The sequence below is a fragment of the Micromonospora sp. PLK6-60 genome (genome assembly GCF_019890675.1).
In the GTDB taxonomy this organism is placed as follows: Bacteria; Actinomycetota; Actinomycetes; order Mycobacteriales; family Micromonosporaceae; genus Micromonospora.
Genome location: NZ_JAIOAA010000002.1, coordinates 517,502 through 573,370, shown reverse-complemented (window position 1 = coordinate 573,370; position 55,869 = coordinate 517,502). Strand labels below are relative to the sequence as shown.

53 protein-coding genes, 1 tRNA gene and 1 pseudogene (2 of these 55 only partly in view) are annotated in these 55,869 nt (G+C 73.5%); 28 read left to right on the top strand and 27 right to left on the bottom strand.

What is annotated here, in order from left to right:
* From zwf to K7640_RS05610, 7 genes are all read right to left on the bottom strand, one after another.
* Window positions 1–1,370: the 5' portion of a glucose-6-phosphate dehydrogenase gene (gene zwf / locus K7640_RS05640; protein WP_222953595.1), read on the bottom strand. The gene continues 124 nt to the left of window position 1, outside the view; only the first 1,370 of its 1,494 coding nucleotides appear in the window; the start codon lies at window positions 1,368–1,370; the stop codon falls past the left edge of the window.
* A gap of 138 nt (window positions 1,371–1,508) precedes the next feature.
* The gene (locus K7640_RS05635) at window positions 1,509–1,811 is read right to left on the bottom strand and encodes a GNAT family N-acetyltransferase (RefSeq protein ID WP_222953594.1); all 303 of its coding nucleotides are present in this window, start codon (window positions 1,809–1,811) and stop codon (window positions 1,509–1,511) included.
* A gap of 139 nt (window positions 1,812–1,950) precedes the next feature.
* Window positions 1,951–3,444 (bottom strand): cellulase family glycosylhydrolase, encoded by a 1,494-nt coding sequence (locus K7640_RS05630; RefSeq protein ID WP_255608078.1) that lies wholly within the window; start codon window positions 3,442–3,444, stop codon window positions 1,951–1,953.
* A gap of 226 nt (window positions 3,445–3,670) precedes the next feature.
* The gene (locus K7640_RS05625) at window positions 3,671–4,336 is read right to left on the bottom strand and encodes a Type 1 glutamine amidotransferase-like domain-containing protein (RefSeq protein ID WP_222953592.1); all 666 of its coding nucleotides are present in this window, start codon (window positions 4,334–4,336) and stop codon (window positions 3,671–3,673) included.
* Between the two features lie 265 nt (window positions 4,337–4,601).
* On the bottom strand, window positions 4,602–5,231 hold the full coding sequence (locus K7640_RS05620) for a hypothetical protein (protein ID WP_222953755.1): 630 nt from the start codon (window positions 5,229–5,231) through the stop codon (window positions 4,602–4,604).
* 129 nt (window positions 5,232–5,360) lie between these two features.
* Window positions 5,361–5,432 (bottom strand) — tRNA-Val (locus K7640_RS05615).
* A gap of 107 nt (window positions 5,433–5,539) precedes the next feature.
* Window positions 5,540–6,157: a TIGR02611 family protein gene (locus tag K7640_RS05610; RefSeq protein WP_374198057.1), complete on the bottom strand. Its 618-nt coding sequence runs from the start codon at window positions 6,155–6,157 to the stop codon at window positions 5,540–5,542.
* A gap of 369 nt (window positions 6,158–6,526) precedes the next feature.
* Between K7640_RS05610 and K7640_RS05605 the strand changes: the two genes are divergently transcribed.
* The gene (locus K7640_RS05605; RefSeq protein ID WP_007457244.1) at window positions 6,527–6,958 is read left to right on the top strand and encodes an SsgA family sporulation/cell division regulator; all 432 of its coding nucleotides are present in this window, start codon (window positions 6,527–6,529) and stop codon (window positions 6,956–6,958) included.
* Between the two features lie 83 nt (window positions 6,959–7,041).
* Here the strand turns inward: K7640_RS05605 and K7640_RS05600 are convergent, their stop codons facing one another.
* Window positions 7,042–7,818 (bottom strand): SDR family oxidoreductase, encoded by a 777-nt coding sequence (locus tag K7640_RS05600; RefSeq protein WP_222953591.1) that lies wholly within the window; start codon window positions 7,816–7,818, stop codon window positions 7,042–7,044.
* Window positions 7,819–7,996: 178 nt separating this feature from the next.
* On the opposite strand from K7640_RS05600, the gene K7640_RS05595 reads away from it, so the two are divergent.
* The 6 genes from K7640_RS05595 (at window position 7,997) to K7640_RS05570 (ending at window position 11,798) form a co-directional block, all read left to right on the top strand.
* Entirely contained in the window at window positions 7,997–8,896 is a 900-nt protein-coding gene (locus K7640_RS05595; protein ID WP_222953590.1) for an AraC family transcriptional regulator, read from the top strand.
* 7 nt (window positions 8,897–8,903) lie between these two features.
* Window positions 8,904–9,359 (top strand): Rrf2 family transcriptional regulator, encoded by a 456-nt coding sequence (locus K7640_RS05590; RefSeq protein ID WP_222953589.1) that lies wholly within the window; start codon window positions 8,904–8,906, stop codon window positions 9,357–9,359.
* Complete coding sequence (locus tag K7640_RS05585; RefSeq protein ID WP_222953588.1) at window positions 9,359–9,877, top strand: GNAT family N-acetyltransferase; 519 nt, start codon at window positions 9,359–9,361, stop codon at window positions 9,875–9,877. The genes K7640_RS05590 and K7640_RS05585 overlap by 1 nt, the downstream gene beginning before the upstream one ends.
* 130 nt (window positions 9,878–10,007) lie before the next feature.
* Window positions 10,008–10,187 (top strand): DUF4236 domain-containing protein, encoded by a 180-nt coding sequence (locus K7640_RS05580; protein WP_222953587.1) that lies wholly within the window; start codon window positions 10,008–10,010, stop codon window positions 10,185–10,187.
* 436 nt (window positions 10,188–10,623) lie between these two features.
* Window positions 10,624–11,184, top strand: coding sequence for a hypothetical protein (locus K7640_RS05575; protein ID WP_222953586.1), 561 nt, complete (start codon window positions 10,624–10,626; stop codon window positions 11,182–11,184).
* A 95-nt stretch (window positions 11,185–11,279) separates the two neighbouring features.
* Window positions 11,280–11,798, top strand: a complete 519-nt coding sequence (locus K7640_RS05570) for a potassium channel family protein (protein ID WP_222953585.1) — start codon at window positions 11,280–11,282, stop codon at window positions 11,796–11,798.
* Here the strand turns inward: K7640_RS05570 and K7640_RS05565 are convergent.
* Together K7640_RS05565 and K7640_RS05560 are read right to left on the bottom strand one after the other, a co-directional pair.
* Entirely contained in the window at window positions 11,767–12,663 is an 897-nt protein-coding gene (locus K7640_RS05565) for a hypothetical protein (protein WP_222953584.1), read from the bottom strand. The genes K7640_RS05570 and K7640_RS05565 overlap by 32 nt on opposite strands.
* 24 nt (window positions 12,664–12,687) lie before the next feature.
* Window positions 12,688–13,209, bottom strand: coding sequence for a VOC family protein (locus K7640_RS05560; protein ID WP_222953583.1), 522 nt, complete (start codon window positions 13,207–13,209; stop codon window positions 12,688–12,690).
* 46 nt (window positions 13,210–13,255) lie between these two features.
* On the opposite strand from K7640_RS05560, the gene K7640_RS05555 reads away from it, so the two are divergent.
* The 3 genes from K7640_RS05555 (at window position 13,256) to K7640_RS05545 (ending at window position 18,189) form a co-directional block, all read left to right on the top strand.
* Window positions 13,256–13,720: a MarR family winged helix-turn-helix transcriptional regulator gene (locus K7640_RS05555; RefSeq protein WP_222953582.1), complete on the top strand. Its 465-nt coding sequence runs from the start codon at window positions 13,256–13,258 to the stop codon at window positions 13,718–13,720.
* Between the two features lie 57 nt (window positions 13,721–13,777).
* Entirely contained in the window at window positions 13,778–15,742 is a 1,965-nt protein-coding gene (locus K7640_RS05550) for a tetratricopeptide repeat protein (protein WP_222953581.1), read from the top strand.
* A 227-nt stretch (window positions 15,743–15,969) separates the two neighbouring features.
* On the top strand, window positions 15,970–18,189 hold the full coding sequence (locus K7640_RS05545; RefSeq protein ID WP_222953743.1) for an AAA family ATPase: 2,220 nt from the start codon (window positions 15,970–15,972) through the stop codon (window positions 18,187–18,189).
* Between the two features lie 54 nt (window positions 18,190–18,243).
* On the opposite strand, the gene K7640_RS05540 is transcribed toward K7640_RS05545, so the two are convergent.
* Entirely contained in the window at window positions 18,244–18,651 is a 408-nt protein-coding gene (locus K7640_RS05540) for a hypothetical protein (protein WP_222953580.1), read from the bottom strand.
* 191 nt (window positions 18,652–18,842) lie between these two features.
* Between K7640_RS05540 and K7640_RS05535 the strand changes: the two genes are divergently transcribed.
* Together K7640_RS05535 and K7640_RS05530 are read left to right on the top strand one after the other, a co-directional pair.
* On the top strand, window positions 18,843–20,879 hold the full coding sequence (locus K7640_RS05535) for a glycerophosphodiester phosphodiesterase family protein (RefSeq protein WP_308042461.1): 2,037 nt from the start codon (window positions 18,843–18,845) through the stop codon (window positions 20,877–20,879).
* Window positions 20,880–21,137: 258 nt separating this feature from the next.
* Entirely contained in the window at window positions 21,138–21,422 is a 285-nt protein-coding gene (locus K7640_RS05530; RefSeq protein ID WP_222953742.1) for a hypothetical protein, read from the top strand.
* A 79-nt stretch (window positions 21,423–21,501) separates the two neighbouring features.
* On the opposite strand, the gene K7640_RS05525 is transcribed toward K7640_RS05530, so the two are convergent.
* The 3 genes and pseudogenes from K7640_RS05525 to K7640_RS05515 all read right to left on the bottom strand — a co-directional run.
* Window positions 21,502–22,533 (bottom strand): sporulation protein, encoded by a 1,032-nt coding sequence (locus K7640_RS05525; RefSeq protein WP_222953578.1) that lies wholly within the window; start codon window positions 22,531–22,533, stop codon window positions 21,502–21,504.
* Between the two features lie 572 nt (window positions 22,534–23,105).
* On the bottom strand, window positions 23,106–23,327 hold the full coding sequence (locus tag K7640_RS05520; RefSeq protein ID WP_222953577.1) for a DUF397 domain-containing protein: 222 nt from the start codon (window positions 23,325–23,327) through the stop codon (window positions 23,106–23,108).
* A pseudogene (locus tag K7640_RS05515) lies at window positions 23,324–23,476 on the bottom strand (Scr1 family TA system antitoxin-like transcriptional regulator); the annotation flags it as partial. The gene K7640_RS05520 and the pseudogene K7640_RS05515, both read right to left, overlap by 4 nt.
* A 71-nt stretch (window positions 23,477–23,547) precedes the next feature.
* Between K7640_RS05515 and K7640_RS05510 the strand changes: the two are divergent.
* Entirely contained in the window at window positions 23,548–23,880 is a 333-nt protein-coding gene (locus K7640_RS05510; protein ID WP_374198056.1) for a hypothetical protein, read from the top strand.
* Here the strand turns inward: K7640_RS05510 and K7640_RS05505 are convergent.
* Window positions 23,877–24,791 carry an alpha/beta fold hydrolase gene (locus K7640_RS05505; protein ID WP_222953576.1) on the bottom strand — a complete coding sequence of 305 codons (915 nt, stop codon included), beginning with the start codon at window positions 24,789–24,791 and terminating at the stop codon, window positions 23,877–23,879. The genes K7640_RS05510 and K7640_RS05505 overlap by 4 nt on opposite strands.
* Window positions 24,784–25,209, bottom strand: a complete 426-nt coding sequence (locus K7640_RS05500; RefSeq protein WP_255608074.1) for a hypothetical protein — start codon at window positions 25,207–25,209, stop codon at window positions 24,784–24,786. The genes K7640_RS05505 and K7640_RS05500 overlap by 8 nt, the downstream gene beginning before the upstream one ends.
* Window positions 25,210–25,411: 202 nt before the next feature.
* Here K7640_RS05500 and K7640_RS05495 point away from each other — a divergent pair, with 202 nt between their 5' ends.
* Both K7640_RS05495 and K7640_RS05490 read left to right on the top strand, forming a co-directional pair.
* On the top strand, window positions 25,412–25,804 hold the full coding sequence (locus K7640_RS05495) for a YciI family protein (RefSeq protein WP_222953740.1): 393 nt from the start codon (window positions 25,412–25,414) through the stop codon (window positions 25,802–25,804).
* Window position 25,805: 1 nt separating this feature from the next.
* On the top strand, window positions 25,806–27,080 hold the full coding sequence (locus tag K7640_RS05490; protein WP_222953739.1) for an RNA polymerase sigma factor: 1,275 nt from the start codon (window positions 25,806–25,808) through the stop codon (window positions 27,078–27,080).
* Window positions 27,081–27,162: 82 nt separating this feature from the next.
* Here the strand turns inward: K7640_RS05490 and K7640_RS05485 are convergent, their stop codons facing one another.
* The gene (locus K7640_RS05485) at window positions 27,163–27,732 is read right to left on the bottom strand and encodes a hypothetical protein (RefSeq protein WP_222953574.1); all 570 of its coding nucleotides are present in this window, start codon (window positions 27,730–27,732) and stop codon (window positions 27,163–27,165) included.
* 107 nt (window positions 27,733–27,839) lie between these two features.
* Complete coding sequence (locus K7640_RS05480) at window positions 27,840–29,219, bottom strand: cellulase family glycosylhydrolase (RefSeq protein WP_222953573.1); 1,380 nt, start codon at window positions 29,217–29,219, stop codon at window positions 27,840–27,842.
* A 428-nt stretch (window positions 29,220–29,647) separates the two neighbouring features.
* Between K7640_RS05480 and K7640_RS05475 the strand changes: the two genes are divergently transcribed.
* The 3 genes from K7640_RS05475 (at window position 29,648) to K7640_RS05465 (ending at window position 34,303) form a co-directional block, all read left to right on the top strand.
* Window positions 29,648–32,434, top strand: a complete 2,787-nt coding sequence (locus K7640_RS05475; protein ID WP_222953572.1) for an FtsX-like permease family protein — start codon at window positions 29,648–29,650, stop codon at window positions 32,432–32,434.
* Window positions 32,435–32,524: 90 nt separating this feature from the next.
* Entirely contained in the window at window positions 32,525–33,487 is a 963-nt protein-coding gene (locus K7640_RS05470; protein WP_222953571.1) for a TIGR03557 family F420-dependent LLM class oxidoreductase, read from the top strand.
* Between the two features lie 180 nt (window positions 33,488–33,667).
* Complete coding sequence (locus tag K7640_RS05465; RefSeq protein WP_222953570.1) at window positions 33,668–34,303, top strand: GAP family protein; 636 nt, start codon at window positions 33,668–33,670, stop codon at window positions 34,301–34,303.
* Between the two features lie 198 nt (window positions 34,304–34,501).
* Here the strand turns inward: K7640_RS05465 and K7640_RS05460 are convergent, their stop codons facing one another.
* From K7640_RS05460 to K7640_RS05435, 6 genes are all read right to left on the bottom strand, one after another.
* Window positions 34,502–35,302, bottom strand: coding sequence for an endonuclease/exonuclease/phosphatase family protein (locus K7640_RS05460; RefSeq protein WP_222953569.1), 801 nt, complete (start codon window positions 35,300–35,302; stop codon window positions 34,502–34,504).
* A gap of 3 nt (window positions 35,303–35,305) precedes the next feature.
* Window positions 35,306–36,796 (bottom strand): phosphatase PAP2 family protein, encoded by a 1,491-nt coding sequence (locus K7640_RS05455; protein WP_222953568.1) that lies wholly within the window; start codon window positions 36,794–36,796, stop codon window positions 35,306–35,308.
* Window positions 36,797–36,874: 78 nt separating this feature from the next.
* Window positions 36,875–37,876: a YihY/virulence factor BrkB family protein gene (locus K7640_RS05450; protein ID WP_222953567.1), complete on the bottom strand. Its 1,002-nt coding sequence runs from the start codon at window positions 37,874–37,876 to the stop codon at window positions 36,875–36,877.
* On the bottom strand, window positions 37,869–38,876 hold the full coding sequence (locus K7640_RS05445; RefSeq protein ID WP_222953566.1) for a diacylglycerol kinase family protein: 1,008 nt from the start codon (window positions 38,874–38,876) through the stop codon (window positions 37,869–37,871). Before K7640_RS05445 ends, K7640_RS05450 begins: the two co-directional genes overlap by 8 nt.
* A 124-nt stretch (window positions 38,877–39,000) precedes the next feature.
* Window positions 39,001–39,573 carry a Clp protease N-terminal domain-containing protein gene (locus K7640_RS05440; RefSeq protein ID WP_222953565.1) on the bottom strand — a complete coding sequence of 191 codons (573 nt, stop codon included), beginning with the start codon at window positions 39,571–39,573 and terminating at the stop codon, window positions 39,001–39,003.
* Window positions 39,574–39,575: 2 nt separating this feature from the next.
* Window positions 39,576–39,809 carry an HTH domain-containing protein gene (locus K7640_RS05435; RefSeq protein WP_222953564.1) on the bottom strand — a complete coding sequence of 78 codons (234 nt, stop codon included), beginning with the start codon at window positions 39,807–39,809 and terminating at the stop codon, window positions 39,576–39,578.
* A gap of 82 nt (window positions 39,810–39,891) precedes the next feature.
* Here K7640_RS05435 and K7640_RS05430 point away from each other — a divergent pair, with 82 nt between their 5' ends.
* The 6 genes from K7640_RS05430 to K7640_RS05405 all read left to right on the top strand — a co-directional run bounded on the left by K7640_RS05430 (window position 39,892) and on the right by K7640_RS05405 (window position 46,527).
* Window positions 39,892–40,674: a PP2C family serine/threonine-protein phosphatase gene (locus K7640_RS05430; RefSeq protein WP_222953563.1), complete on the top strand. Its 783-nt coding sequence runs from the start codon at window positions 39,892–39,894 to the stop codon at window positions 40,672–40,674.
* A gap of 94 nt (window positions 40,675–40,768) precedes the next feature.
* Entirely contained in the window at window positions 40,769–41,332 is a 564-nt protein-coding gene (locus tag K7640_RS05425) for a TetR/AcrR family transcriptional regulator (protein WP_222953562.1), read from the top strand.
* Window positions 41,329–42,153 (top strand): oxidoreductase, encoded by an 825-nt coding sequence (locus tag K7640_RS05420; protein ID WP_222953561.1) that lies wholly within the window; start codon window positions 41,329–41,331, stop codon window positions 42,151–42,153. Before K7640_RS05425 ends, K7640_RS05420 begins: the two co-directional genes overlap by 4 nt.
* A 162-nt stretch (window positions 42,154–42,315) precedes the next feature.
* Window positions 42,316–43,137, top strand: coding sequence for a universal stress protein (locus K7640_RS05415; protein WP_222953560.1), 822 nt, complete (start codon window positions 42,316–42,318; stop codon window positions 43,135–43,137).
* A gap of 124 nt (window positions 43,138–43,261) precedes the next feature.
* Window positions 43,262–45,664 carry a phosphoketolase gene (locus K7640_RS05410; RefSeq protein WP_222953559.1) on the top strand — a complete coding sequence of 801 codons (2,403 nt, stop codon included), beginning with the start codon at window positions 43,262–43,264 and terminating at the stop codon, window positions 45,662–45,664.
* Window positions 45,661–46,527 carry a universal stress protein gene (locus K7640_RS05405; RefSeq protein ID WP_222953558.1) on the top strand — a complete coding sequence of 289 codons (867 nt, stop codon included), beginning with the start codon at window positions 45,661–45,663 and terminating at the stop codon, window positions 46,525–46,527. Before K7640_RS05410 ends, K7640_RS05405 begins: the two co-directional genes overlap by 4 nt.
* 244 nt (window positions 46,528–46,771) lie before the next feature.
* Here the strand turns inward: K7640_RS05405 and K7640_RS05400 are convergent, their stop codons facing one another.
* On the bottom strand, window positions 46,772–49,117 hold the full coding sequence (locus K7640_RS05400) for a heavy metal translocating P-type ATPase (protein WP_222953557.1): 2,346 nt from the start codon (window positions 49,115–49,117) through the stop codon (window positions 46,772–46,774).
* Window positions 49,118–49,226: 109 nt separating this feature from the next.
* Here K7640_RS05400 and K7640_RS05395 point away from each other — a divergent pair, with 109 nt between their 5' ends.
* Window positions 49,227–50,318, top strand: coding sequence for a nitroreductase family protein (locus K7640_RS05395; RefSeq protein WP_222953556.1), 1,092 nt, complete (start codon window positions 49,227–49,229; stop codon window positions 50,316–50,318).
* 99 nt (window positions 50,319–50,417) lie between these two features.
* The gene (locus K7640_RS05390) at window positions 50,418–52,088 is read left to right on the top strand and encodes a GAF domain-containing sensor histidine kinase (protein WP_222953738.1); all 1,671 of its coding nucleotides are present in this window, start codon (window positions 50,418–50,420) and stop codon (window positions 52,086–52,088) included.
* Window positions 52,089–52,100: 12 nt separating this feature from the next.
* Here K7640_RS05390 and K7640_RS05385 read toward each other — a convergent pair whose 3' ends face one another.
* Window positions 52,101–52,739 (bottom strand): response regulator transcription factor, encoded by a 639-nt coding sequence (locus K7640_RS05385; protein ID WP_222953555.1) that lies wholly within the window; start codon window positions 52,737–52,739, stop codon window positions 52,101–52,103.
* 212 nt (window positions 52,740–52,951) lie between these two features.
* Here K7640_RS05385 and K7640_RS05380 point away from each other — a divergent pair, with 212 nt between their 5' ends.
* Window positions 52,952–53,926, top strand: a complete 975-nt coding sequence (locus K7640_RS05380) for a nitroreductase family protein (protein ID WP_222953737.1) — start codon at window positions 52,952–52,954, stop codon at window positions 53,924–53,926.
* A 3-nt stretch (window positions 53,927–53,929) separates the two neighbouring features.
* Here the strand turns inward: K7640_RS05380 and K7640_RS05375 are convergent, their stop codons facing one another.
* A complete protein-coding gene (locus K7640_RS05375; protein WP_222953554.1) occupies window positions 53,930–54,919 on the bottom strand; it encodes a reductase in 990 nt (329 codons plus the stop codon).
* 755 nt (window positions 54,920–55,674) lie between these two features.
* Here K7640_RS05375 and K7640_RS05370 point away from each other — a divergent pair.
* Window positions 55,675–55,869, top strand: the start of a protein-coding gene (locus K7640_RS05370; RefSeq protein WP_222953553.1) for a hypothetical protein. Its footprint extends 357 nt past the window's final position; the window shows 195 of its 552 coding nt (coding positions 1–195); the start codon lies at window positions 55,675–55,677; its stop codon lies off the right edge, out of view.

Here is a 55,869-nt window from a genome sequence, read left to right as displayed (position 1 = left end):
GGGTCGACGATCCGCCAGCACTGCTGCACCTCGTCGCTGCGGATGAAGAGCGACGCGTCACCGATCAGCGCGTCCAGGAGCAGACGCTCGTACGCCTCCGGGGACTCCTCGGCGAACGTCTGGTCGTACGAGAACTCCATGGTGGCCGTGCGGACCCGGAAGGAGTGACCCGGCACCTTGGCACCGAAGCGCAGCGAGATGCCCTCGTTCGGCTGGATCCGCAGGATCAGCGCGTCCGCATCGAGCCCGGTGAGCTGGTCGGTTGGGATCGGCAGGTGCGGTGGCCGCTGGAACTGCAACGCCACCTCGGTGAGCCGGGCCGGCAGGCGCTTGCCGGTGCGCACGTAGAACGGCACCCCCGCCCACCGCCAGTTATCCACATTGAGCCGCATCGCGGCGTAGGTTTCGGTCCGCGACAGCGGGTCGACGCCGGTCTCCTCCCGGTAGCCGGCCATCAGTTCCTCGCGGGTGCCGCCCCGGGTGTACTGCCCACGGACCGCGGCCTCGGCGATGTCCCGGTCGGTGGGGAGCCGGATCGCCTGCAGCAGCTTCACCTTCTCGTTGCGCAGGCCCTCGGACTCGAACGAGGCCGGCGGCTCCATCAGGGCCAGCGCGAGGACCTGGAGCACATGGTTCTGCACGATGTCCCGCATCGCGCCGGCGTCCTCGTAGAAGCCGCCGCGGGCGCCGACGCCAAGGGTCTCGGCGACGGTGATCTGCACGTGGTCGACCCAGGAGCGGTCCCAGATCGGCTGGAAGATCGAGTTCGCGAAGCGCAGCGCCAGCACGTTCTGGACGGTGTCCTTGCCCAGGTAGTGATCGATGCGAAAGACCTGGTGCTCGTCGAACGCGCTGTGCACGACGCCGTCGAGCTCGCGGGCCGTGGCCAGGTCGCGCCCGTACGGCTTCTCGATGACCAGGCGGGCGAAGGAGCCCTCGCGCGGCTGGTTGAGCCCGACACCGGCCAGCCCGTTGATCACCGGCTCGAAGGCCCCCGCCGGCGTCGACAGGTAGAAGAGCCGGTTGCCGGACGTACCCCGCTGCGCGTCCAGCTCGTCGAGGGTCGCCACGAGCCGCTTGTAGGTCTCCGGGTCGTCGTAGCCGCCGGCCACGTACCGTACGCCGCCGCGGAGCTGGCGCCGGCCGGCGAGGGTGCGCCCGCCGAGGGCGCTCTCGGCGAACTGCTCGTCCGTCATCGGCGTGCGGGCGACGCCGACCACCGCGAACTGGTCCGGGAGGCGCTCGTGCCGAGCCAGGCTCTCGACCGCGGGCAGCAGCTTGCGCCGGGTCAGATCGCCGGAGGCACCGAAGATCACCAGCGTGGCCGGCGGGGCACTCCGCTCCTGGACGAGCTGAGCTTCGTGGTCCATGGTCTGCGTTCCTCCGGGCATCAGGGGTGTCGGGTCGGGGGGTGCTGTGCGGTCAGGCCAGGAATTGTGCGCCGGTGGTGGTCGTGTCCGGGGCCACGCGACGAGGCCCCCTTGGTCGGTGAGCTTGAGCGTCGTCCGCTACTTCACCTTGCGGGTGGACCGGGCCACGATGTTCTCGTACTGCGGGTGCTTGACCAGCCACTCGCGCAGAAACGGGCAGATCGGCACGACCGTCCGACCCTTGGCCCGCGCGTCGTCCATCGCGGCGCGGGCGAGGGCCGACCCGACACCGTGGCCGTCGAACCGCGGGTCGACCTCGGTATGGGTGTAGACGATGACGTTGCCGGTCAACTGGTAGGTGAGGACCCCGGCGACCACGCCCGCCTCGTCGCGCGCCTCGAACCGCTCCCGATCGGGCGCGGCTGTCACGGTGAGCTGCATCCGACCATCCAAGCACGTGGGCAGCGGCCGGCCAGGTCGGCGGTGGGCGACCGGGGTACCCGAGCGGCCGCTGCGGGCCTCAGCGCCGTGACCGCGGGCCGGGCGTCCGTGACGCCCGGCCCGTCGGCTCACGGCCTGGTCAGCTCGCCGTACAGGACAACGACGGTACGCCGTTGGCGCCGCTCGACGACCCCACGAAGCCGAAGGTCGCGCTACCGCCGGCACTGATCGAACCGTTGTAGTCGACGTTGCGGGCGGTGACCGTCGAGCCGCTGGTGGTCACCGTCGCGTTCCACGCCTGCGTCACCTGCTGCCCGTTCGCGAACGTCCAGGTGACCGTCCAACCGCTGATCGCCGAGCCGCCGGCGGTCACCCGCACCTCGGCCTGGAAGCCGCCCTGCCACTGACCGGTCACCGCGTACGACGCCGCACAGGACCGCCCGTTCGACGGCGGCGGGGTCGTGCTGGTCGGCGGGGTGGTGGTCGGCGGCGTCGTCGGGGTGGTGCCGCCGACGGCGCTCATGATGGCGTCGATGATGCCCTGCTGGGTGACCGTGGCGCTGCTGCGGTTGAACAGCCCGAACCCGTACGCCCCGTTGTAGCCGTTGTCCCAGTAGGCGGTGGCCGCCCCGTACTTCTTGGCGGTGGACACCAGGGTGCGCGCGTAGTCCGCGCGGTACCTGTTGTTCGTCGAGTCGGCCGACGTCTTGTCGACCGCACCGTATTCACCGACGAACACCGGGTAGCCACGCGAGACGAAGGTGTCGCGCACCTTCTTGAGCTGCGCGTCCATGAAGTCCTGCTGGCCCCAGGTCGACTTCCGGGCCGGATTGGTGGCGGCCGGCCCCCACTGCGTGATGGTGCCGTTCTCCTCGCCGGCGAAGTCCCAGGGGTCGTAGTAGTGCACGGAGATCATGAGCCGCTGCTCGGTGGCGGGGACGGACGACGACCGGTACTGGTCGGTCGGCAGCACGAAGCCGTAGTTGCCCACGGTGTAGTCGATGTTGGTGTTCCAGCCGGGGACGAGCAGCCAGCGCGAGGTGTTGTTCCCGCCGGTCCGGCGGACCGTGTCGACGAAGATCTGGTTGTAGGCGTTGATGTTCGAGTAGCACGGCTGGGTCGGATTGCCGTACTGCCCGTCGAACTCCTCGTTCATGGATTCGAGGATGAGGCGCTCGCTGTAGCTCTGGAATCTGGTCGCGATCTGCTGCCAGACCTTCTGGTACTTGTCCCTGATCGTCGTCTGGTTCGACGAGTCGCAGATCAACCACGAACCGGTGATGGTCTTGTAGCCGTCGCCGTGCATGTTGATCAGCACATACAGGCCGCGGCTGTAGGCGTAGTCGACGACTTCCTGGATCCGGTTCAGCCAGGCGGAGTTGATCGTGTAGTTCGGGGCGGCCCCGATGTTTCCCAGGTAGGAGACCGGGATTCGGATCGTCTTGAATCCCGCCGCCTTCACCCGGTCGATGAAGGCCGGCGTCACCACCGGATTGCCCCACGCCGTCTCGCTGGGGATCCCGTTGGCGTTAGCCTCCAGGGCGTTCCCCAGATTCCAGCCCGCTCCCATGTTGGCGACGAGTTGGGTGGCGTTCAACTGGGCCATGCTGTCGGCCGACGCGGAACTCGTCATCACGGCTGCGGATCCGGCCAGCGCCAGTACGCCGGAAAGTATGGCGAGCTGAACCTTCCTGAGTGTGGATTTCACAAGCATCTCCCGTCTTCGAGCCAACCGTCACGCTGGGTTGTCGAAGCGCTTCGATAACTATTCGATTGCCTGCACTGGCAGTCGAGGGGCCGCCAAAGAATAGATGCCTGTCCATGAATTGAGCAAGGTGGCCGGCAGCATGTGCCGGCAGTCAGCCGAACTTCGTCCACTGCCCCTCGGAGACCACCTCGACCGAGCCGTCGACGACCGTGATGGCCGTCTGTTCGTCGATGGCGTACGCCGGGACGCCGATGTCGGCGGCCCATCGCTGCGCGTCAGCCATGGTGTTCGTCGGGAAGAGGTTCAGGTGCGGGAAGATCGAGAAGTCGACGACGCCCAGGGTGCGGTCGTCCGGTGCGGACGGCCACTCGACGAAGTAGTCCCCGATCCGGGGCGTCAGCACCATGCTGCCGGCGCTTACCCCCACCCAGACCTTGTCGGGCAGCGAAGGCAACAGATCGGCCAGCCCGGACTCGCGCATCCAGTGGCACAGGTATGTCGCGTCGCCCCCGTCGACCAGGAGCACGTCGGCCTGCCGGACCCAGGGGACCCAGCGCTCCGCGCCGATGGTGGGCAGTGCGGTGAGTTCGAGGACACCGAGCGACGCCCAGCCCAGGCCGGACAGGTACCGCCGGTCAGGCTTGGGCTCGGCGGCGACGAAGTCCCGTACCGATGTCGGACCGCACATCGGGTGACCCCACTGCGCGGTCGGGACGCAGAGGGCGTGGCACTCCTCGATCGGCTTGCCGAGCAGCCGCACGAGCGCCGAGTGGATGCTCGGGTTCGTGACGCCGCCGGACGTGAGCAGGAGCTTCACCATGCCTCCGGATTCCCGCAAGAAGGAGAAGGTGCCCGATGACCAAGGGCGCTGAACGCCCGGCCAACTAGAGCGTGATCCAGTATCGCCGCACGAAGCCACGCTCGGTGTCCCGGACTTCCTCGACGATCCACCGGTAGGTGCACCGCACCGGGCGGTCTCCAGCGGCACCGCCGGATCCGAACTCCTCGCCAGCCCCGCCATCCACGCCGCGACCCCGGCCGGTGAGTCCACCTCGTCGGACGGCCGCAGCCCGAACCCGTCCTCATGGACGCCCGGGCCACACTCGTGGTGCGCTCGGGTCGCCGAGAGCGTCCCACTCCTCAGCGGTGGTGGGAAAGGGCTGCCAGTGCGGCAGATAGAACGGCCGCCACGTCGGCGTGGCCATCGAGAACGACTCCAACTCCGGGTCCGCGAGCATCCGGTAGACGAACTCCGTCGTGGACATGTCGAACCGGTGCCACGGGTTCGGAGGGTCGTGCCGAGCCAGCACCGGCCACCGCTCTGGCCCCACGGAGCGGTCCGCAAGCCAGTAGTACCCACCGCCGGCCGAGTCGTGGCCCCACTCGATCAGCCCAGACCCTGTGTCGGGGTCGTACAGCTCGTACGGGACGTACAAGCCCGCCAGGGAGTCGTCAGGCGCACTCACCGAGCGCCGCATGGACTCCCACCAGCCAAGCAGCGACGTCGAGTCGTGATCGGTGGTCGGCCGCAGCAAGTCAAGGTGCGCCAGGAAAAGGCCCGGCACGAATCGTCGGCACAGCTCCTTGAAGTCGCCCGGCAGCGCGACGCCGAGCTCCGCCTCCACCTGCCCCCAGCCGGCACCGCCCGCAGGCTCGTGGCGCCATCCGGTCACATCGATGATCCGGTCGATCCATGTCAACTGATCATTCACGAGCGGCAAAGTAACAGCGCAGGCGGACATCCCTTCGCCTGCTCGGCACCGCCCGCCGACCGGTGGTTCGCTGCCGTACGACAGCAGAAAGGCCACCTCCCGAAACCGGGAAGTGGCCTTTGACCTGCGTGGGCGATACTGGGATCGAACCAGTGACCTCTTCGGTGTGAACGAAGCGCTCTCCCGCTGAGCTAATCGCCCTCAGCGCCGTTGACTCTACCTGATCGCCCACCCGGACCAAAAACCCGACCCCCCGAGTCGCCGAGCGAGGACGGGACGTCGGCCGAGACCGCCGACGGAGCCGCGACTCAGTGGGTGGCGAGGTAGTGCAGCACCCGGGCCACCACGTCGATGCCGAAGCTGTATTTCAGCGACAGCCAGACCACCACGGCGACGAAGACCAGGCCGACGGAGCCGAGGGCGAGCCGCACTCCGAGTGATCGGCTGGTGGCCCAGCGGGTCCAGGCGTGCACGTTGCGCCGGGTGAAGGTGAGCAGCCGGCGGGCCCAGATGAACTCGACCGCCCAGATGGCGAGGCCGGCGATGACGATGAGCCAGCCGGGGCCGGGCAGCGGGATGAGCACGATGCCGATGGTGACCACGACGGCGCCCGCGATGGCGATGGCGATCTTGAGGGCGATCCGGCCGGTGGGGTTGGCGCGGATCAGGTCGAGGGTGGTGCGCGTGCGCAGCCGCCAGCCGACGCGCGGCGGGTCGGCCACGGCGACCGGGGATGGCGCGGCGGGTGACACGGGGGCGGTGGTGCGCCGTGGGGTGGCCGGCGCGCGGCGGCTGTTGGCGGCCGGGCCGCGGGTGCCGTTGCCGGGGCCGCGGCGGTTGGCGGGCACGCGTCGGGGACCGCCGCCGGCGGCGCGTCGCGCCCGGCTGGGGTCCGCTGCCCGGCCGTCCCGGTCCCCTTGCTCCATCGGCACCTCGTACCCTCAACTTTCGGCTGGTAAAGCCCCACCTTTCGGCGGACTCGCGGCGGGCGTCTGATCCGTTATGGAGCGTCTCGCCACCATTTCGCCTGCCAGTGTCCCGCCGGACCGTCACTCCCGTGGACGACTGGACGTTACCGGAGTAAGTCGACGACTGAGGAACCCGACTCCGCGCGGGAACACCCGCTGGGCAGAACCGGAAATCTTACCAGAAGTTTCACATTCTGGCAGGGCTTCCGACCCCCTTCCCACCACTGGGTGAAGTCAGCGTATGGCGGAGCGTAGCCAGGAGCAGCACCTGAGTATGGGAAAAGCGGGACACGCGCGTTCCGCAGCGGTGCCGGGGGGAGAACGTCCATGAGTGTCATCCGACCGACGACCGTAGAGGTCGAGACGTCGCTAAGGCTCGTCGCACCTGACGCCACGGCCTTGCCGGTGCGCGCCAGTCTGCGCTACGACCCTGCTGACCCGTATGCGGTCCATGTCCTGTTCCACGCCGAAAGTGCCGGCGGCGAGGCGGTGAGCTGGTCGTTCGCCCGCGAACTGCTGGTCACCGGGCTCGACGAGCCGGCCGGCATCGGCGACGTGCGGGTCTGGCCGTGGGCCACGCCGCGCGGCGACTTCGTCGCGCTCGCGCTGTCGTCCCCGGACGGCAACGCCCTGTTCGAGGTGCCGCGCAGCGTGCTGGTGCGCTTCCTGCGGCGGACCTACGTCGTCGTCCCGCGCGGCCGCGAGGCCGAGCACCTGGACGTCGACACGGCGGTGAACCGGCTGCTCGCCGGTCGCTGAAAAACCACGCACCACCGGAGCCGCGCGGAGCTGCCGAGCCCGCGCGGCTCCCGCTACCCACCTTCGCGTACGCGGGCAGTGGCTCAGCCGTGGGTGGTGATCCCCCCGTCGACCGGGATCACCGCCCCGGTCAGGTACGCCCCGGCCCGCGACGACAGGAAGATCGCGGTGCCCGCCATGTCCTCCGGCCGGCCGATCCGGCCTAGCGGGATCTGCCCCTCGATGGCCGCCCGGGAGGCCGGGTCGTCCAGCGCGAACGCCATCATCTTGCTCTCGAACGGTCCCGGCGCGATCGCGTTGACCGTGATCTGCTCGCCGGCGAGCTGGTGGGCCAGGCTGCGGGTGAGCATGTGCACGGCGGCCTTGGTCGCCGAGTAGGCGTACACCTCCATGAACGGCACCCGGAGGCCGTCGATCGAGCCGATGTTGATCACTCGGGCCGGGTCGTCGGCGCTGGCTGCCACGCGCAGCGCGGGCAGCAGCGCGGTGGTCAGCCGGAAGACGGCCTTGACGTTCACCGCCCACAACTTGTCGAAGGCGCTCTCCGGGTACGACTCCAGCGGCGCACCCCAGGTGGCCCCGGCGTTGTTGACCAGCACGTCGAGCCGGTCGACCCGCTCCCGCACGGCCGCGGCGAGGCCCTCGGCGCCAGCGTCGGTGCTCAGGTCGGCCGGGATCGCCTCGCAGGACCCCTCGGCGGAGAGCTGTTCGGCCACCGCCGCGCAGACCTCCGCCTTCCGCGAGGAGATGATCACGCGGGCGCCGCCCCGGACGAATCCCTGGGCGATCATCAGGCCGATCCCCCGCGAACCGCCGGTGACCAGGACCGTCTTGCCTTCGACCGAGAACAGCTCCGTCATGCCCATCCCATCGCTCGGCGGGCCGCGGCGCGGCCACCCGCCCCGGACGCTACCGCTGGGTAACGTAATCCGCCCGTCCCGACCCGGACAAGCCCTCCTCCGCGCATCCCGCCCGGAAACGGCCATGTACTCCCGCCCGGCGTGCGACCTGCCGGAATGCCGGTTAACGTCGAAGTCGATGGTCTCTTCCGGACAGCTCTCCCCGGCCAACCGCACCGACCTCTTCCCCGCCGAGATCGACACCTGCGCGCTCGGCACGCTCCCCGGCGAGCGCGGCTGGCTCCGGCCGATCCTGCTCGACGCCGAGCTGCTGGTGCTGGTCACCGGCGGGCACGGGCACGCCGAGCTGGACTTCCGGTCGCTGCCCTGCCGGCCGGGCACGCTGCTGCGCGCCCGCCCCGGCCAGGCGCTGCGCTGCGTCGGCGCGCAGCTCGACGCCACCGTGGTGCGCTGGGCCGAGTCGGCGTTGCACGGCCTGGACGTCGACCCGGACGCCGCGCCCACCGTCCGGCAGCTCGCCGGCGAGGACGAGGACGCGGTGATCAGCGAGGTCGCCCAGCTGGCCGAGGACTGCCGCCGGCTGCGCGGCGTGCCGGCCGCGCGGGGACTGCTGCGCCACCAGCTCGCCGTGCTGCTGCACCGGCTCGCCCTGCTCGGCACCGCCGGCGTCGCTGCCGAACGCCCCGAGGCGCCCACCTTCCGCCGGTTCTGCCGGGAGGTGGAGACCGACTACCGGCACACCCGCCGGGTCGAGGACTACGCCGCCCGGCTCGGCTGCTCGGTGCGTACCCTGACCCGGGCCTGCCTGGCGATGACCGGGCGCAGCGCCAAGCAGGTCATCGACGAGCGGGTGGCGTTGCAGGCCAGCCGGCTGCTCGCGGCCACCGACGAGCCGATCGCCCGGATCGGCCGGCGGTTGGGCTTCCCCGAGCCGACCAACTTCGGCCGGTTCTTCACCCGGGAGGTCGGCACCAGCCCGGGGGCGTTCCGGGCGGCGGCCGAGCAGCCCGCCCCGGCGGCCCGGATCGTGCGTCCCCGCCCGCCCGCCGAGTCCAACGGCGGTCCCCGCCAGGCATGATGGCGGGGTGCAGATTTCCGCGCGGGGCGACTACGCGGTGCGGGCGGCGCTGAGCCTGGCCGCCGCGTACCCGGCCCTGATGTCCACCCAGGCCATCGCCGGCGAGCAGGACATGCCGCGCAAGTTCCTCGAAGCGGTCCTGGCCGATCTGCGCCGCGCCGGCATCGTCCGGGCCCAGCGCGGCGCCGAGGGCGGCTACACCCTGGCCCGCCCGCCCCGCGAGGTCACCATCGGCGCGATCCTGCGCGCGGTGGACGGCCCGCTCGCCGAGGTACGCGGGCTGCGCCCCGAGCAGACTAGCTACGACGGCTCGGCCCAGCACCTGCCCGGGCTGTGGGTGGCGGTGCGCGCGGCGGTGCGCCGGGTGGTCGACGAGGTGAGCCTCGCCGAGATAATCAGTGGCCGGCTCCCCGCGCACGTGCGTAGGTTGACCGCTCTGCCCGACGCCTGGGAGCCACGCTGATGCCCACCCCCACCCTGCGCACCGACCGGCTGCTGCTGGAGCCGTACCGGCCGGCCGACGCCGACGACGCGGTCGCCCTGCTGGCCGACCCCGAGGTGGGCCGGTTCATGGGCGACGGGCCGATGAGCGAACCGGAGGCGGTCGCGCTCTTCGACCGGCTGTTCAGCAGGGTGTACGCCAACGACCTGTTCGACGTGTGGGCGGTGCGCCGCGACGGCCGCTACGTCGGGCACGCCGAGATCAAGCGGACCGACGACGTCGACGGCCACGAGATCGTGTACGCGCTGGTGCGCGAGGCGTGGGGCGCCGGGCTGGGCAGCGAGATCGCCCGGGCGCTGCTCGCGTACGGCTTCGGCACCCTCGGGCTGTCCACCGTCTACGCGACCGTGGCGGCCGGCAACACCGCGTCGCTGGCGCTGCTGGCCAAGCTCGGCTTCCGGCACGAACGCGACGTCACCGAGGACGACGGCAGCACCACCCGGGTGCTGGCCGTCGACCGCTCCCCCGTGCCCGCCTGAACCCCGCCACCGGCGGCGCTGCGCCGCACCGTCCGATGCGGAACGAGGCAGGTTTCCCGAAAAGCCGTTCCGGGAATGTTCCGGGCCGAGACGGCAGGGCACAACAGGGAATTGGGGAAGGGAGCACACGATGGGTCTGATGTTCCGCAAGCGCAAGAAGTACGGGCCGCTGGTCCTCAACTTCACCGAGAACGGTTTCTCCTCGTGGAGCATCCGGATCGGTCGCTGGTCCTGGAACTCGCGCGCCAAGGCGCACCGGGTCGACCTGCCGGGGCCGCTGTCCTGGAAGCAGGACAAGTCCCGGGCGTGACGTCCCGAGGTCGAGCGGGGCGCCGGTGGATCACACCGGCGCCCCGCTCGACGTCTCGGGCGGCACCGCCGCCCACGGCCCGTCACCCCTGCGCCCCACGGCCTGTCGCCCCGGCGACCCCGGCGACCCCGTCACCCCGGCGACCCGGCGTCCGAGGTCCGTTCGGGGGTTGCCGGCGCGTGCCCCGACGCCGGGTGGGCCCCCGCCGGCACCACCTCTGTCCCGGGCGCTACCAACTTGATGTCGCAAACGAATCGCCCGGCTTCAGCGCAAGCGTGTTCTCCCTGGTCACCACGAGACGGACGGCCGGCGGTGATTCGTTTACGTCATCAAGTTGGTAGGACGCGAACAAGGCCCACCCGGCTCGGCCGGAGACGCCCGCCCGATGCCCCGCGCTCACGGGCCGCGACGAACCGGCGGCTGACAAACTGTCCTCGTGACCGACAAGGCGGGCGGGATTCGCGGCGAGTCAGTTCATCCGGGAAAGTACGCTCGCGTTGAACGGGAGCGGCGGTTTCTCCTGGCCGAACCACCGCCACCGTCAGCAGTGACGAAGATCCGGAAGATCACCGACCGGTATCTCACGGGAACCCGCCTGCGGCTACGACGCGCCGACCGGCCGGACGGCGGCTGCGAACTCAAACTGACCCAGAAGGTGCCGATCGCTCGGCCGGGCGCCGTTCAGGGACTGATCACGAACACGTACCTGTCGCCGGCCGAGTACGACCTCCTCACCCGGCTGCCGGCGGCCGTGCTGACCAAGACGCGCTTCAGCGTGCCTCCGCTCGGCGTCGACGTCTTCGACGGCCCGCTGCGGGGCCTGGTCCTCGCCGAGGCCGAGTTCACCACCGACGAGGAAGCGCAGCGTTTTGTGCCTCCTGCGGGCTGCGTGGCAGAAGTGACTGACGACGTCCGTTTCACCGGAGGCCACCTCGTGCACACGGATCGGCGGCAACTGCTCCCGTGGCTGGCCGAGTACGGGCTCCGGCGCACCTGACGCAATGCCGCCACGACGGGGCGCGGGACGGACCGGATGGGGGGCGATCGTCCGTTGCCGCCGGCCCGGCCCGGCGCGGGGCGCAGAATCGCCCCATGGCCGAGACGGTGTCCTGGAAGCCGGAACGACGACGGGCGGTCGCCGCGAGCCTGCTGCTGCTGGCCGCGTATTTCCTGGTGCCGGTGGAGCCCGATCCGAACGGGCTGCGGCTGGTCCTGCGTTCGCTCGTCACGCTGGCGGTGGTCGTAGTCGTCGCGGTGCTGGTCACCGGCCAGGTGCGCCAGCAGATCGCCGCCGTTCGACAGGGCAAGGCGGCCGAGCTGCGCTCGCTGATCCGGCTGGCGGTCCTGCTGGTCGCCGGGCTGCTCGCGTTCGCCCTCGCCGACTACGTGGTGGCGCGCAGCCGGCCGGAGCAGTTCGTCGGCCTGGAGACCCGGGTGGACGCCCTCTACTTCGCGTTGGCCACCCTCACCACCGTCGGCTACGGCGACGTGCACGCGCAGGGGCAGATCGCCCGGGTGGTGGTCTGCGCGCAGATGCTGTTCAGCATCGGGGTGATCACCTCCGGGGCGTCCATCCTGGTCAAACAGCTGATGAGCCGGCCACGGCGCTGATCATCACGTCACCGCCGAGGCGGCCGTGCTCCGGTTCGCGCCGGGCCGCGCCGGTGTCGAGCAGGTCGTGCAGCGCCCGGGTGGTGTCGGCCACCCGGTAGACGGTCGAGGTCAGCGTGTACCGGCGCAGCTCGGTGACCGTACGCGGGCCGGAGCGGTCCAGCTCGGCGAGGAGCTCCCGGCGCAGCGGTCCGGGCTCGGGGTGCAGCGCCACATCCACCGGCCGGCCGGCCGGGTCGGCGGGGTCGCGGTAGCGGACGCCGGCGAACTCGTCGACCTCCCAGAGCGCGTCCTTGAACGCCTCGAGGCTCTTGTCCAGGCCGGTGGCGTAGCCCACCAGCCAGCTCGGCGAGCCGTCGGCGGGGACCAGCTCGACCTCGGCGACCAGCGGGAAGCCGGCGGCGGTCAGGGCCGGGCGCGGGGCGGCCGGGGCGGGCGCGGCGAGCAGCAGCTCGGCCGGGCGGCCGGTCGACACGGCGGCCAGCACGGCCGGGTCGGGGGCGGCGCCGTGCACCACGGCCAGTAGCGGCGCGCCCGCCGCGCCGGCCGCCTTCAGCGCCACCGGTAGCCGGCTCGGGTCGCCGGGCACCACGTGCACCGCGACGTCGCCGGGCAGGGTGGCCTCGACCGGGCCGAGCCGGGCCGGCAGCCGCTCGTCGCCCGCGGCCAGCACCAGCACGGTCAGCCGCCGCCCGCGTAGCCGGTCGGCGAACTCCCCCACCACCCGCAGGGCGTCCGGCGCGTTGCCGGCATCCCCCGCGTACGCGAGGGCGAGGGTGGCCCGCCGGGAGCGGCGCAGCGCCCCGGGCAGCCAGGCGTCGAGCTGTCGGACGAGCAGCTCGTGGAGCACGGCGTCGATCGGCATCCTGCCGTTCTACCGCACCGGCGGTCAGGCCGGCACGGAGATGCCCACCCCGCCGCGGGTCTGACCGCCGTAGCGCTGCCGCTCGCGGTCCAGGTCGAGCCGGCCGATGCGCTTGCGGGCGGCCAGCGCGGCGTCGTCGAGCAGGTCGGCCGGGACGATCCAGACGATCTCGAACTCCAGGCCGTCCGGGTCCTGCCCGTACAGGCTCTTGGTGGTGCCGTGGTCGGAGGTGCCGACCAGCGCGCCGGCCGCGGCGAGCCGCTCGGCGGTGGCCGCCAGCTCGTCGAGGGTGTCCAGCTCCCAGGCCAGGTGGTAGAGCCCGACGGTGGACCGGCCGGCGGCCGAACGGCCCGCCCCGGCGCCGATCTCGAACAGGCCGAGGTCGTGGTCGTTGGTGGAGTCGGGCGCCTGGAGGAAGGCGGCGCCGCGGAAACCGTCCGGGGTCATCGGCACCCGGCGGAAGCCGAGCACGTCCCGGTAGAAGGCGACGCTGCGCTCCAGGTCGCTGACGTAGAGGACGGCGTGGTTGAGGCGGTGGATTCCCATGCCCCCACGGTAGCGCGGTTTAGTTGAATGCTCAACTAAACCGGCTATGCTGTCGGTCATGACCCGCTGGCTGGACCCCGACGAGCAGCAGACCTGGCGGGCCTTCCTGACCGCCTCCCGGGCCCTGATGGAGACCCTGGACCGCGAGCTGCAACGGGACGCCGGCATGCCGCACGCGTACTACGAGATCCTGGTGCGGCTCTCCGAGGCGCCCCAGCGGACGCTGCGGATGAGCGAGCTGGCCGACGCCGCCGGCTCCTCGCGCAGCCGGCTGTCGCACGCGGCGACGCGGCTGGAGGCCAGCGGCTGGATCCGGCGCGAGGACTGCCCGACCGACCGGCGCGGCCAGCTCGCCGTCCTCACCGACGAGGGCTTCGCCGCGCTGCGCGCCGCCGCGCCCGGCCACGTGGCGGGCGTCCGCCGGCACCTGTTCGACCAGCTCAGCCCGGCCCAGGTGGACCAGTTGCGGCGAATCAGCGAGGCCCTCGCCGATCACCTGACCGGTTCTTGACCAAACCGGGCGGGCCCAGGGGTTGTACATACCGTCGTCGGCTGAGCACGATGGGGCGTGCCCTCCCGCCTCGGTGAACTGACCCTCCAGGCCCACCAGTTGGTGGCCGACGGCGACCTGGCCGGCGCTCGGCAGTTGCTCTCCGACGCGCTGGCCGACGCCGACCCCCGCCCGGCCAACGCCAGCGAGGAGTTGGCGGAGGCGACCGGGTTACAGGCCAAGGTGCTGATCGCCCTCGGCGAGGCGCACTCGGCCCGGGGCTGGGCCGCGTTCACCCACGCCGCCGCCACCCGGCTCTACGGGCGCTCCGACGAGCGCAGCATCACCGCCGCGGCCACCCTCGCCGCCGTGCTGCACCGGGTCGGCAGCGACGCCCGCGCGGCGCGGCTCTATTCCGACGTGATCCTGGAGCTCACCGCCCGGGACGGCCCGGAGTCGCCCCGGGTGCTCGCCGCGCACGCCGATCTGGCCACCGTGGAATACGCGCGCGGCCAGTGCGCGCTGGCCCGGGACCGGCTGCTGGACGCCTGGGAGCTGCACCGCGAGGTCTACGGCGACGAGCATCCCAGCGGCATCAAGATGCTCGCCCGGCTCGGCCGGATGCAGCGCGACTGCGGCCGGCTCGCCGAGGCGCGGCAGAGCTTCGCGCTGGCCGAGGAGCTGGCCCGGCAGCACCTGGGCCCGGACGACCCGCTCACCGCCCAGGTGGCGGCGTTGTCCCGGGCGCCGGCCGACCCGATCCACGTCTGCGCCGACGACGTCCCGCCCGCGCCGCCGGAGGGCCCGGTGGTCCCGGCCGCCCGGGTGCCGCCGGCGGCCGAGGGGCCGCCCGCGCCCGACCCGCTCGCCCACCACCCGAGGGAACCGGACCCGTTCGCACCCGACCCGGCGGGCCACACCGCCCCGACCGGGCATGCGGCGCCGCCCGACCCCTTCGGGTACGCACCCGACCCCCCCGCCGAACCGTTCGGATACGCGCCCGAGCCAGCTGGTTACGGGCCCGACCCGGCGTCCGGCCCGTTCGGACACCCGCGCGAGGCGACGCGCGAACCGTTCGGCTACCGGCCCGAGTCACCGGCCGAGCCGTTCGGACCCGAGCGCGATCCATCGCCCGAGCCGTTCGGGTACGACCCCGGGTCGACGACCGACCCGTTCGGCCCTGCGTCCGAGCCACCGCCCGATCGGTTCGGACACCGGCCCGGGTCGCCGTCCGAGTCCTTCGGACCGGAGCCTGACCCGTCGCCGGGGCCCTTCGGACCCACGGCGGCAGCCTGGTCGGACGGCTCGGCGTACCCGCCGGCGGCCACGCCGCACCCCAGCGTGCCGACCCCGCGTACGCCGCCCGACACCGACCCGGTCGACCCGTTCGACGACGGCTGGTGGCCGCCGGACGAGCTCGCCGACCCGGACGCCGGGCGAACGACGCGGCCGTCCCCGGAGCCGCACCGCGCGGGCGACCCGGCCGACCCGCCCGGGGTGCGCACGGTCCGCCCCTACGGCGAGTACGAGCAGCCGTCGAGCCTGCTGCCGGTGCTGGTCCCCCGGCCACCCGAACCGCCGCCGCCGGCGCGCAACCGGATGCTGCCGCTGGTGGTCGGCGGGGTGGTCGTGGTGCTGCTGGGCGCCGTGGCGGTGATCGCCGGGGTCTCCCGGTTCGCCGCGTCCGGCGACACCCCGCCACCGTCGCAGCGGACCTCCCCGGCCGCCCCGTCGGCGGCGCCCACCGCCACGCCCCGGCCCGCCGCCTCGCCCGGCAGCCCGCCGACCGGGGTGACCCTGCGCGACCAGCGGGACAACATCGTCCTGGACTGGACGTACCCGGCCGGTGGCGAGGGACCGGTGGTGATCTCCGCCGCCCGCGCCGGGCAGCAGCCGAACATCATCGAGCGGCTGCCGGCGGGGACGGACAACTTCATCGTCTACAACCTGGACCGGGCCAACGACTTCTGCTTCACCGTGGCGGTGGTCTGGTCGACGGACACCGTGGCCACCGCCCGTCCCGTCTGCACCAGCCGCCGCTGACCCCGGCGGAGGGTGCGGGCGGGGTGGGCGTGACGTAGGCCCGGTTCGGTGGCCCGGAGGCCCGGCGGAGAGGTATCTTTTCCCGTTCGGGAAACAAAAAAGAACGGCCAAAGGCCGTTCGTCGCAATGATTCTAGCCAATGAGGAGACGGCTTGTCAAGGCAGTCCGGCGCTTCCGGGGACCACGCCGACGCGGACGAGATCGGCCGCGAGCAGGAATACGTCTCGATGCTCTACGACCGGCTGGACGGGCTGCGCCAGCAGGCCGCCGACCGGCTCACCACGGAGCTGCGCGCCACCGGCGGCACCCAGCAGGCCCGCTCCCAGCGGGACTCGGCCGTGGGGATGTACGCTGACCAGGTCGAGCAGTACTCCGCGGTCGAGAACGGCCTGTGCTTCGGCCGGCTCGACGACGCCGACGGCGCCCGGCACTACATCGGCCGGATCGGGATCTTCGACAACGCGGGCGACTACGACCCGCTGCTGATGGACTGGCGGGCCCCCGCCGCCCGGGCGTTCTACCTCGCCACCGCCGCCAACCCGCAGGGCGTACGGCGACGGCGGCACCTGCGGACCCGGGAGCGGAAGGTCACCGGGCTCAACGACGAGGTGCTGGACATCGCCGCCGCCTCCCCCACCGCCCACGAGGAGCTGACCGGCGAGGCGTCGCTGCTGGCCGCGCTCAACGCCGGGCGGACCGGGCGGATGCGCGACATCGTCGAGACCATCCAGGCCGAACAGGACGAGATCATCCGGGCCGACCTGCCCGGCGTGATGGTGGTGCAGGGCGGCCCGGGCACCGGCAAGACGGCGGTGGCGCTGCACCGGGCGGCGTACCTGCTCTACACCCACCGGCGGGAGCTCTCCACCCGGGGCGTGCTGCTGGTCGGCCCGAACGCCACCTTCCTGCGCTACATCTCCCAGGTGCTGCCGGCGCTGGCCGAGACCGGCGTGCTGCTGCGTACCCAGGCCGACCTGTTCCCCGGCGTGCACGCCCGGCGTACCGAATCCGCCGAGGCCGCGGCGCTCAAGGGCCGCGCAGTGCTGGCCGACGTGCTCGCCGCGGCCGTCCGGGACCGGCAGTGGGTGCCGACCGAACCGATGGAGATCGAGCTGCCGCAGCACGAGATCCTGCGCCTCGACCCGGAAACCGTGCGGGCGGCCCGGGAGAGGGCCCGCCGCTCCGGCCGGCCGCACAACCTGGCCCGGGCGCTGTTCGACGTGGAGATCGTGCACGCCCTCGCCGACCAGGTCGCCGAGCGGATCGGCGCCGACCCGCTCGGCGGGGAAAACCTGCTGGAGGAGGCCGACCGCGCGGAGATCCGCCGGGAGCTGCGCGACGACCCGGAGGTCCGGGCCGCGCTCGACGAGCTGTGGCCGGTGCTGACCCCGCAGCGGCTGCTCGCCGACCTCTACGCCTCCACCGACCGGCTCGCCACCGCCGCGCCGATGCTCACCGACGCCGAACGGGCCCTGCTGCACCGCGCGCCCGGCGGCTGGACGCCGGCCGACGTGCCGCTGCTCGACGAGGCCGCCGAGCTGCTCGGCGAGGACGACCGCGCCGCAGCGGCCCGCCGGGAGCGGATCCGCGCGATGGAACGCGAGTACGCCGAGGGCGTGCTGGAGATCTGGCGGGGTTCCCGCTCCATCGACGTGGAGGACGAGGCGGAGGGCGGCGAGATCCTCGGCGTCACCGACCTGATCGACGCCGACCGGCTCTCCGAGCGGCAGGAGGAGTCCGACCGGCTGACCACCGCCCAGCGGGCCGCCGCCGACCGGAGCTGGGCGTTCGGCCACGTCATCGTCGACGAGGCGCAGGAGCTGTCGCCGATGGCCTGGCGGCTGCTGATGCGCCGCTGCCCCAGCCGGTCGATGACCATCGTCGGGGACGTCGCGCAGACCGGGGCGCTCAGCGGCACCGCCTCCTGGGCGGAGGCGCTGGAGCCGTACGTGGCGCAGCGCTGGCGGCTGACGGAGCTGACCGTCAGCTACCGCACCCCGGCGGAGGTGATGGCGGTCGCCGCCGAGGTGCTCGCCGACATCGACCCGGAGCTACGCCCGCCCCGCTCGGTACGCGCCAGCGGCGTACCCCCGTGGGACCGGACGGTCGACGGCGGGCGACTGGCCGCGGAGCTGGTCGAGGCGACCGCCCGGGAGGCCGCCGGGCTGGCCGACGGCCGGCTCGGCGTCATCGTGCCCGCCGGCCGGGTCGACGAGCTGGGCGCGGCGGTGCTGGCCGCGCTGCCCGAGGCGGCCGTCGGCGAGCAGCCGGAGCTGGCGAACCGGGTGGTGGTGCTCACCGTCGCGCAGGCCAAGGGGCTGGAGTTCGACAGCGTGCTGATCGCCGACCCGGACGGCATCGTGGCCGAGTCGCCGCGCGGGCGCAGCGACCTGTACGTCGCGCTCACCCGCGCCACCCAGCGCCTCGGCCTCCTCCGCCCCGCGTGAAAGGAGGGGCCCCTTATTAACAGACGTCTGTTAATAAGGGGCCCCTCCTTTCACCTACTCGTTGGTGAAGTTGCCGACCTGGCTGGCCGAGGCGGACTGGTCGCTTGTCGCCCCGCCGGCCGGGGTGCTCAGGCCGCCGGTGGTGGCGTCGCCGGTGGTGGTCGGGGCGACCACGCCGGGGTGCCGCTCCGGCTGACGGGCCAACCGGCGCACGCTCGCCGGGCCGGCCGTGCCACCCGTCGTGGTCACCGCGCCCTGCCCCCGGGTCGGGCCGCCGTCGCGCAGCACCGCCGGGTCGATCGGCACGTCGGCCGGGTCGCCCGGATCCTCGTCCTGGATCACCCGCGTCACGTCGGTACGCGGCACGGTCACCTCGTCGAGCGCGCCCTCGCCGTAGACACCGGCGGTCAGCCGCTCCTCGGCGTGCCGGGCCGACTCGCGCATCCTGTCGTCGTCACGCATGTCCTCATCACCTCACAGACGCTGGCGGTAACCCCCTGCCTGCCCGCTCACGGGCCGGCCAAACGGCCCCACCGGCAGGCGTCCACCCCGGTTCACCCGCCGGCCGTCCACCGGCCGCCTCGGCGCCGCCCCGGCCACCCATGCTGACCGGCGGGTTGGCGGGAACCGCCCGCCCCCGAAGGGGAGACAGCGTGCACCTCACACGCCGTACCGCCGTCGTCGCCCTGGTCGCGGCGACGGTGACCAGCGGTCTCGCCGTACCGGCGCAGGCCCGACCGGCGCGGGACTTCGACCTCCAGGCCCACCGTGGCGGCCTGGGCCTGCGGGTCGAGAGCACCCTCGCCTCGTTCGGCAACGCCCTCCAACTGGGGGTGAGCACCCTCGAACTGGACGTGCAGATCACCGCCGACGGGCAGGCGGTGGTCACCCACGACCGCCGGATCAGCGCCGCCAAGTGCACCGACACGGCCCCGGTGACCCCGGGCGACCCGCAGTTCCCGTACGTGGGCAGATACGTCAACACGCTCACCCTGGCCCAGGTGCGCACCCTCGACTGCGGAGCGAAGACCCTGCCGGACAAGCCCGGTCAGCTCGCCGTGCCCGGTGCCCGGATGCCGCTGCTGCGCGAGGTCTTCGACCTGGTGCGGCGGTACCGCGCCGACGACGTGAAACTGAACGTGGAGACCAAGGTGGAGGCCGGCGCGCCGGCCGAGACCGCGCCGCGGGAGCAGTTCGTCCAGGTGACCGCCCGGGAGATCCGGGCCGCCGGGCTGCTCCGGCAGGTGACGATCCAGAGCTTCGACTGGGGCGCGCTGATGCGGATGCGCGCGGTCGAGCCGCGGCTGCCGCTGGTGGCGCTCACCAACTACGACTTCCTCCAGGTCGGTCAGCCCGGCGCCTCGCCCTGGCTGGGCGGGCTGGACATCGACGACTTCGGCGGCGACCCGATCGCCGCGATCCGCAGCTTCGGCGCGTCCGCCTTCTCCCCGGTGCACGGCTTCCCGCAGGACGGCCGGGTGACCGACCCGGGCTACCGACCGTACGTGACGAAGGAGCTGGTGGCGCACGCCCACCGCAACGGGATCAAGGTGATCCCGTGGACGGTCGACGACGTGCCCACCATGGCCAAGCTGATCGACGACGGGGTGGACGGCATCATCACCGACTACCCGGACCGGCTGCGCGGGTTGCTCGCCGCGCGCGGCTTCCGGCTGCCCCGGGCGTACGCGTCGCCGTTCGACATCCAGGCGCACCGCGGCGGCCGGGCCACCCGGCCGGAGAACACCCTGCCCGCCTTCGCCCACGCGCTGACCGACCCGGCGATCTCCACCCTGGAGCTGGACACCGGGGTCACCGAGGACGGGCACCTGGTGGTGCTGCACGACCGGGCCGTCAACGGCTCGCACTGCGTCGACACCGCCCCGGTGCGCCGCGGCGACCCCGAGTTCCCGTACGTCGGCAAGCTGGTGCACGAGCTGACGCTGGCCCAGCTGCGCACCGTCGACTGCGGTACGAAGACGCTGCCCGAGTTCCCGCGGCAGGTGGCCGTCCCGGGCGCCCGGATCCCGACCCTGAACGAGGTCTTCGCCCTGGTACGCGCCAGCGGCCGGGACGACGTGCGGCTCAACATCGAGACGAAGATCAGCCCGCTGGTGGCCGACACCGAGCCGTACCCGAGCTTCACCCGCAAGCTGGTCGGCGCGATCGAGCGGGCCGGCTTCACCCGGCGGGCCACCATCCAGTCCTTCGACTGGCGCACCATCCGCTACGCGCACCAGCTGAACCCGCGCATCGAGACCGTCGCCCTGGTCTGGCAGTACGGCCCGGCCGAGTGCGCGAGCCTCGCCGACGAGTGCTCGCTGCGGGCCGACTACGACGACCCGTCGGTGCGCAGCCCGTGGACCGCCGGGCTGGACTGGTGGCGGCACCGGGACCTGGGCAAGCTGGTCCGGGCCAGCGGGGCGAGCACCGTGTCGGCGAACTGGCAGGTGCACGACCCGGCGCAGGGCACGGTCGACTCGGCGGACTGGTACCTGCGGCAGAACCCGGCATACTTCCACGGACCGGACGTACGCGCCCTCCAGGACCGGTACCGGCTGACCGTGGTGCCGTACACCGTGAACGACCCGGCGGTGATGCAGCGGGTCATCGACCTCGGCGTCGACGGCCTGATCACCGACGATCCGGAGCTGCTGGTGACGGTCGCCGTGCGCAACGGCCTGCGCTGAGCGGGGCCCGGCGGGGGTGCGCCGATTCGTCGGCGACCCGGTGTTACCTCCGCCGGGGCCCCGGGTAGACCCGGGGTGCCCCCGCCACAGAACGCGAACCGTGCCGTGGCCGATACGCGGTAGCGGGGCGAGGGAATGCAGGTACTCATCAAATCCGAGGAGGACCAGATGAGCACGCAGGCTGCGTCCACCAGGCCGATGAACCGGCCGATGCAGGAGTCCAACCGCGCGGCGATGCGCGAGGCGCCCACCCAGCCGATGGCCCCGATGGGCGACGGCTACCGGGACCGGATGCCGGCACCCGGCACCGAGACCAAGCCGTCCCTCGCGACCACCGAGTTCTGGGTGTACGCCGCCGCCGTGGCGGTCGTGGTGATCGCCGCGTTCTGGAAGGGCACCACGGCCAACGGCCTGAACATCAACAACCCGAACCAGGCCTGGTGGTTCCTGACCGTGCTTACCGGCGCCTACCTGGTGAGCCGGGGGCTGTCGAAGGCCGGCAGCAACTGGCGCAGCGGCCGGGAGCGCAGCGGCCGGCACTGACGCCGGCAGGTAGCGCCACACACGACGGCGGTGGTTCCCGGGGTACGTCCCCGGAGACCACCGCCGTCGCCGTTCGCGCCTACTCCTCGAAGCCGCCGAAGTCGTCGCCGCCCTCGTCGCCGCCGTCGAACGCGTCACCGATCATGTCGCCGACCACCATGCCGCCGACCGCGCCGAGCGCCGCCCCGGCGACCACGCCGCCCATGCCCGGGCCGCGACGGCCGTGCCCGCCGTGGCCGTGCTGCGGGCCGTAGCCGTGCTGCGGGCCGTAGCCGTGCTGCGGGGCGCCGTAACCCGGCTGCGGGCCGTAGCCGCCGAACTGGGCGCGCATGCTGCCGTAGCGGGACGTCGTCTCCCGCAGCCAGCCGTCCACCAGCTGCGCGAAGTCGACCCGGTCGGCGTCGGCGTGCGCCACGCTGTACCGCCCGAACACGTCGTGCCCGGCGCTGAGGAACCCGCCGCGCTTGTCGCACTCGAGGATGACCTCGACGCCGTGCGGGTTGGTGACGAAGGTCAGCTCCACCTCGGTGATGGCCTGCGCGTACTGCGGCGCGGCGTAGAACTCGATCTCCTGGTAGAAGGGGAGCGTCTGCTGCACCCCGCGGATGTGGCCGCGCTCCAGGTCGGCGTTCTTGAACCGGAAGCCGAGCCGCTGGAACGCCTCCAGGATCCGCTCGTGCACCGGCAGCGGGTGCACCGCCACATGGTCCAGGTCGCCCTTGTCGACCGCCCGGGCGATGGACAGCTCCGTGCGCAGGCCCATGGTCATGCCGTGCAGCCGCTGGCCGTACACGTCGGTGATCGGCGTCTCCCACGGCACCGGGAGCTGGAACGGGATGGACAGCTGCTGCTTCGGGGCGAGCTGGAGCGGGCCGCCGACCGGCATCCGGTGGAACTCCATGGTGCCGGCGTACTCGTGGTCGCCGCTCTCCACCTCGACCCGGGTGACCAGCCCGACGCTGATCCGCTCGATGGCGGCCGGGGCATCGCCACCGATGATGTTGACCTGGCCGTCGAGGGTGAGGCCGGGCCGGGTGTTCGGGTTGGTCAGGACCGTGTCGACGCTCGGACCCCCGACGCCGAACGCGCTCAACATCTTCTTGAAGACCATCGGAACTCCCCGGACGCATCGGCGTGCTCCACCATGGAGCACGGACGGTTACGGAGGGCACCCTAACCGTTAGGGCTGTGAAGTGGCTGTGAGCGGCGCGCCGGGCAGCCCGGTACGGTCGCGGCCATGAGCGGTGAACCGTCGGTGCGGGTGGCGCTGCGGGTCGCTGACGTGCGCGCGGCCACGGCGTTGTACCAGAGCTTCGGCTTCGTCCCGGTGGGCACGGTGCCCGGTGCCGACGGCGATCCCGTGATGGCGATCCTCCGCAGGGGTCCATTGCAATTGCTGGTCGACGCGCTGGTGGGCATCCCGTTCCCGGACAGCGCGCGGGAACGTCGGACGCAGGCCGGCCCACGCCGGCTCCCCGTGGGGAGAAAGGTACGTCGAGTTCGAGGACCCGTACGGCTACGCGTGGAAGTTCTTCCGACTGACCGACTCCCCGGACGACGGCCTACACGCCGCCCAGGAGGCGTGGTTCGGGTAGTCGCCTTCGCCCTCTCCTGCTTCGCCTCGCCTGCTTCGAGTCAATCTTGGACACTTACTGTTCGGAGCTAACGACAACTGTCCAAGATCTACGCGTACATGGCGTCGAACTCGCCGGCCTTTACTCCGCCGATGAAGGCCGTCCATCCATCAGCGGGGTAGATGATCGTCGCGGCGTCGCGCGCCTTGCTGTCTCGGACCGCCACCCGACCGGAGCCGTCGAGGACGGGCCCTGCCTCCACGCAGTTTCCGCCGTTGTCGGGGCTCCTGGTGCTGATGTGCCAAGCAACGTCAGGCAGGGACTCGCTCATGACAGCTCCGCTGCGAGTGCTGCGATCACCTTCGCCGACTCGCTTACGCTGAGTGCGGCCTCCCGGAGCCGATCGTACGCGCGGACGTACCGCTGGGCCTTGTCCGATTCCATGAACAGCCGCCCGCCGAGCGTCTCGGTGTGTGCCACGCGGACGAGAACGCCCGGATCAAGCGGGCACTGCGCGACTGGCAGAGCGCCCAGACCCACCGGCGCCAGCCATGAGCCCGGCGGCAGCATCGGATCCGGGCGCGGTCTTCGGTCCGCTGCCCCGGACCGCCGTCGAGGTCTTCACCGGCACCGAGGACCCGCCGCCTCGGCACGTCATCCACCTGCCGATCGCGGTCGCCGACCTGGGTGAGGCGGTCCGGTTCGCGTACACGCTGGCCCGTTCGCTGGCGTCGCTCCCGGGGGTCGAGGCCGCCGGCACGGCCGTCTCCGCCGAGGACGTCCAGCACGTACGCCATTGGGTGTTCTGCGACCAGATCATGCCAGGCCGTCGGCGCTGCGCCCGGCGGGCCGGCCACGGCGAGCCGTGCGAGCCCGGCGACTAGTCGTGGGCTGCCTCGCCGAGGAAGTCGGTGATCAGGGCGGCGAGCTCCGCCGGGCGTTCGGCGACCATCGCGTGGCTGGCGCCGGTCAGCTGCCGTACCCGCAGGTGCGGGTTGCGCACCGTGGCGAGGCGTTCGAGGGTGGCGCGGCGGTAGGCGGCGTACACCTCGTGGAACGGTTCCTGCTCGGGCAGGTCCTCGGTGGCGAGGACGAGCAGCAGGGGGCACCGGGTGTCCCGGTAGGCGGGCATCAGGTCGAGCGAGTCCATCGCCGCCCGCAACTGCCCGGTCAGCTCCGGGCCGGGACGTAGCCGGCTGCGGCCGTCGTCGACCGGCACGAGGTTACGTGCGAAGGCCGCCACCGACTCCGCCGGATCGGCACCGTACCGTTCGGCCATCGCCCGCTGCCCGGCCAGCGCCGCGGTCACCTGCTCGGCGGTGAGCGGCTCGGCCAGCATCGCGGCCATCCCGTCGAAGACGGCCCGCAGCTTCGCGAGGTCCGTCGCCGCCCGGTCCGGGTCCATGCCGGCGACCTGCTCCGGGCGGCTCAGCGGTGGATTACCGTCCAGGCTGACCGCGCCGGGGCACTCCGGGTGGCGCTGCGCCCAGAGCGCGGCCAGCATCCCACCGAGCGAGTGGCCGACCACCGCGGGGTGGTCGAGACCGAGGCCGTCGGCGACGGCGGCCAGGTCGTCCAGCACCTCGTCCCATTGCCACGGGCCGTCACCGGAGCGCCCGTGGCCACGCAGGTCGACGGCGACCACCCGGTGCGCCGGCCGTAACCGTTCGACCAGCGCCGTCAGCTGGGAGAGGTTGCCACCCGCGCCGTGCAGCAGCAGCACCGGGCGGCCGGCTCCGCCGAGGTCGCGGTAGGCGATCGGCACCCGGCCGGAGGTGACGAGGGGGTCAGACACGTCGGGTTCCTTCCTGGACCAGTCGGTCGCGGACGGCGGCGGAGCGCACGCCACCCTCGGGGTGGCGGGCGAGCTTGCCGCGGGAGGCCAGGTCGTGGACGCCCTGGCGGGTGATGCCGAGCATGGCGCCGGCCACCGCGTACGACACCGATTCGGCGGTGGGGTGGCCCACCCGCCGCGCGACGACCTGGCCGAGGGGGGTCCGCCACCACTCGACCGGCGGGTTGAACGGGCCGTCACCGGGATAGAGCGTCGAGATCGCCCGGACGATCACGGCGTACGCCGCCTGGTCGTCGCCGCTGAGCATCGTGGTCGCCCAGGTGCGTGCCCGCTCGTGGACGACGGTACGCAGCGAGTCGACCGCGTGGTGGCCGTCGACCAGGATCTCCAGCGGGTCGAGCAGCCGAATGTCGATCAATCTGATGAGCTGCCCGGCAAGTTCTTCGTCAACCGGTGACACGTCGCCCCCATTCGCTTGACACCTATCGTCAAGTACTTGACAGATGATGTCAAGTCAAAATTTTCTCGGCCGGATGTCGAGAACCGGTGTGCCGGCTTCTACCCGAGGGTGCAAGCACCGAGAATCGGTGCTCGGACGTGAGGAGCCAACCGTGAAGTACATGCTGCTGATGCAGTTCAGCGCCGCCGGGACCGACTTCCCGCCGATCGACACCTGGACGCCGGAGGAGCTCCGGGCGCACATCGGCTTCATGGACGAGGTCAACGCCAAGCTCCTCGCCGACGGCGAACTCGTGCAGGCCGAGGGGCTGGGCGGCCCGCAGCAGGCCCGGATCGTCCGCGCCGGCGAGGGCGGCGCGCCGGTGGTCACCGAGGGGCCGTTCGCCGAGACCAAGGAGTTCCTGGCCGGCTGGTGGATCGTCGACTGCGAGACCCCGCAGCGGGCGGTCGAGATCGCCGCGCACATCTCCACCGCCCCGGGGCCGGGCGGCCGGCCGCTGAACATGCCGGTCGAGGTGCACCCGGTGATGTCCGCCCCACCGCAGGAGATGTGACCTGGCCGCAACCAACCACGTCGTCGACGACCTGCTGCGCGAGCTGGCGCCGCAGGTCATCGGCGTGCTCACCCGCCGGTTCGGTGACTTCGCCACCGCCGAGGACGCGGTGCAGGAGGCGCTGCTGGCGGCGGCCACCCAGTGGCCGGCCGAGGGACTGCCGGACAACCCGCGCGGCTGGCTGATCCAGGTCGCGTACCGGCGGATGATCGAGCTGGTCCGGGCCGAGACGGCCCGGCGGGACCGGGAGGAACGCGCGGCCCGGCGCGAGCCCGGCGACCGGCGGACCGCGCCGGCGGCCGACGAACCGCCCGCCGACCGGGACGACACGCTGACGTTGCTCTTCCTCTGCTGCCACCCGTCGTTGACCACCCCGTCGGCGATCGCGTTGACCCTGCGCGCGGTCGGTGGGCTGAGCACCGCCGAGATCGCCCGGGCGTTCCTGGTCCCCGAGGCCACCATGGCGCAGCGGATCAGCCGGGCCAAGCAGCGCATCCGCGACTCGGGGCTGCCCTTCCAACTGCCCGAGCCGGCCGACCGGCAGGCCCGGCTCGCCGCCGTGCTGCACGTGCTCTACCTGGTCTTCACCGAGGGCCACACCGCGAGCCTCGGCGCCGGCCTGCGCCGGGTGGACCTCGCCGAGGAGGCGATCCGGTTGGCCCGCCAGATGCGCCGGCTGCTGCCCGACGACAGCGAGGTGGCCGGGCTGCTCGCCCTGATGCTGCTCACCGACGCCCGCGCCGACGCCCGTACCGGCCCGGCCGGGGAGCTGATCCCACTGGCCGAGCAGGACCGTTCCCGCTGGGACCGGGCCGCGGTCGCCGAGGGGACGGCGCTGGTCACCGCCGCGATGGCCCGGGGGCCGGTGGGGCCGTACCAGCTCCAGGCGGCCGTCGCCGCGCTGCACGACGAGGCACCGAGCGCGGCCGCCACCGACTGGCCGCAGATCCTCGCGCTGTACGGGGTGTTGGAGCGGCTGACCGGCAGCCCGGTGGTGGCGCTCAACCGGGCGGTGGCAACGGCCATGGTGCACGGCCCGGCCGCCGGACTGGACGCGCTCGCCGCCCCGGCCGCCGACCCCCGGCTGGCCGGCTCCCACCGGCTCGACGCGGCCCGCGCCCACCTGCACGAGATGGCCGGCGACCGCGACGCCGCGCTGCGGCACTACCGCGCCGCCGCCGCCCGGACCACCAGCCGCCCCGAGCAGGAGTATCTGCTGATGCGCGCCGCCCGCCTGGCCGCCACCCCACCCCCGGTCGGGCCCCCGCCCGGTTGATCATGGGGTTTGCTTCACCCGCCGTGCGGAGCCTGACGCTAACCCCTTGATCAACCGGGTGAGGGCGGGAGGGAGGCGGGGGCTACGGGCGGGGGGTGGGGGTGGCGCGGAGGGCCAGGGCGACCGTGGTGAGGAGGGCTGCGCCGCAGCCCACGCCGGAGATCAGGCCGATCGTGGGGGCGGTGGCGCCCAGGGCGTAGGCGAGGAAGCCGGCCAGGCCGAGCGCGGTCATCACGCCGCCGAGCCAGTGGTAGCGCGGCATCCGCCAGATGTGGGCCAGGCCGAAAAAGTGCACGCCCACCACGACCGCCACCCAGGCGACCGCCACGGCGGGCCGGTGCAGCACGCCGTTGATCACGGCCAGGCCACCGAAGAGGGCGACCGCCTCCAGCGCCACCACGAGCCAGTAGCGGCGGTCCATGAAGCCGGCAGCCTCCGCCGCCGGGCCGGCGGGTGGGGCCTGCCGGGCCACCCGGACCAGCCAGACCAGCAGCAGGGCGGCCACCAGCAGGCCGGCCACCCGCAGCACCAGCGGCCAGGGCGCGGCCAGGCCGCCGCTGTTGACCAGGATGAACACGGTCCCGAACGAGATGGCCACGAGCGAGCCGACCACCAGCCCCGACGGTCGTCCCCTGGTCCCCGGCGCGGTCATCGCGTCCCCTCCCGACGGTCGTGCGCCGGGCCGGTCGGCGCGACGCGCGGCAGATCGTACGGGGGCGGCGGGTGGCCGGGCCGCACGGGCCCGGCCACCCGCGCCGGTCAGCTCGCGGTGCAGGCGACCGCGGGTACGGCGTTGCTGCCGTTCCAGCTGGCGATGAAGCCGAAGCTGGTGCTGGCGCCGGCGCCGAGCCGACCGTTGTAGTCCACGTTGCGGGCGGTGTACGTCGACCCACTGTTGCTGACCGTGGCGTTCCACGACTGGCTGACGGTCTGGCCGTTGGCGAACGTCCACCTCGCCGACCAGCCGTTGATGCCGGCCGACCCGGCGGTCACCTTCACCTCGCCCTGGAAGCCGCCCTGCCACGAGTTGACGATGGTGTAGCTGGCCGTGCAGCCCCCGCCCGGCGGCGGGTTCGTCGGGCTCGGGCTCGTGGTCGGGCTGGTGGTCGGGGTCGGGCTGGTGGTGGGGCTGGTGGTCGGGCTGGGCGAGGTGCCGGCGTAGACCGAGGCCTCCCGGGCGGTGGCCTTGATGCCGTTGGCGCCGTTGAAGATCCGCTGGCCCCAGCTGGTCAGCTGGTTCGGGTCGAAGTTGGTGGCCATGTCCAGGTATTCGACGCCGCCGCCGTTGCCGCTCCACGACCAGCCGAGGTAGCCGATCCCGTTGGCCTGGCTGTAGGCCATGATGGCGTCCTCGTCGGGGTTGCCGTCGGAGTGGTTGAAGCCGAACTCACCGACCACGATGGGCAGCCCGGCGGTGCGGAACCGGCCCAGGTAGTCGCTGACCTTCGCGGCGGTGTCGAAGACGCCGTACATGTGGATCGAGAAGACGGTGTTGCGCTGCGGGTCGGCGTTGAACACCGTGCCGGCGTTGTCGCGCATGGTGAAGGACCAGTCCTGTCCCCAGTTCGGGGCGTCGACCATGATGGTGTGGGTGAGGCCGCCGGTGCGCAGCCGCTTGATCGCGTTCGCCGTGTCGGTGGCCCAGCTGCCGTAGCCCTGGTTGCCGTACGGCTCGTTGCCGATGTTGACGATCACGTACTTCTCCTGGCCCTTGAGCACGTCGGCGATGCTCAGCCAGTAGTCGGTGGCCTTGGCCAGCGTGGTGGCGGCGCCGTCCTCGCCGTAGCCGGTGGTGTCGTGCACCTCCAGCACGCAGATCAGCTTGTTGGCCTTGCACAGCGAGATCACGTTCGCCACGTCGGCGGCGCTGTTCTTCGTCCAGCGGTCGCCGCTGGCCAGCACCACCCGGACGGTGTTCGCGCCGAGCCGCTTGATGTTGGCGAACGAGGTGGTCTGCTGCGGATACCAGGTGTGCGCGTGGTTGACCCCACGCATCACGAACTCGGTGCCGTTGGCGTCGTAGAGCCGACCGCCCGCGACGGTGAAGCCGTTGGCGGCTTGCGCCGGCTGCCCGAAGGCGAACACGGCGGCGAGGACCGTCAGCAGGGCGACGCCCGCGACGGAGAGGGTCTTCTTCATGGCCTTCCTCAGGGAGGTCTCCCCCGTGCCCAGGTGGGGGTGCGGTGGTGGTGACAGCGGAAGGCGGCTGCAGCCCGACAGCCGCCGCCCGGCTCCCGGCGGCGCACGCATCAGCGTAGGCACCGGAATCGATGAAAGCAACCGGTTAAGTAGCTGGCCCGGCTCTGCGGTGGCCCGTGCTGCCACGGACCACCGCAGAGGCGGTCATCCCCACCACAGGATGCGCACTACCGGAGTCTGAACCGGTTAAGGCGGACCCTAGGCAGTGGGACGCCGCGCGTCAAGACGGCAGGCAGGGGTGCGATTTGCCCGCTGAGCCGGTGATGCCGGGATCCCTGGTGGGCGCGTCCGGCAATCAACCGGGCAACACGCGACGATCCGGAACCCCGAGGATGGACCGGTTGCTCCGACGGACAGGACGGTGGCCGATGTTGCGGACGATCTGGGCCCAGCTGCGGCACTCGCGTGGCCGGACCGCCGGCGTGCTGGCCGCCGTGCTGCTGGCCACCACCGGCTTCGTCGTGCTCAGCGGTGCCGCCACCACCTCCCGGCTGGTCGCCAGCGGCACGGTCGACGACCGGTTCCGGCCGCCGTACGACATCCTGGTCCGCCCGGCCGGCCGGCCGGGCGGGGACCTGCTCCAGGCCGACCAGGTCGTCGATCCGGGCGGCGGGATCAGCCTCGCGCAGTGGGACCGGATTCGCGCGGTGCCGGGCGTCGAGGTGGCCGCCCCGCTCGCCGTCCTCGGTGTCACCGACGTGACGCCCCGGGTGCGGGTGGACGTCACCGCGCTGGTGGACCGCACCGCGCAACAGCAACTGATCAAGGTTGCCCCGCTGGTCCGCGCCGACCGGGGGCTCACCCGGTTGGCCGCGGCGCCGCTCTACGTCTATGTCTCGCGGCGACCGCTGGTGCCACTCGCCGAGCTGGGCGAGCGTCTCGTCTACGCCGACGGGACCCGGGTCGATCCCACCCGGTCCGGGCTGGAGTGTCCCGGCAGCGGCGGTGCCGGCCCGTTGGAGGTGTCACCCGGCGGCACCCGCCGGCAGATCTGCCCGACCGTGGTCGGCAGCAACGACCCCGACCTGCGGCGCACCCACGTCAGCCCGGTGCGGGCCTTCCAACTCATGCCGGACGGCACGTTCCGGGCCGCCTCGATCATCACCCTGGGCCAGCCGGTGAGCGACATACCGCGTACCCCGCGGCTGGAGGTGGACCTGCCGGTGGTGGTGCCGATGACGCTCGCGGCAATCGACCCGGTGGCGGAGGACGAACTGCTGGGCCTGGCCGGCACGGTCCGCGCCGGCCGGCACCTGCGCCCGGCGGAGCCGCCGCCGGGCAGCCGCCGCCTGCCCGTGCTGGCCGCCACCGAGCCCGGCATCGACCAGCAGATCGAGGTGGGCACGGCGCGGCTGGCCGACGGGTACGCCGACGCGGTGACCGCCGACACCCGCGCGGCCTGGCAACGGCTGGACCGGGCCGCCGGGACGACACCGCACACCACCCGGTACGACCTCGCGCAGCGCTACCGGGACACGGTCGACGCGGCGCTGGCCGCGCCGGGGACGCCCCTGTCGGCGGTCTCGTCCGTGCTGCGGCCCGGCCCACCGGGGCCGGCGGAGGAGCCCGACGCCGACCACCGGCTGGCGCCGGCCGCTCCGGGCCCCCCGCCGTCCCTGACCGAGCAGAGCGTCGACACCTGGTCCTACCGTTCCTGGTTCTTCGGCCGGACGGTGCGGCGGGACGCCACGCCGTTGCCCCAGCCCCGGCTCGATGACGAGTGGACCCTCGAACCGGTGGGCCGGTTCGACCCGGCCGCCGTGGGCGCCGACGACGCGCATGCCGGGCTGGCGAACTACCGGCAGGCGGCGCCCGTCGGCGCGGACGCCCGCTCCCGCGACCTGCTCGGCGGCCGGGGGTTGCTGCCGAACGACGACCCGCTGGGCTATCCCGGCCGGGCGCCGACGCTGCTGACCTCGCTGACCGCCGCACGGCCGTTGCTGGCGGCCGACCCCGGGCTGGCGCGGGCGCCGCTGGGTGCGGTCCGGGTCCGGGTGGCCGGGATCGACCGGTTCGACGCGGTGGCCCGCGAGCGGGTGCGGATGGTCGCCGACGAGATCGTCCGGCGTACCGGCCTGGACGTACGGATCCTGCTCGGCTCGTCGGCGGTGCCGGCGACCGTCCAACTCCCCGCCGCCGCCGACGGACGGCCCGGGTTGGCGGTGACGGAGCTGTGGACGAAGCAGGGCGTGGCCACGCAGATCGTGGCGGCGATGGATCGCAAGAACCTCTTCCTGCTCGGGTTGCTGCTGGTGGTCTGCGGCTTCCTGGTCGCCAACGCGGTGTCGACCGCCGTCCGGGGCCGGTCCCGGGAGCTGGCGGTGCTGGCCTGCGTCGGCTGGCCGGCGTGGCGGCTCGCCGCGCTCGTGCTCGCCGAGTCGGCGACGGTCGGGCTGCTCGCCGGGCTGACCGGCGCGGCCCTGGCGATCCCGGTCGCCGGGCTCGCCGGGGTGCGGATCTCCGCCGGCACCGCGCTGCTGTGCGTGCCGGTCGGTGTGCTGCTGACCGCCGTGGCGAGCGTCGCCCCCGCGGTACGCGCCGCCCGGACCCGGGCGGCGGCGGTGCTGCATCCGGCGGTGGTGCCGGCCCGCCGGGCGACGACCAGCCGCACGGTGCTGGGCCTGGCCCTGACCAACCTGGCCCGGGTGCCGGCGCGCACCGCCGCCGGGGTGGGCAGCCTGGCCGTCGGGGTGGCCTCGGTGACGCTGGTCGCCGCCGGGGTCTGGGCCTTCCAGGACGGGATGGTCGGCTCGCTGCTCGGCCGCGCGGTGTCCGTCCAGGTACGCGGGCTCGATCTCGTCGCCGCGGCCGGGGTGCTGCTGTTCGGGCTGCTCGGCACCGTCGACGTGATGTACCTGAACGTCCGGGAGCGGGCCGCCGAGTTCGCCACGCTGCGGGCGATCGGCTGGCCGGAGGGCGCGCTGGGTCGGCTGGTGCTCTACGAGGCCGCCGGCATCGGGCTGCTCGGCGCCGCCGCCGGCGCGCTGACCGGCGCCGGTGCCGCCGCCCTGTTGGTCGGGCGGCTCGACGGGCGGGTCGCGGCGGTGGCCTGCGGCGCGGGCGCGGCCGCGCTGCTGCTCGCCACCCTCGCCGGCCTGGCCCCCGCCGTGCTGCTGCGGCGGCTGCCCACCGCCCGCCTGCTCACCGAGGAGTGATCGTCAGCGGCCACCGTGGCCGGACGGACTCCAGGGTTGATCGACGCGCGACGGGGTATCCGGTGACGATCCGCCCGGAAGGAGAGCACGATGGTCAACTTCGGATACACCCTGATGTGCGAGCAGGCCGGGCCGAAGGAACTGGTCGACTACGCGGTACGCGCCGAGGCGGCCGGCTTCGACCACCTGGTGATGTCCGACCACTACTACCCCTGGCTGGAGTCCCAGGGCCACTCCCCGTACGCCTGGTCGGTGCTCGGCGCGGTCGCGCACGCCACCAACCGGGCCGAGCTGCTCTCCTTCGTGACCTGCCCGATCCGCCGTTACCACCCGGCGGTGGTGGCGCAGAAGGCGAGCACCGTCGGGCTGCTCTCGGACGGTCGGTTCACCCTCGGGCTGGGCGCCGGCGAGAACCTCAACGAGCACGTGGTCGGCGGCTGGCCGCACGTGCAGCAGCGGCACGAGATGTTCGAGGAGGCCCTGCAGATCATCCGGCCATTGCTCAACGGCGAGACGCTCACCTTCTCCGGCAACCACTTCGACGTGCCCGACGCGTACCTCTGGGACCGTCCGGAGCGGCCGGTGCCGATGGCGGTGGCCGCCTCCGGCCGGCAGTCGGCCACCCTGGCCGCCGACTACGGCGACGCGCTGATCGCCACCGACCCGCTGCCGCACCTGGTGGAGATGTACGAGGAGGCCGGTGGGGCGGGCCGTCCCCGCTACGGGCAGGTGGCCATCTGCTACGGGCCGGACGAGGCGGAGTGCCGCAAGATCGCGCACGACCAGTTCCGCTGGTTCGGGATGGGCTGGAAGGTCAACGCCGACCTGCCCGACCCGGAAGCCTTCGCCGCCGCCACCCAGTTCGTCCGGGAGGACGACGTGGCCGACGGCGTCCCCTGCGGCCCGGACGTGGACCGGCACGTGGCAGCGGTCAAGAAGTTCGTCGACGCCGGCTTCACCCACGTGGCGGTCGTCCAGGTCGGCGGGGACACCCAGCCGATGTTCCTGGACTGGGCGCAGGAGCAGCTGCTCCCCCGGCTGCGCGAGCTGTGACCCCGACGAGGTGACATCGATGCGCATCGGCAACACGGAGATCCGGCCGCTCGGCGGTGGCCTCGGCTGCCTGCTGATGATCCTCTTCTCGATCCTCGCCTCGGTCGTGCTGACCGTGCTGCTGAACCTGGTTCTGTAGAAGCCGGCCCGCCGCCGTGCCGACGGCAACAGAATGAGGCCGTGAACCTGCTGACCGTCCTGCCGCTGGCCTTCGTGATGGTCGCCGGCCCGCAGCTGATCAGCGCGATCTTCCTGGCCGCGAGCAGGGACCCGCGCCGCAGCTCGGTCGCGTACCTGATCGGCGCGGCGCTGGGCACCCTGGTCGCCGTCACCGTCTGGTACGTGGTGTTCCGCGCGGTGCGGCACGGGGCCGCCAACGGGACCAGGGACAGCGGCAGCCGGCACCTCATCGACTGGATCGTGCTGGCCCTGCTGATCGTGCTGATGGTGATCGTCTTCCTGAGGCGCAAGCGCACCCAGCCGCCGTCGTGGATGGTCAAACTGGAGGATCCCCGCCCGGCCTTCGCGTTCGGCCTCGGGGCGCTGCTCTTCTTCGCCATGCCCAGCGACGAGGTCACCATGGCCAGCGTGGCGGGCAGCCTCGCCGGGCACGACAAGCCGTGGCCGCACCTGCTGCCGTTCGTGGTGCTGACCATGCTGCTGCTGGCGCTGCCGCTGCTGGCGCTGCTGGTGTTCGGCGACCGGGCCACCCGGGCGCTGCCGCGGCTGCGCGACTGGGCGAACGCCAACTCCTGGATCGTCAACGAGCTCGTCATCGTGATCTTCGTGCTGATCGTCGGGTCGGACCTGGCGTAGCGGTCACCCATCTCACTCAGGGTGACGTGCCGGGAGCCTGGCACCCTCACGAGCGTGATACCTCAGAGTCATTTTTATACCTCAGAGGTATCAACGCGAAAGACCACCCGGCCGGTCCCGCGCGGCACGCCCGGGCAGCGCGGCACGCCCGGGCAGCGCGGCACGCCCGGGCAGCGCGGCACGCCGGACGGCGGCTCGTCAGGCCGGGTCGAGCGCCAGCTCCACCAGCAGCGGATAGTGGTCGGAGGCGTGGTCGGTCTCGTCGTCGCGCAACACCCGGCAGTCGCGGGCGACCCCGGCGACGGCCGCGCTGCCCAGCAGGTAGTCCAGGCGCATCCCGGAGAACTCGGCCCCGCCGTGCCGGGTTGGCACGGTCAGCCCGTCGGCCGCCGGGGCACCGCCGGCCGCCCAGAGGTCGACCAGGCCGGCGGCGAGCAGCCGGGCCACCGCGCGGGTGTCGACCGTACGACGGTCGCGGCGCAGGTGCCGGCGCCGGTAGTGCTCCGGCAGGCGGGCCAACCGTTCGGTGTGGTCCACCGCCGGCTCCAGCGTGTTCAGGTCACCGGCCAGCAGGGCCAGCGGGCCGGCCCGGCGGACCGCGGCGGCCAGCCAGTCCGCCTCGGCACGCCGGGCGCCACCGGCGTACGGATTGAGGTGGGTGCTGAACACGGTAAGCGGCCCGGCGTCGGTGGCCACCGTGACTCGGGCGGCGGCGTGGTGGAACGGCCGGCGCACCCGGCCGGCGTGCAGCACCCGCAGCGGCGGGCGGACCAGCACCGCGACGGGCTGCCCGAACCAGGAGCGGGCCAGGTGGGGGCGCAGCCCCAGCCGGCCCGCGACCTCGGCCAGCAGGCCGCCCCGGTCGAAGTCGCGCAACTCCTGCAGGGCGAGCACGTCCGGGCGGGCGGCGGCGACGACCCGGACCACCCGGTCGAGGCGGTCGGCGCCGCCCCGGTCCCGGCCACCGGTCCGGATGTTCCAGGTCATCACCCGCAGCACGGGTCAGTCCGGCCGGGCGGCCTTGGCCAGCTCGTCGTCGAGGGTGTGCACGTCCTCCGACTCGATGCTCGGCTGGTTGCCCTCGTAGACGTCGGCGTTCGGCCGGACCACCCAGTAGAGCAGCCCCAGCCAGAGCGCGCTGAGCAGGATCGCGCCCATGAAGTCAGTCGGGTGGTGCATGCCCCGGTACATCCGGGAGACGGCCACGCCCACCGGCATGATCACCGCCATCGCCACAAAGAGCCACCGCCACCAGCGGTCGGTCCGGGGGAAGACGATGATCGCCATCGCCGTCCAGAGGCAGATGGTGGCCGCGATGTGCCCGGACGGGAACGACGAGGTGGGCATCTGCCCGTCCAGGTTGTCCACCGGCGGGCGCGGCCGGTCCACCACCCGGGCCGAGGCGAGGAAGAGGCTCAGCTCACCGAACATCGCCAGCACCACGAAGAGCACCGGCCGCCAGCGCCGCCAGATCGCCAGCACCACCGGGCAGAAGACCAGCGAGACCAGCATGATCGCGTGGGTGTCGCCGAACTTGCTCCACCACCAGCTCAGGTTGGTCAGCGCGTCGGTGTGCCGCTCGGCGAACCAGCGCGGCACCTCGGTGTCCAGGGTGTCGAAGAAGGTGCCCCCGGCGTGGTAGCTGACCAGCATGCCGAAGCCGTAGAGCGCGCCGAAGACCAGCACCCAGCCGACCACCAGCTCGGCGACGGCGGAGCGCGGGTGCGCCAGCACGCGCTCCTCGTCGGGGGCCGGGCTGATCTCGTGCCCGGCCTCCGGCTCCAGGCCCTCGGTGATCGGCGGCACCGGCCGGCCGCGCTCGCGCCGCCACAGCCGGAAGGCGTACGCGGAGACGGCGAGCCAGAACGCGCCGAGCAGCCAGCCGGCGAGCACGTCGGAGACGAAGTGCACGCCGAGCGCGATGCGGGTCAGCCCGATCAGGAACACCACCAGACCCACCAGCGCGATGGCCGGCTTGCGCCAGCGCGGCGCCATCGCGGGCAGGAAGACCAGCAGCAGCGCCCCGTACGCGACGAACGAGCCGAGCGCGTGCCCGGACGGGAAGCTGTTGCCGGCGTAGCCGGACAGCGGCACGTCCACCACCGGGCGCAGCCGGCCCACCAGGGTCTTCAGCGACGGGTCGAGGATCAGCCCGCCGACCCCGGTGATGATCAGATAGACCGCGAGCCGGGGCTGCCGGCGGATCAGCAGGCCGACCACGGCGATGGTGATCAGCCAGATCATCACCGGCCGCCCGCCCAGGTCGGTGATCGCCTGGAGCACGGTGACCAGGGCGCCGTGCGGCGCGACGAGGCCGTTGAACCACTCCGCGATCCCGTGGTCCACGTCGTAGAGCGGGCCCCACTTGACCCGGACCAGCATCAGCAGCAGGCCGAAGCCCACCCCGGCGGCGGCGATGCCGACCAGCCCGGCGACGCTGCGCCCGGCGAAATGCTCGAGCGGTCGCCGCCCGGACTCCTTGACCGCGGTCACGCCGCACCTCCTGTAGTGCCACAACCTGGCGAGCCGCGAGGTACCCCGTTCGCGCTCCGCGTACACCGGGGGCGGCGGTCAGAGGGCGGTCATCTCGCCGGTGTCCATGATTTCGCCCTGTCGGGCCTCCGGCTGCCACAGGTCCGGCTGGGCCGGCTCCTCGACGCCGATCCGCATCGCCTCCAGCTGGGCGGCGAAGGCCAGCCCGCCGAAGAGCGCCATGCCGGTGAGGTTGGCCCACAGCAGCAGCGCCATGATGCCGGCGAGCGCGCCGTAGGTCTGCCCGAACCCGCCGCCGTACTTCACGTACGCGGCGAGCATCAGGCTGGCCATCCACCACAGCACGGTGGCGATGCCGGCGCCGAAGAACAGCCAGGACAGGCCGGGCTGCCGGCGCCGGGGCGCGTGCCGGAACAGCACCGCCACCGCGAGCACGGTCAGCCCGAGGCTCAGCGGCCAGCGGATCACGTTCCAGGTGTCGTTGGCGAACTCGCCCCACTCGTAGTGCCGCTGCACCGAGTCGCCCATCGCCCGGCCGCCGACCAGGATCAGGAAGCCCACCAGGGCGGGCAGGCCGGCGACGACCGCGAGCACCGCGGCCCGCAGGTACTTGGCGAGGGCGGGCCGGTCCCGCTCGACGCCGTAGATCCGGTTCGCGCCCCGCTCGATCTGGGCCATCGTGGTGGTCAGCGCGACCAGCCCGGTGATCAGACCGAGGGTCAGCGCCAGCTCACCGGCGCGCTCGATCCGCTCGGTGTCGCCGAGCAGCTCGTGCACCATCTGCTCGCTCTGGCCGGGGGTGAGCGCCAGGACGGTGTCGGCGACCACCTGGCCGCCCTCCTCCACGCCCATCTCACTGATCAGACCGGTGAGCGCGATCATGAATGGCACCACGGCGAGGCAGAGCTGGAGGGCGAACGCCCGGGAGTGGCTGAACCCGTCGCCGTAGCGGAACCGGATGAACGCGTCCCGCAGCAGGTGCCAGCCGCCGTGGCGGCGCAGTGTGTGCCAGGCGTCGTCGGCGGAGAGCTCCTCCCGGGCCATCAGCCGGGTCTCGGGGACCAGCCTGGTGCTACTCACGGCGGGCCTTCTTGACGAGCCGCTCACCGCGCTCGCCGACCGCGTCGGCGTCCACCGCCAGGTCGGGGTGCTGCTCGGGCCGGGGCACGCACAGCCACAGCGACTGCGGCCGGATCTCGGCCCGCAGCGAGCGGCCCGGCTCGATCAGGTCGCCGTCGAGCTGCCGGGGCTGGGCCCGGTTGCTGGCGATCTCGACCTTGCGGGCCCGGAACACCTCCATTCCGGGCACGCTGCCGCGGCGGCGCACCAGCGCCCAGCCCATCCTCAGCCAGTGCCGCACCCGGCGGGGGGTGAGCACCGCGACGTCGAGCCAGCCGTCGTCGGGCTCGGCGTCGGTGAGCAGGCGTACCCCGCCCTGGAGCCGGCCGACGTTGGCGACCAGGACCGACCGGGCCCGGCGCCGCACCGGCGGCTCGCCGTCGATCCGGATGGAGACCCGCATCGGCCGGTCCCGCAGGTGCTTCGCGGCCCCGACGACGTACGCCGGCCAGCCGATCCGCTTCTTGGTCGTCTCGGAGGTGGAGTCGAGCATCTGGGCGTCGAAGCCCATCCCGGCCATCACCGCGAAGCACTGGTCGTCGACCACGCCGACGTCGAGGCGGCGCATCCCGCGTTCGACGGCGACCTGGAGGCCGGCGGCCAGGTCGTTGGAGAGCCCCAGGTTGGCGGCGAGCAGGTTGCCGGTGCCCTGCGGCAGGACCGCGAGGGCGGTGTCGGTGCCGGCGAGCGCCGTGACGCAGGCCATCACCGTGCCGTCGCCGCCGCAGGCGAAGACGACCTCGGCGCCGGCCCGGACGGCCTCCTCGGTCTGGCCCCGGCCGGGGTCCTCGACGGTGGTCTCGTGCCACACCGGCTCGGGCCAGCCGGCCGCGCCGAGGGCGTCGTTCACGGTGCGCCGGAACTCGTCGAGATCGGTCACCTTCGCGGGGTTGACCACCACCGCGGAACGCGGCGCGGGGTTGTCCGCGGTCACCGGACGCTTGCCATCTCCACCATCCACGGCGCAAGTGTGCAGCAGATCGGGCCGGCCAGCGACCCGACAGGGCGGGACGTTGCGTGTGCCGCAAAGAGGTTTACCGCGCCGCGCCGGCCGGACGGCCGGCGCGGCTTCCGCCGGTGGCGGCTCAGGCCGCCGTACGCAGCGCCTCCTCTACCCGGCGGCGCAGGTCGGCCAGGTCCACCCCGGCCTCGGTGAGCACCAGCGCGCCGAGGCCGCCGCCCTCCCGGAGCAGCCCGAGCAGGATATGTTCGGTGCCGATGTGCCGGTGGCGCAGCCGGATCGCCTCGCGCAGCGACAGCTCCAGCGCCTTCTTCGAGCGGGGCGAGAACGGGCCGCCCAGGTGCGGGCGGCGGCCCCAGCGGCGGCGCGGCGGGGGCGCCGCCTCGCGCAGCGCGTCCGGGCCGAAGGACTCCTCGATCCGGGCCACGATGGCGGCCAGGTCGATGCCGATCTCCCGCAGCGCCGCGGCGTCCGCCTCGGCCAGGCCGCCGTTGCCGGTGTGTCGGCGGATCCGGGCGCGCAGGTCGTCCGCGCCCACCCCGGACTCGGCGAGCAGCCGGGTGGCGAGGGCGTCGGGGTCGGCGAGGACGCCGAGCAGCAGGTGTTCCGTGCCGACCGGGTGCCGCCCCTCGGCCCGGGCCTCGTCGAGCGCCCGCTTGACGACCGTGCGGGCCCGGTCGGTGAACCGTTCGAACATCATCACTCCCAACTGCCGGGCACCGCCGGTCGCCCGGCGTGCTTCTTGTGGACCGCCTGCCGGCTGACCTCGAGCGCCTCGGCGATCTCCTGCCAGGACCAGCCCTGTCGACGGGCGTTGTCCACCTGGACCACCTCGAGCCGTTCGAGGAGCCGGCGCAGGGCGAGCACCGCGCGGAGCCCGACCTTGGGGTCGGTGCTGCCGGCGGCTGCCGCGAGTTCCGTTGCCTGACTCATACTGTCAACTTAGGTTGACGAGCAGGATTTGTCAACCCTGGTTGACACGCGCGTCGCGTCCGGCCGGTGCTAGCGTCAGCCCGTGCGCCTCCGTCCCCGCCGTGACCAGCCCGTACCTCAGGTGCGGCGGCACCTGGCCGGCCGGGTCGAGCTGGAGATCGCCGGCGGCAGCGTGGTCGGCGACCGCTACCCGGCCAACTTCGACGTGCTGCACGTCGACGAGGAGTTGCCGTTCGTCACGGTGGTCGACGGGATGGGCTCCGGCGAGGGCAGCCGGCTGGCCGGCGCCACCGCCACCGCCACCGTCGTCGCGGGCATCCGCGCCGCCTGGCCCGAGGTCGGCGCCGGTCCGCTGCGAGCCGCGACCGCCGAGGCGCAGACCCGGGTACGCGCCGTCGGCGCCCCCCTGCACGAGCTGACCGGCTGCACGCTCACCGCCCTGGTGGCCGAGCCGGACGGCGGGCAGGTGTGGCTGGCCCAGCTCGGCGACTCCCGGGCCTACCGGATGCGCGACGGCCTGCTGGAACTGCTCACCGTCGACCACACCGCCGCCTGGCTGGGCGTGCTGCACGGCTGGTACGCCGCCGACTCGCCCGAGGCCGAGCGCGCCCGTTACCAGCTGCTGCGCTACCTCGGCCACCCGGAACGCCCCGACGCCGACCTGCTGGCCGTGCCGCTGCGCGCCGGCGACACCTGGCTGCTCTGCACCGACGGCGTCAGCGACCAGGTCGACTACCACGGGCTGCGCGGCCACCTGGCCGCCGCCACCCCGGCCCAGGCGGTCCGCGACCTGCTCGCCGCCACCCTCGACGCGGGCGGCGACGACAACGCCACCGCCGTGGTCCTCCGCGCCCACCCGCGCTAGATGCAAGGAGGGTGCCCTTCTTAACAGACGTCTGTTAAGAAGGGCACCTTCCTTGCACGTTGACGGGCTGACGTTCTGTGCAATAGTTGTCAGCATGTCGAGCGACCGGCTGGATGCCATCCTCACCGCCGCCTACGAGTGCTTCACCCGGCACGGGATCAGGCGCACCACCATGGACGACATCGCCGCCGCCGCCGGCATGTCCCGCCCCGCCGTCTACCAGTACGTCCGCAACAAGGACGACGCCTACCGGCGGCTCGCCGAGCGGCTCTTCGACGCCTCGCTCGCCCGGGCCCGGGCCGCCGCGGCGGCACCCGGTACGCCCACCGCCGACCGCCTCCTGGCCGTCCTCGACGCCAAGCTCGACCTCACCCTCACCCTGCACCGGGACAGCCGGCACGCCGCCGAGCTGCTCGACGCCAGCGGCAAGCTCACCGGCGACCTCGCCGCGGCGTACACCCGGGAGCTGACCGCGGTGCTGGCCGGCGCCCTGGCCGAGCCGGCCGGCCCCCGGGCCGCCGCGGTGGCCGAGGTGCTGGTCGCGCTCACCCGCGGCCTGGAGGCCGACCTCACCGACCCCGACCTGCCCCGGCAGCGGCTGCGCGACGGCGTCGCGCTGATCGTCGCCGGCCTCACCCGACCGGGAGACCCCGCATGACCACCGTCCTGATCACCGGCACCTCCTCCGGCATCGGCCGGGCCACCGTGCGGCGCCTCGCCCGCCGGCCCGAGCTGACCGTCTACGCCACCGCCCGCCGGGTCGAGTCGATCGCCGACCTGGCCGACAGCGGCGCCCGGCTGCTCCCGCTCGACGTCACCGACGAGGCGTCGATGCGCGCCGCCGTGGCCGCCGTCGAGGCCGAACACGGCCAGGTCGACGTGCTGGTCAACAACGCCGGCTACGGCGAGTACGGCCCGATCGAGGAAGCCCCGTTGGACCGGGTACGCGCCCAGTTCGAGACCAACGTCTTCGGCCTGAGCCGGCTCACCCAACTGGTGCTGCCCGGCATGCGCCGGGCCGGCCGGGGCCGGATCGTCAACGTCAGCTCGATGGGTGGCCGGCTGGTCTTCCCCGGCGGCGGCTACTACCACGCCAGCAAGTACGCCGTGGAGGCGATCTCCGACGCGCTGCGGCAGGAGGTCCGGCCGTTCGGGATCGAGGTGGCGATCGTCGAGCCGGGCCTGATCCGGACCGGCTTCGGGGCCGTCGCCGCCGACTCGCTGGGCCGGGGCGCGGGACCGGCCGGCCCGTACCAGCCGATGGTCAGCGCGGTGGACGCCGCGATGGCCAAGTCGTACGGCAACCCGCTGCTGGCCGCCGAGCCGGACGCGGTGGCCCGGGTGATCGAGCGTGCGGTCACCGCCCGCCGCCCGCGCACCCGCTACCTGGTGACCGCGGCGGCCCGGGTGATGGTGCACGGCCGCCGGCTGTTCGGGGCGCGGCTGTTCGACGCGGTCAACCGGCTCCAGTTCCGCTGAGTAGTCCCCACGGCGGTAAGGAAGGGCCCCTTATTAACAGGAGGTGTTAATAAGGGGCCCCGCCTCTACCAAATGCGTTAATAAGGGCACCCTCCTTACACCCCGATCGGGCACGGGGATGAGTGGGTGGGATTACGGTGGGTGAGGGGAGGTGAGTGCCGGATGACCACACCCGCGGACGCGGTCGTGGCCGGGGTGGGGCCCGCCGAGGATTCGATGCAGGTGGTCCGGCTGGCCGCCCGGGAGGCCGCCACGCACGACCGGCCGCTGGCCCTGCTGCACGCGTTCAACTGGGAGGCCGCGTTCGAGGCCCCGGGCGGCGTCACCCGCGACGACGCGGAGAACCTGATCGAGCGGGCTGCGGCCACCGCCGGTGACGTCGAGCCGGCGGTGCCGGTCAGCGGCGAGATCGTCGAGGGCTCACCGGTGACGGCGTTGATCCGCCGCTCCGAGTCGGCCTACCTGGTGGCGATCGGCGACGGCGGGATGGCCGGCTGCGGCCGCTGCGTACCGGCCGACGCGCCCGCCGTCCAGCTCGCCGCCCGCGCCGGCTGCCCGGTGCTGGTGGTCCGCCCGCAACCCCCACCCGCCGGGCCGGTGCTGGTCGGCGTCGACCACTCGGACAGCTCCCGCACCGCCCTCGACTTCGCCTTCGCGGAGGCGGCCCGCCGGTCGGCCCGACTGCTCGCCGTCCAGGTGGCCGAGCCGGGGCGGCCCCGCGACGACCAGCTCCTGCTCGACCTGGTGTCCCGCGCCGCCCGCCGGCACCCGGCGGTGGCCGCCGAGTGCCACACCATCTCCGGCGACCCGGGCACCGTCCTGCTGGAACAGTCCCGCTCCGCCCAGGTGACCGTGGTCGGCGCCCGGGGCGACGAGGCGTGGCGCGGCATGCTGGGCGAGGTCAGCCAGTCGCTGCTCTACCACTCCCCCGGCCCGGTCCTCGTGGTACGCGGACTGGCGCCGCCACCCGCGGACGGGGCATGACACCCGGGGGCCCGGGACCAACGGCCCTGACCGGCGGGCGGGGCGGGACGCGACGCTGGACCGGCCCGGCCGAAAAAGCGCTTCCGGGTGCAGAAGTCCCCGACCCGCGAGAGGCTTACGCAGCATGGACACCGCTGTAGACCTGCACGGCCCGCTGACCGAAGACGAGCTGCGCCGGCTCGACGCGTACTGGCGCGCGGCGAACTACCTCACCGTCGGGCAGATCTACCTGCTCGACAACCCGCTGTTGCGGGAACCGCTGCGACCCGAGCACGTCAAGCCGCGCCTGCTGGGCCACTGGGGCACCAGCCCCGGGCTCAACCTGATCTACACCCACCTCGACCGGGTCATCGTCGAGCGGGACCTGTCCGCCATCTACGTCACCGGCCCCGGGCACGGCGGGCCGGCGATCGTGGCGAACACCTGGCTGGAGGGCACCTACAGCGAGCTGTACCACTCGGTGAGCCGCGACGAGACCGGCATGCAGCGGCTGTTCCGCCAGTTCTCCTTCCCCGGCGGCATCCCCAGCCACGTGGCGGCGGAGGTGCCGGGTTCGATCCACGAGGGCGGCGAGCTGGGGTACGCGCTGAGCCACGCGTACGGCGGCGCCTTCGACAACCCGGACCTGCTGGTCGCCTGCGTGATCGGTGACGGCGAGGCGGAGACCGGCCCGCTGGCGGGCAGCTGGCTGTCGAACGTCTTCCTCAACCCGGCCCGCGACGGCGCGGTGCTGCCCATCCTGCACCTCAACGGCTACAAGATCGCCAACCCGACGGTGCTGGACCGGATCCCGGAGGAGGACCTGCTCGACCTGATGCGCGGCTACGGCTACCGGCCGTACGTGGTCGCCGGCGACGACCCGGCGGCGGTGCACCAGCTGATGGCCGCCACCCTGGACCGGGTCTGCGACGAGATCGCCGAGATCCAGCGGGCGGCCCGCTCCGGCGGTCCCGTCGAACGGCCCCGCTGGCCGATGATCGTGCTGCGCACGCCGAAGGGCTGGACCGGCCCGAAGGAGGTCGACGGCAAGCACGTGGAGGGCACCTTCCGCGCGCACCAGGTGCCGATCGCCGAGGTCCGCGACAACCCGGCGCACCTGGCCGAGCTGGAGCGCTGGCTGCGCAGCTACCGGCCGGAGGAGCTCTTCGACGCCACCGGCGTGCCGGTGGCCGAGGTGACCGGCGTACCCCCGAAGGGCGAGCGGCGGATGAGCGCCAACCCGGTGGCCAACGGCGGCCGGTTGCTGCGCGACCTGGACCTGCCCGACTTCCGCGAGTACGGGGTCGCCGTGCCCCGCCCGGGGGAGCCGATGGCCGGCGCCACCGGCGCGCTGGGCCCCTGGGTACGCGACGTCATCGCCCGCAACCCGCAGACCTTCCGGCTGTTCGGGCCGGACGAGGTCGCCTCGAACCGGCTCGGCGCGGCGTTCGAGGTGACCGACCGGGCCTTCGTCGCGGCGGCGGTCCCCGGCGACGACCACCTCTCCCCCGACGGCCGGGTGATGGAGGTGCTCTCCGAGCACCTGTGCCAGGGCTGGCTGGAGGGCTACCTGCTGACCGGCCGGCACGGCATCTTCACCAGCTACGAGGCGTTCATCCACATCGTCGACTCGATGGTCAACCAGCACGCCAAGTGGTTGAAGGTGACCCGGCACATCCCCTGGCGGGAGCCGGTCGCGTCGCTGAACTACCTGCTCTCCAGCCACGTGTGGCGGCAGGACCACAACGGCTTCTCGCACCAGGACCCGGGCTTCATCGACCACGTGGTCAACAAGAAGGCCGAGGTGGTCCGGGTCTATCTGCCGCCGGACGGCAACACCCTGCTCTCCACCATGGACCACTGCCTGCGCAGCCGGCATTACATCAACGTGGTGGTGGCCGGCAAGCAGCCCGCGCCGAACTGGCTGACCATGGATGAGGCGGTCCAGCACTGCCGGCGCGGCCTGGGCATCTGGGACTGGGCCAGCACCGACGACGAGGCCGAGCCGGACGTGGTGCTCGCCTGCGCCGGCGACGTGCCGACGTTGGAGACCCTGGCCGCGGCCGACCTGCTGCGCCAGCACCTGCCGGAGCTGAAGGTCCGGGTGGTCAACGTGGTCGACCTGATGCGCCTGCAACCGCCCTCGGAGCACCCGCACGGCCTGCCCGACAACGAGTTCGACACCATCTTCACCCGTGACAAGCCGGTCATCTTCGCCTACCACGGCTACCCGTGGCTGATCCACCGGCTCACCTACCGCCGGGCCAACCACGAGAACCTGCACGTGCGCGGCTACAAGGAGGAGGGCACCACCACCACCCCGTTCGACATGGTGATGCTCAACGACCTGGACCGCTTCCACCTGGTCATCGACGTGATCGACCGGGTGCCCGGGCTGGCCGCCCGCGCCGCCCACCTGCGCCAGGAGATGGTGGACACCCGGCAGTCCTGCCGCGACTACACCCGAAGGTACGGCGAGGACGACCCCCGGGTCGCCGAGTGGCGCTGGGTCCGGGAGACCGAGCAGGAACTGCGGGGGGAGTCATGAGCGACGAGGAGATCCTGGTCGGGTACGACGGCTCCGCCGACGCGGCGGTCGCCCTGGACTGGGCGCTGGCCGAGGCCGGCCGGTCCGGGCGGCCGGTGCGCCTGGCGTACGTCTTCGAGTGGTTGACCGTGGCCGGCTGGGTCGGGCCCGGCGTCGCCCCCGGCGTCTGGCCGGACGACACCGCCCGCCGGGAGGTCGAGGGGCTGGTCCAGAAGGCGGCCTCGGACGCCGCCGCGGCGCACCCCGGGCTGACCGTGCACGGCGAGGTGTTCGACGGCCCGCCCGCGCTGGTGCTGCAGGAACGGTCCGCCGAGGCCAGCGTGCTGGTGCTCGGCAGCCGCGGGCACGGCGGGTTCGGTGGGCTGCTGGTGGGCTCCACCGCCGTGTCGGTGGCCGCCCACGCGCACTGCCCGGTGGTGGTGGTCCGCGAGGCCCAGCCGGTCGCGGCCGGGCCCGTGGTGGTGGGCTTCGACGGCTCCGAGTCGGCGCAGGTGGCGCTCGGCTTCGCCGTCGAACGGGCGGCCCAGCGGCGGACCTCGCTGCGGGTCGTCCGGGTCACCCAGCCGCCGTCGGACCGGCGCGGGCCGTCGGAGCAGGAGGCCGCCGCCGGCGCCGCCGAGGACCGCGCCGCCACCGAGCAGGCCCTCGCCCGGTGGCGGGAGACCTTCCCGGAGCTGCCGGTCGAGATCGAGGTGGTGCCGGGCAACGCGGCCGGCGTCCTGGTCGAGGCGAGCCGGGACGCCCAACTGGTCGTGGTGGGCAGCCGGGGCCGGGGCGGGCTGCGCGGCATGCTGCTCGGCTCGGTCAGCCAGCAGCTCATCCAGCACGCCCACTGCCCGGTCGCAGTCGCCCGGGAGCGCTGAACCACCGGCCCGCCCGTGCCGGGCGGACGGCGGAGCGCGACGCGGCAGGCCACCTCCGCCGGCCAGGTTCCCATTCGAGCGTGATGACTCTGAGGTATTTTGATACCCCAGAGTCATCACGCTCGTTCACAGGTCCGCTCCCACCCGCGACACACCCGACTCCCCCGGCCACACCGGCCACACCGGCCACACCGGCCACACCGGCCACATGGTCGAGCACGCCCGCGACACCCCGAGCCGGGCCTCAGCGGGCGTTGCCGTCACCGTCGGCGGGGTTGAGCGAGAAGTAGTCCTCCTCCTCCTGCGCCAGGTGCAGCCGGAGCACGGCGTCCAGGCCGTACAGGGCGGCCAGCAGGTCCGGCACCTCGTCCGGGCGCAGCCGCCCGTCGGCGTGCTCCGCCAGGTGACCGCCGACCCGGTCCACCAGCGCGGCGATCTCCACGTGGCCGCGGCTCATGGTCGAGGTGGCCTCCTCGCTGCCCAGCGGGCCGGCCAGCGCCGGATACAGCTGCCGTTCCTCGGCCGTTTCGTGCGGCAGCACCTCGTCGACCAGCCGGCGGTGCACCTCGCGCACCGCCGGCACACACTCCGGCGACTGCGGGCGGGTGGCGACCAGGTCGGCGGTGTCCCGCAGCCGGGCCAGCACGTCCCGCACCGGGGCGTGCTCGCCGGCGTACCGGTCGAGCAGCTCGCGGGTGGCCGGCGGCACGTCCCGGCGGCGCAGCCCGCCGCCGAGCGCGCGCAGCGCGTTGAGGATCACCAGCACGTCGATGCCCTCCTGAAGGAAGGCGCCGGCCACCGGGGGCAGCCCGCCCGCGGCCGCGACCACCATCGCCACCACCGCCAGCCCCATCCCGACGGTGGCCGACTGCACGGCGATGCGGCGGGCGTACCGGGCGATCTCCACCGCGTCGGCGAGCCGGTCCAGCCGGTCCACGGTGAGCACCGCGTCGGCCACGTCCGCCGAGGCGGTCGCGCCGGTGGCGCCCATCGCCACCCCGACGTGCGCCTCCGCCAGCGCGGGGGCGTCGTTGACGCCGTCGCCGACCATCAGCGTGACCGCCCGGGCCGACTCGGCGCGTACCCTGCTCGCCTTCTCCTGCGGCGAGCACTGCGCCACCACGTCGTCCACGCCGACGGCCCGGGCGACCTGCTCGGCAGTCCGGGCCCGGTCGCCGGTCACCATCACCAGCCGGGTCAGTCCCGCCTCGCGCAGCCGGCGCACGGTGCGGCGGGCGTCGGCGCGGACCGGGTCCTCCAGCAGGATCGCGCCGAGCGGGTGGTCGTCGCCGCTGACCCAGACCACGGAACGGCCGGCCAGTTCGGCGCGCCGCCGGGCCCGCTCGGCCCAGTCGGGCAGCTCGCCGCCGAGCTGCCCGACCCGGACCAGTCGCCCGTCCACCCGGCCGCGCACCCCGCGCCCCGGCTCCTCGGTCACCTCGGTCGGCTCGCCCAGCGTCAACCCCTGCACCCGGGCCTGCCGGACCAGCGCGGCGGCCAGCACGTGCGGGGACAACTGCTCCACCGAGGCGGCCAGCCGGAGCACCTCGTCCCGGTCCCCGCCGGGGGCGACCACGGTCTCGGCGGCCCGGGGCCGGCCCGCGGTGAGGGTGCCGGTCTTGTCCATCATCAGCGTCCGGGCCCGGCCGAGCAGTTCCAGCGAACCGCCGTCGCGGACCAGCACCCCGCGCCGCGCCACCCGGGACAGCCCGGAGACGATGGCGATCGGCGTGGCCAGCAGCAGCGGGCACGGGGTGGCCACCACCAGCACCGCCACCGCCCGCACGAACTGCCCGGAGAGCAGCCAGGCCAGCCCGGCCAGCACCAACGTGAACGGCACGAACGCGGCGGCGTACCGGTCGGCCATCCGGACCATCGGCGCCTTGCGGGCGGTCGCCTCCTCGGCCAGCCGGACGATGCCGGCGTACGTGCTCTCGGCGGCGCTGCGCGTCGCCCGCAGCCCGAAGCCGGCGCCGGCGTTGACCACGCCGCTGGCCACCGGCTCCCCCGCCGCCCGCGACACCAGCTGCGACTCCCCGGTGACCACCGACTCGTCCAGCGTCGCCGGTTCCTCCACCGTGCCGTCCACCGGCACCACGTCGCCCGGGCCGACCACCAGCCGGTCGCCGGCCGCCACCCGGTCCAGCGGCACCACCTCGATCGCGCCGGCCGCGGTGCGCCGCCGGGCCTGCCGCGGCGCGCGCTCCAACAGCGCCCGCAGGTCCCGGGTCGCCCGCGCCTGGGCGTACGACTCCAGCGACCGCCCGGTCGCCACCATCACCGCGATCACCGCGCCGGCCAGATACTCGCGTACGGCCAGCGCGCCGGCCAGCGCCAGCACGGCGATGACGTCCACCCCGAACTGCCGGTGCCACAGCTGCCGCAGCACCGCCCAGGTGGCGGGCAGCAGGGCGACCAGGGTCACCGCGGCCCACACCAGGTCGGCGGCGCCGCGCCGCCCGGCCAGCCAGAGCACGCCGCCGGCCAGCGCCGCCAGGGTGAGCAGGATCAGCGGGGCCCACTCGGCCCAGTTGACCCGGCGGCCCCTCGCCGGCCGTTCCGGCAGGCACTCGCGCGGTTCGGCTCCCACCCGGGAATCGTCTCAGCGGGAGCGCCCGACGGTCAGGGCAACGGGGGCATTCCGCCGGGCCGAAGGACCCGGTGGACCGGGGCGTGCGTACGGTGCGCCCGGACCGGGCATGCCAGAGGATGGGACGCAACCCCGCCCGGCGCGGCACCCGGTGGGGCACGATGGGGACGAACACGGAAAGGTCGTGACGATGAGCCACGAGACGCCGGCTACGGACCGCCCGCTGACCACCGCGCTGGCGGAGGCCGCCGCGACGGCCGGCTACGCCCCCTCGGTGCACAACACCCAGCCGTGGCGTTGGCGGGTGCTGCCCGACGCGCTGGAGCTGCGGATGGTCCGCGACCGGCAGCTGGCCGCCACCGACCCGGAGGGGCGGCTGCTGGCGCTCAGCTGCGGCGCCGCGCTGCACCACGCGCGGGTGGCGCTGGCCGCCGAGGGCTGGGTGCCGGTGGTGGAACGGCTGCCCGACGCCGACGACCCGGAGCTGCTGGCCCGGCTGACCAGCATGCGGCACGCCGGCGCCGACCCGCAGGCCATGCACCTGGTGCAGTGCATGCAGGTCCGGCACACCGACCGCCGGCCGGTCAGCGACGAGCAGATCCCGACCGCCGCGCTCGGCGAGATCACCCGGGCCGCCACCGCCGAGGGCGCCCGGTTGCAGGTCCTCGACTCCGACCAGGTGATGGAGCTGGCCGCGGCGGCCGGCCACGCCGGCTCGGTCGAGGCGGAGGACCCGCAGCTACGGGAGGAGCTGGCCTACTGGACGAGCCGCACCGGCACCGGCACCGGCCTGCCGCCGGAGGTGCTGCCCGAGCAGCCCCCGCAGACCACCGTGCCGGGCCGGGACTTCGGCCGGGCGGGCACCCTGCCGATCGGCCCGGGCCACGACCGGGCCGCCGTGTACGCGCTGCTCTACGGCGACGAGGACGAGCCGGACAGCTGGCTGCGGGCCGGCGAGGCGCTCTCCGCCGCCTGGCTGACCGCCACCCGACTCGGGGTGTCCCTGGTGCCGCTGTCGGGCGTGGTGGAGGTCGAGGGCACCCGGCAGACGCTGCGCGGCGTGCTCTCCGGGATGGGCTTCCCGTACCTGGTGCTGCGGCTGGGGATCGCGGACCCGGCGCACGCCGGCCCGGCGCACACCCCGCGGCTGCCCACCGAGCAGGTGGTCGACACCTCCGCGGTCGGCGACGGGCGGCCGTGACGGGCTCGTGCCGGACGGCCGGCGGGCGCTAGCATCGCCTCCGTGGCCAGCAGCGCACCGAACCCCCGGCCCGAGTCCCCGGCGGCCCCCTCGCTGGGCCTGAGCCCGCTGTCCCGGGTCCGCCTCGACGAGCTGCTCCAGGAGATGCTGGACCGGGTCGGTGAGGTGGTGACCAGCCGGGAGCGGCTGCGCGCCCTGCTCGACGCGGTGGTCGGCATCGGCTCCGACCTCGACCTGCGCAGCACGCTCCAGCGGATCGTGCAGTCGGCCTGCGAGCTGGTCGGCGCCCGGTACGGTGCGCTCGGGGTGATCGGCCCGGACCGCCTGCTGCACGACTTCATCATCCACGGCATCAGCCCGGAGCTGCACGCCCGGATCGGCGAGCTGCCGCACGGGCGCGGGGTGCTCGGCCTGCTCATCGACGACCCGCGCCCGGTCCGGATGCCGGACATCACCCAGCACCCCCAGTCGTACGGCTTCCCGCCGCACCACCCGCCGATGCACAGCTTCCTGGGCGTCCCGGTGCGCATCCGCGACCAGGTCTTCGGCAACCTCTACCTGGCCGAGAAGCAGGGCGCGGCGGAGTTCACCGAGGACGACGAGGAGATCGTGGTGGCGCTGGCCGCCGCGGCCGGCGTGGCGATCGAGAACGCCCGCCTCTACGCGCTGGCCCACCGCCGGGAACGCTGGCTGGCCGCCACCGCCGAGATCACCTCGGTGCTGCTGGGTGAGGTGCGCCGCACCGACGCGCTGGCCCTGGTGGCCCGCCGGGCGCGGGAGGTCGCCGAGGCGGAGCTGGCGCTGGTGCTGCTCTACGACGAGGAGGCCGGGCAGTTCACCGTCGAGGTGGTCGACGGCGCCGACACAGGCACCTCGGAGCTGGTCGGCGCGCTGCTGCCGGCGGGCGAGACCACCTTCGCCGGTTCGGTCACCGAACGCCGGCACGAGCTGGTGGAAAACCTGGCCGAGGCCGCGCCGTGGCCCGTGCCGGTGGTCGCCGGGCCGGCGGTGGTCTCCCCGCTCGCCGCCGCCGACACCCTGCACGGGGTGCTGGTCATCGCGCACCGGCCGGACCGGGGCGGGACCGCCGACGACGACGTGGCGCTGCTGGGCAGCTTCGCCGGCCAGGCGGCGCTGGCCATGGAACGCGCCCGCGGCCAGGAGGAACGCGAGCTGCTGGTGGTGCTGGAGGACCGCGAGCGGATCGCCCGGGACCTGCACGACGTGGTGATCCAGCGGCTCTTCGCCACCGGCCTGCAACTGCAGAGCGGGGCGATGAACGCCCGACCCGAGGTGGCCAAGCGGATAAACGCGGCGGTGGACGACCTGGACGCCACCATCCGCGACATCCGCCGCACCATCTTCGAGCTGCGTACTCCGATGAGCGCCGCGCTGCGTACCGAGATCCGCGAGGCGATCGAGGCCGCCACCGAGTCGCTGGGCTACCGGCCGGAGCTGGAGCTGGTCGGGCCGATCGACAGTGCCGTGCCCGACACGCTGCGCCCCGAGCTGACCGCCGTGCTGCGCGAGGCGCTGTCCAACGCGGTCCGGCACGCCCGCGCCGACCGGGTCGGGGTGACGATCCGGGTCGACGCCGGCTGGGTGACCGTCACGGTCACCGACGACGGGGTGGGCTGCGACCCGGCGGCGGCCCGCAGCGGGCTGGTCAACCTGCGCGAGCGGGCCGAGCGCCTGGGCGGGGACTTCCAGCTCGGCCGGGTGATCCCGCACGGCACCGAACTGCGCTGGAGCGTCCCGCTGCGGGACTGAGCCGCGGCGGGGTCAGCGGTTCTTGCCGAGCAGCCGGGTGGCCAGCACCGCCGCCTGGGTACGCCGCTCCAGGCCCAGCTTGGCCAGCACGCTGGAGACGTAGTTCTTGACCGTCTTCTCGGCCAGGAACATCTTGCCGGCGATCTCCCGGTTGGTCAGCCCCTCGGCCACGTACTCCAGGATCCGCCGTTCCTGCTCGGTGAGGCTCTTCAGCTCGCGCGGCTGCTCCACCCCGCTGCGGATGCGCTCCAGCACCCGGGTGGTGATCGCCGGGTCGAGCAGGGACTGCCCGGCCGCCACCCGGCGGACCGCGTCGACCAGGTCGGTGCCGCGGATCTGCTTGAGCACGTAGCCCGCCGCGCCGGCCATGATCGCCGCGAAGAGCGCCTCGTCGTCCTCGTACGAGGTGAGGATCAGGCCCTTGATCGATGAGTCGACGGCGCGGATGTCCCGGCAGACGTCGATGCCGTTGCCGTCGGGCAGCCGGGCGTCGAGGATCGCCACGTCGGGGCGCAGCGCGGGGATGCGGCGGGCCGCCTCCGGCGCGGAGCCGGACTCGCCGACCACCTCGATGTCACCGCTGCTGGTCAGCAGGTCGGCAAGGCCACGACGGACGACCTCGTGGTCGTCGAGCAGGAACACCCGGATCATCCCTCGTTTCTACCCGCCCGGGACCGCCCGCGCACAGGCCGAAGGTCCCGAGAAGGAGGGGCCCCTTGTCAACGCATGCGGTAGTAGCGGGGCCCCCTCCTAACACTCTGCCCGGGTGGTCGGGACGTCCGGCCCTGCCCGACCGGGCGCGGGCTGACGGACGGTGGGAGTGGGACAGGGGTGGCCCGACCTGCCACGGAAGGAGCATGACCATGGACACCGGCTTCACCGTCACGCAGTTGCGGGCCGCCGTGGCCGACGCCGTCCGGGCACCGTCGCTGCACAACAGCCAGCCGTGGCGGTTCCGGCTGCGCGACGGCGGGATCGAGGTCTCCGTCGACCCGGCGCGGCGGCTGCCGGCCACCGACCCGAGCGGTTGGGGCGCCCGGGTCGCCTGCGGGGCGGCGGTGTTCAACCTGCGGCTGGCGCTGGCCGTGGCCGGCACGCCGGCCAAGGTCCGGCTGCGGCCGTACCCGGCGGAGCCGGAGGTGATGGCCCGGCTGGTCCCCGACCTGCCGCGCCGGCCCACCCCCACCGAACAGAGCCTGTACGTGGCCGTCGCGCGCCGGTTCAGCAATCGGGCCCCGTTCTGGCCGGACCCGGTGCCGGCGGACGCGCGGTGGCGGCTCGGCGAGGCGGCCCGGGCCGAGCAGTGCTGGCTGGAGCTGCTGATCGGGGTGAGCGCGGTGAACGCGTTCGCGGAGATCGCGCGCAGCGCCCACCGGGTCCTGGACCGCGACCCCGGCTACCGGGCGGAGCTGGCCGAGTGGGTGCGTACCGGACCCGCGCCGGACGGGGTGCCGGCCGCCGCCGGTGGCCCGCAGGTCGAGCCGCAGGACCTGCTGCCGGCGCGTGGCTTCGGCGGTCGCAGCCGGGCGCCCGGCCGGGATTTCGAGCCGGAGCCGCTGGTGGCGGTGCTCGGTTCCGCCGGCAACACCGCCACCGATCAGCTGGTGGCCGGTCAGGCGCTGCAACGGGTGCTGCTGACCGCCACCGACGCCGGGCTGGGCGTGTCCATGATGTCCCAGCCGATCGAGGTGCCCGGCGCCCGCGAGGCGCTGCGGCTGTCGCTGGGCCGGTTCGGCACGCCGCAGATGGTGATGCGGATCGGGTACGGCCAGCCGGGCCGCCCGACCCCGCGCCGGGGTGTCGACGAGGTGCTCGACCTGCCGGTGGTGCCGGCCTAGCGGTCAGCCGATCAGCGCCGCCTCCCGCTCGGCGGCCAGCCCGACGGCGACCCGGGCGGGCCGGCCAGCGCGTGGTGGCACCGTGCCGACCCGGCGCAGCCAGCGCCAGGTGTCGCCGACGGTCTCGGCCAGCGGCCGGCAGGCCAGCCCGGCGGCGTACGCCCGGCTGACGTCGACCTCCTGCATCCAGCGGTACTCGTGTCCGGTGGGGATCCAGATCGGCAGGTCGTTCCACGGTTCGACGCCGGCGGCGAGGAGCCGCGCCGGGTCGGTCCAGCGCAGCTCGGCGGCCGACCCGGTCGCCGCCACGCACGCGTCGAGCAGCTTTCCCATCGTCGCGGCGCCGGCCCGGCCCACCAGGTTGTACGCGCCGCCCCGCCCGTCGGCGCCCCGGTCCAGCAGCCAGCCGGCCAGGTCGCGCACGTCGACGTACTGGATCGGCAGCTCCGCCGGGCCGGGGGCCAGCACCGGGCCGCCCCGGGCGATCCGCTGCAACCACCAGGGCAGCCGGCCGATGTCCTCGCCCGGCCCGAGGATCAGCCCGGCCCGGGCCAGCAACGCCCGGTCGCCGAAGACCTCCAGCGCCGCCGTCTCCCCGCCGGCCTTGTTCGCCGGGTAGTCGCCGTCGCCCGCGCCGGCCCCGCCGACGACCACCGGCGCGTCCTCACCCACCGCCGAGGGCACCGGCGCGGCGTACACCGAGCAGCTGGAAACGTACGCGTAGTGGCGGACCGAGCCGGCCAGCGCGCGGGCCGCGTCGCGCACCGCCCGGGGCGCGCCGTCCCAGGTGTCGACGGCCAGGTCCCAGGTCCCGCCGGCCAGCGCGGCGAGGCCGCCGGGCGCGAGCCGGTCACCCCGCAGCCGGGGTACGCCGGCCGGCGTGCTCCCGTGCCGCCCCCGGTTGAACACCGTGACGTGCCAACCCCGGCGGACCGCCTCGGTCACCACGGCCCCGCCGACGAATCCCGTCCCGCCCAGCATCAGAAGTCGCACCGCCCAACTGTGCCGGCCCGGCCGGTGGCGCGGAAGTTCCACCGGCCGCCTTCTGCCACCGGCAGAAGTCATCTCCGGCCCCCTGACTCGCCCTGCCGCACCTGCCCTGACCTGGGGAACGCCGGGCTCGATGGGGGTGTGCCTGATGGGGCCGGTGTGCCAGTTTCGCGGCCGATGCAGCCGATGGGGCCGATGTGACAGTTTGTGGCTGATGCAGCCGGTTTGCCCGATGGTGGCCGATGGAGCCGGTGTGCCAGATGGGCCGCTCGGACCGTTGGGCGCTGTTGCGCGGTGGGGCCGGGTGGGCGGGGCGCGCGATGGTCTCGCGAACCGCGGGCCTGCCGGCAGTCCGCCAAAGCTCGCCGGCCGGCGTCCGGACGGAGCTAGGCATCGAGACGGAGGAGAGGGCGGGCTGGTGGACAGTGGGCGCGTTTAGGGCTGGTTGTCGGGTTTGGGGGTGTGACCGGGGGCATCCGGTCGGTGGAATGGCTGGCGGGCGGGGGTCGTTACACCATCCGGACGACCGCAGTAGGACCGCATCGCCTGGCCCGGCCACCTGGCCGTGCCGGGGCCCCGGGTCGGGGAATGATGGTGGGCCGGTGGTCGTTACACATGGTCCGGCACCGTGTAGAGGCCCCGTGCTTCCGCGAGCCGCCGGAACCCCCAAAGACTTTCTGAGCGCCTGACGTGGTGCTTGCCCGTGACCCGAACCCCCCTTTTGGGTTGCGTGCCGACCCCCGAATGGAGCTACCCCCATGAACACGATCATTCGTAAGAGCGTCCTGGGTGTTGCTGGTCTGGCTTTCGCCGGTGGTGTGTTCGCCGGCCCGATCGCCGCTCACGCCGACGAGGCGCATGCCGCCACGGCGGGTAAGCCGGTCGCGGTCAGTGTGCAGGGCGCCCAGTCGACCATCACCCTGAACGCGGAGCAGACCGCCAACGCCAAGGCG

Excerpts from the sequence above, each read along its gene's own strand:
- K7640_RS05635 (WP_222953594.1), bottom strand. The coding sequence starts at position 1,811 with ATGCAGCTCACCGTGACAGCCGCGCCCGATCGGGAGCGGTTCGAGGCG.
- K7640_RS05630 (WP_255608078.1), bottom strand. The coding sequence starts at position 3,444 with ATGACGAGTTCCGCGTCGGCCGACAGCATGGCCCAGTTGAACGCCACC.
- K7640_RS05610 (WP_374198057.1), bottom strand. The coding sequence starts at position 6,157 with ATGGAGCAAGGGGACCGGGACGGCCGGGCAGCGGACCCCAGCCGGGCG.
- K7640_RS05605 (WP_007457244.1), top strand. The coding sequence starts at position 6,527 with ATGAGTGTCATCCGACCGACGACCGTAGAGGTCGAGACGTCGCTAAGG.
- K7640_RS05600 (WP_222953591.1), bottom strand. The coding sequence starts at position 7,818 with ATGACGGAGCTGTTCTCGGTCGAAGGCAAGACGGTCCTGGTCACCGGC.
- K7640_RS05595 (WP_222953590.1), top strand. The coding sequence starts at position 7,997 with ATGGTCTCTTCCGGACAGCTCTCCCCGGCCAACCGCACCGACCTCTTC.
- K7640_RS05585 (WP_222953588.1), top strand. The coding sequence starts at position 9,359 with ATGCCCACCCCCACCCTGCGCACCGACCGGCTGCTGCTGGAGCCGTAC.
- K7640_RS05580 (WP_222953587.1), top strand. The coding sequence starts at position 10,008 with ATGGGTCTGATGTTCCGCAAGCGCAAGAAGTACGGGCCGCTGGTCCTC.
- K7640_RS05570 (WP_222953585.1), top strand. The coding sequence starts at position 11,280 with ATGGCCGAGACGGTGTCCTGGAAGCCGGAACGACGACGGGCGGTCGCC.
- K7640_RS05565 (WP_222953584.1), bottom strand. The coding sequence starts at position 12,663 with ATGCCGATCGACGCCGTGCTCCACGAGCTGCTCGTCCGACAGCTCGAC.
- K7640_RS05560 (WP_222953583.1), bottom strand. The coding sequence starts at position 13,209 with ATGGGAATCCACCGCCTCAACCACGCCGTCCTCTACGTCAGCGACCTG.
- K7640_RS05555 (WP_222953582.1), top strand. The coding sequence starts at position 13,256 with ATGCTGTCGGTCATGACCCGCTGGCTGGACCCCGACGAGCAGCAGACC.
- K7640_RS05545 (WP_222953743.1), top strand. The coding sequence starts at position 15,970 with ATGCTCTACGACCGGCTGGACGGGCTGCGCCAGCAGGCCGCCGACCGG.
- K7640_RS05540 (WP_222953580.1), bottom strand. The coding sequence starts at position 18,651 with ATGCGTGACGACGACAGGATGCGCGAGTCGGCCCGGCACGCCGAGGAG.
- K7640_RS05530 (WP_222953742.1), top strand. The coding sequence starts at position 21,138 with ATGGCCCCGATGGGCGACGGCTACCGGGACCGGATGCCGGCACCCGGC.
- K7640_RS05525 (WP_222953578.1), bottom strand. The coding sequence starts at position 22,533 with ATGGTCTTCAAGAAGATGTTGAGCGCGTTCGGCGTCGGGGGTCCGAGC.
- K7640_RS05520 (WP_222953577.1), bottom strand. The coding sequence starts at position 23,327 with ATGAGCGAGTCCCTGCCTGACGTTGCTTGGCACATCAGCACCAGGAGC.
- K7640_RS05510 (WP_374198056.1), top strand. The coding sequence starts at position 23,548 with ATGAGCCCGGCGGCAGCATCGGATCCGGGCGCGGTCTTCGGTCCGCTG.
- K7640_RS05495 (WP_222953740.1), top strand. The coding sequence starts at position 25,412 with ATGCTGCTGATGCAGTTCAGCGCCGCCGGGACCGACTTCCCGCCGATC.
- K7640_RS05485 (WP_222953574.1), bottom strand. The coding sequence starts at position 27,732 with ATGACCGCGCCGGGGACCAGGGGACGACCGTCGGGGCTGGTGGTCGGC.
- K7640_RS05480 (WP_222953573.1), bottom strand. The coding sequence starts at position 29,219 with ATGAAGAAGACCCTCTCCGTCGCGGGCGTCGCCCTGCTGACGGTCCTC.
- K7640_RS05475 (WP_222953572.1), top strand. The coding sequence starts at position 29,648 with ATGTTGCGGACGATCTGGGCCCAGCTGCGGCACTCGCGTGGCCGGACC.
- K7640_RS05470 (WP_222953571.1), top strand. The coding sequence starts at position 32,525 with ATGGTCAACTTCGGATACACCCTGATGTGCGAGCAGGCCGGGCCGAAG.
- K7640_RS05440 (WP_222953565.1), bottom strand. The coding sequence starts at position 39,573 with ATGTTCGAACGGTTCACCGACCGGGCCCGCACGGTCGTCAAGCGGGCG.
- K7640_RS05435 (WP_222953564.1), bottom strand. The coding sequence starts at position 39,809 with ATGAGTCAGGCAACGGAACTCGCGGCAGCCGCCGGCAGCACCGACCCC.
- K7640_RS05425 (WP_222953562.1), top strand. The coding sequence starts at position 40,769 with ATGTCGAGCGACCGGCTGGATGCCATCCTCACCGCCGCCTACGAGTGC.
- K7640_RS05420 (WP_222953561.1), top strand. The coding sequence starts at position 41,329 with ATGACCACCGTCCTGATCACCGGCACCTCCTCCGGCATCGGCCGGGCC.
- K7640_RS05415 (WP_222953560.1), top strand. The coding sequence starts at position 42,316 with ATGACCACACCCGCGGACGCGGTCGTGGCCGGGGTGGGGCCCGCCGAG.
- K7640_RS05410 (WP_222953559.1), top strand. The coding sequence starts at position 43,262 with ATGGACACCGCTGTAGACCTGCACGGCCCGCTGACCGAAGACGAGCTG.
- K7640_RS05405 (WP_222953558.1), top strand. The coding sequence starts at position 45,661 with ATGAGCGACGAGGAGATCCTGGTCGGGTACGACGGCTCCGCCGACGCG.
- K7640_RS05395 (WP_222953556.1), top strand. The coding sequence starts at position 49,227 with ATGCCAGAGGATGGGACGCAACCCCGCCCGGCGCGGCACCCGGTGGGG.
- K7640_RS05385 (WP_222953555.1), bottom strand. The coding sequence starts at position 52,739 with ATGATCCGGGTGTTCCTGCTCGACGACCACGAGGTCGTCCGTCGTGGC.
- K7640_RS05380 (WP_222953737.1), top strand. The coding sequence starts at position 52,952 with ATGGACACCGGCTTCACCGTCACGCAGTTGCGGGCCGCCGTGGCCGAC.